Consider the following 57,671-nt stretch of genomic DNA (forward strand, 5'->3'; position numbering starts at 1 on the left):
GCTGTGGGGCTATTAGATGGCGAATCATTCCGGGATGAATTGGCACAGCAAACAGCAATTTACCTGTTGCATTACCTAGCTACCAAACAAACCGACGCACCAGAATACGAACTAGTGCTACCCAAACTGCTTTGTGGCTGGCCATTAGATGAGCCAGTTTCCCGTGGCTTAGATTTACCTGCAACCGCCTTAACAGAAGGCGAAAACCTGTTACAAACTGTCATCAACTACTGGGAAGCCCTGAAAAGCACCAGCCCCGACGGTTTGCGGGAGGGTTTTTTACAGCGTGCAGGGAAGCTTACCCAAGGTGATGGTAATTGGAAGCTTCAGGTAGAGCAACAGGCGATCGATATTTTGCTGGGTCGTCTACCTTGGGGACTCAGCATGGTGAAGTTGCCGATGATGGATGACATTCTGATTGTGGAATGGCACTAGCAACTCAAGATTACTTTTATATTTAGGGGAAATTTATGAAAACCAACGAGAACCAAAAAAGCACAAATTCACAGCCAGCGACGCAAAAGCCTTTTTTTGTCGCTAAACCAGAACAACCATTCTTTACAGCAGAAAGGGCGCAGTCTACACCTTTTTTCCAGCCCAAAGCTGTCTCAACATCAGCCATTCAAGCAAAATCTACTACCAGAGAGGCTGAGGTTATAAGTCAGCCAGCAGTGCAAAGAATGTCCGCATTTGAAAGCGAAGAAAAGGACAAGGGGGAGGTGCAGCGAAAAGAAGAATCAAATAACAGCAATCAGACAGGATTACCGGATAATCTCAAAACTGGGATAGAGAATATATCGGGATATTCCTTAGATGATGTTAGGGTTCATTATAACTCGTCCAAACCTTCCCAATTAAAGGCTTTAGCTTACACGCAAGGGACAGAGATTCATGTTGCACCAGGACAAGAGAAACATTTACCCCATGAAGCATGGCACGTTGTCCAGCAGATGCAGGGAAGGGTGAAACCGACGATGCAGATGAAAGGGGTACAGATGAATGATGATGAGGGGTTGGAGAGGGAAGCAGACGCATTAGGCGAACTGGCAAAAAGAAAGTCCACGTCGCCAATAAACCCACTTACTTATATGGTAGGGGATGCAAAAGGAGCAACCATGAGTCATACTACACAAATGAAGGTGTATCAACGCCTAGCAGACGACGATCTGCCAGCGGCACAGCAAAATCAGTCATATCATGTGCGTGAAACAGAGCATCTACATGAAGAAGGCACTAAGGTGTATGCAGCAATCAACAGAGCACGTACAGGAAAGACAAAGGATGCAGCGGCTGCGGGATTGAGGCATTATTGGCAGACATTAAACGATGGTTTTGATGGCAAGAAGGCGGAAATGTATGAAGCCGCCCTATATACCGATTCGGAGGATATCCCCATCTTGGCATCGAACGAAGCAATTGACCCAGACGTACGATTTGTGAGGAATGGAAAAGTATATGCGACAGAAGTCAAGACGATCAATTCGGATTATACTTCAAGTGTTAACTCTCACATCATAGGAGCGGACGCGCAGCTGGCAAAACGCCAAGCCAATTCGCGGTATATAAAAATACGAATAGAGAGCGAGGGGAACAGGTGGCCGGATGCCCGAGAACTGACGAAAATTAAGAACAACGGAGAGTTATTAAGATGGTTAACAGCTCCGGGGAGAATCCCCCTTATACCGCATACAGATAAGATACAGGTTGAGGGTATTAATGCGAGTTATGACGGAGAGCAGAAACGGAATTTTTCAGCACTTGTCAAACCCAATGGAGAGGTGAAAAAGACAGGTGCGTTTGTTTGGTAGAAGGCCGTTCGCATGTGAATAGCAATTTAGTGCGATCGCGGATCTTGTAGGGTGCGTTAACGAAGAAACGCACCATCAATGTGGTAATTCCGGTGCGTTACGCTGACGCTAACACACCCTACGCGGGATATTGATTCGGAAGTGCGATCGCCTGATCTTGTAGGGTGCGTTAATGAAATGTAACGCACCTTCAACGTGCCAATTTCAGGGCGTTACGCTGTCGCTAACACACCCGACGCGGAATATTGATTCGGTATCAAAAATGGGTACTTTAATACAATCAACCCATGAATAAATACTTATGCCGAATTACCGCCGAGCCAAACTTGCTGGTGGTACTTATTTCCTCACCCAAGTAACTCATCATCGCCAACCGTGGCTCATCACCGATATCGCACGCCTTGCACTCCGCACTGCTATCACTCATGTACGTCAAAAATATCCCTTCACCATCGACGCATTTGTGCTATTACCCGATCATTTCCATTGTATTTGGACATTACCACCCGGAGATAGTGATTTATCAACGCGACTGCGATTAATTAAAACCTTTGTCACCAAAAATTATAAAAATCAATTGGAAATTCATACAGAGATTTCCGCCTCTCGGCAAAAACGCCAAGAGCGCAATTTATGGCAGAGAAGATTTTGGGAACATTTAATCCGTGATGAGAGAGATTTTGTCATACATTGCGATTATATTCATTACAATCCTGTGCGACATAAATTATGTCAAATTCCCCAAGATTGGCAATTTTCAACTATTCATCGATTTATTAGCCAAGGTATTTATCCGCTAAAGTGGGGAAAGAGTGAAGTTCCAGAAATGCCTAATACAATTTGGGATATATAATAGGCGGTGCGTTACGCTGTCGCTAACGCACCCTACATATATTTGCGTAGGTGGATGGATAATTTTTTGGCAGTATTCTTGTAGGTGGCGCTATTCTCCGGCTTTAGCATCCAGAGCAATTAGGCGATCGCCTACTCTTGTAGGGTGCGTTAATGAAATGTAACGCACCATTTGTATATGCCGGTGCGTTATGCTGGTGATTCGTTTTTTCACAAGCGCGATCGCCTTCTTATTGTTAAGCCACTCCATATCCCGTATATTCTCGCATTTGGGGAGCTTGAAATCCTAGAATAATATCATCATTTGGAACACCTTGCTCAACAAGTTCAACAGCTACTCTCATTTCCGTCATATTCTGCTCAATCCAAATTTTTCCCTCTTTAATATCTAAATGTAAAACACAACCATAAACTCGCCGATGACCATCCCATCCCACATTCATCACCATGTAATGGTCTTGTTTTGTATCAAAAACTGTATAACAATCAATTTGACCATTTGCGATGGGGATAGCAGCGTAAGCCGTTAACAACGACTGAATTATATAGCGGTAAGACTCTAGGGTATCCATTGTAAAATTACCTCTTGAATTGGGTCATAAACAATTTGTTTAATCTGATATCTCTCTAGAGAAATTTGGGCAAATTCCCGCTTAAAAAAAGATTCATAAACACCTATAGGCACTGCCAAATAGAGAATCCGACTTGGATCGCTGATTTCTAAAGCCAGCCGATAATTTAAAAATTGTCCTAACGCGGCATGGTAATCTGTTAAGGGTGAATCACTTAAAAAAGTTTTAATCTCAACTGCAATTTTTTCTTCACCTCTCTGAGCTGCTAACAGTTTTTCCGCACCTAAATCGATTTCAAACTTAGTTCCACCAACTTCCAATCGCAGAGGATCGTCAGTTATCTTCCACTGCTCCTTTTCCAAAGCAATTCTCACCACAGCATGAAATTTATCCTTAGCTGCCATCGTTAACGTTTTCTGCTTTTATTTAACATTTTAGTATAAGCATTCCTTGATGAGCCTCTGGAAATGCGATCGCGGCTCTTGTAGGGTGGGTAAAAGCAGATAATTCCCAATGAAATTGTCAAATTGCCAGAACTTGCCCACCCTACCATCTAGAGCCAGTGCTTGTAGTGGGATCGCCTCCGGCGGGCGTTTACGCCATCGCGGTTCTTGTGGGCTGCGTTAACTTATGGTACAGCACCATCTGTATCTTAATTTCCAGTGCGATCGCTCTTATAGTCAATGGAGCGGCAGCAACCACACATGAGGTATAGCGGAATCTGTAGCTAGTTCATTATTTAATTCTTAATCTAACTTTTTATTGATGTGGTATCAGAGGTAGATATCTGTTTTGGTTGGATTGCGGAAGATGTTTTGGAGAAAGGATTATCCCAGCCTAAATATTTCTTAATGAATGATGCTGCCCAATCGTATATCCGAGCCAGAGGCCATAAGAAAACATGGAACACGGCAGATAAAGTCTGCTCGATAGTTGGTTGCTCAACCTCTAGTTTATTACGAAAAATCCGACCCATTTGAAAAACCAGACCCGAAGTCCAAATCATCAGAGCAGTAAATAATTGGCATAAAAAGAAGATAACTCCGAAAGCTTGCTTGAACAAATCCCAACTTTTACCAGCCGCCTTTTGATAAATTTCTACAGTCTTCTGATCGGAGAAATCCACCCATAACTGTATAGCCTGTTGAATAGGATTCTGCTGGATTATTTGAGATTCATCCGGTTTGTAGATAACTGGAAGGTTTCTAATGGATTCCTGACTTGATTGAGCTACTGTTTCTTGCATAAATTTTAGTCAGTCTCTGGGTTACATATCACTACAATTCATCAATAATTAAATATATTTATAACTCTTTATACAAACTATTGTGAGATTGTTCGGTGCTTCAGGTAGATATGGTCTATAGCAAAGAAAGGTCTTTACTAGCTTTTAGAGGTTATTTATAAAGTAAAAATAAAATTCTTGTAGGGTGTGTTAGGCGCAGACTTTGACTATAGGTTCTTATGAAAAATCTGATAGAAGCGCCTCAACACCGTTAGATCAGATGTTGCGTTAGGCTGAAGCCATGACGCACCCTACTTAAGATTTACTTTATAAATAGTCTCTTACATATAAACTCAGATATTTCTTACATTCATAGTATAATTTATTATGAAACTGTGCTATTTAAACGAAAATTGATACATTAATTAAAAATTTGATGTCATTGACGTTTTTGGCAATTAATTTGTCAAGTTTTAAGTGCATCTTATTCTTTGGAAGTCCCTTGTAAGAAATACGGATACCCCATACCCGATGTCCTACATCATCTTTCCCGCTTTACCAAATTCTCGCTTGATGGCATAGAGTAAATCTTCTTGATGAATAAGTGTATCACCTTGTTTTAGTGCTTGCAGGCAGCAGTACTGTACTATATTCATAATGTCGGAACCTGTGAGTTCATAGGTTGTGGAAAGTTGACCAAGGTCTATGGAATCGGCTAGCTTTAATTGTGATGGAAAGGCCATTTGCCACAGTTGCAAACGTTCTTTGGGACTGGGTATGGGGAACTGAATAATCGATTGAAATCTGCGGATGAAGGCCTCATCGATATTACTTTTGAAGTTGGAAGATAGTATCACCAAACCATCGTAGTTTTCTACCCTCTGTAGTAGGTAGCTCACTTCCTGATTAGCGTATTTATCATGGGCATCACGGACATTGGTACGCTTACCAAACAGAGCGTCAGCTTCATCAAAAAAGAGAATCCAATCTTTACTTTCGGCTCTAGCAAAGAGATTGGCGAGGTTCTTTTCTGTTTCGCCAATAAATTTGGATACCATCATTGAGATATCTACTTTATAAACATCTTTACCTGTATACTTGCCTAAAAGACTTGCTGTGAGCGTCTTACCCGTACCTGGAGGCCCATAAAATAAAGCGCGATAACCTAATTTGAGTTTCCTTTTCATCCCCCATTCATAGAGAATGGTGGGGCCATGAATAATCCAGGCTTCTAAATCGTGAATTTGTTGTAAGGTTTGGGCATTGAGAACCAAGTCTTCCCACTCCATGTCTGTGGTAATGCGCTGGGCGGGAAAACGCATACTAAAATGGGGACGAGAAAAGTGTCCTTGAATGAATAGGTCGATGTAATCTTGAGTGATGACGAGTTTGCCACTCATCAATGGTTCGCCTTCTGGTGGTGTATCGAGGTAGAGTACACCTTCACGGGCAAATGGATGATCTTCGCTGAAAATTTGTTGTAGGTAGAGGCGATCGCTAAACTCGCTACCCCCTAAAATAAACAATACCGTTTCACCCGTTGGCAGAAAACCTCGATGGGATTTACCTCGCCAGCCGCCAATTTGCGGATAGTCTCCCGCTTGGGGTAACTGTGCGGCGATCGCTCGATCAAAAAAGTCAGGTTGTAAGTGGGGAGCCAAGGCTATCAATAAAGTTAGTTGGGCGGCAATATCTAATTGATAATGGCGAATAAAGCTGGTGAGAGGCGTTTCTGCTGTTAACCATTGGGCTGGTGGACTCGGCATCATTGCCACCGTTTCTGCTTCGCGATCGCCGAAGTCAGAGTCCAAGCGCCACTGAATCACTTGAGCTAGGTAATTTAGTGCTGTTTGTAAAGTTTGGATTACAAGTAAACGTGTCATGTGTGCAGTTTAGAGGATCTGATCGACAATCGATGAGGCACAGAGTCGGCGGCAAAGGGAGCAACGTGATTTGGTGATTTTGCCCAAAAAACAAGCGATCGCCTAAATACCCTAAATACAAGTTTACGTATTGGTTATTACAATTTAACTTAACATCAATCAACCCTAACCTACTTCTTCAACAAGAGGATGATGAAAGTACTAATAATTACATTCATAAGTAAACAAAGTTACTAAAATCATCAAAACTTTAAAGCATGGTTAATTCACTCAAACCTTTGGCAAATCAAGTTGTTGTCATTACTGGAGCTTCTAGTGGTATTGGTTTAGTCACCGCCAGAATGGCTGCAAAACGCGGGGCAAAACTGGTTCTTGCCGCTCGTAATCAGGAAGTACTACATCAACTGCGATCGCCAGGGTGCAAGGCTCATTTTGTCATATGATGCGGATGTGATGAATTAAGGAGTCTGTTAATTGCTACAAGATGCTGCTTTGTTACCTGTGCTGGCGATCGCAGTTGGTGCAGTTCCCGGTGCTTTAAGCCGCTATTATTTGACTGAATTTTGCAAAAGAGTCATAGGTACAAACTTTCCTTATGGCACTTTTATCATCAATTTCACTGGCTGTTTACTCATGGGCTTTTGCTTCACCTTATTTAAGGCGATTCAAGGATTTCCATCGGAGATAGATTTGCTTGTCAGAACAGGGTTTTTAGGTTCTTATACAACCTTTTCTACCTACGGATACGATACATTGATCCTGTGGCGCAATGGTAAACAATTAGCCACGGTTTTTTATTGGGCATGTAGTGCAGTTTTAGGAGTAGTTGGTATTATATTTGGTCGTTATTTAGCAAAGCTAATTGTCGGGTGATAAACTTGAATCAAAGAAAAATCACCATTTATATTTGATGACTCATATCATGTTTGTTTGAATACCTATAATATGTTTGTTTTGGTAATTGGTAATTGTTTTTCCCATTACCCTCCGGGTTCGCCAGTTCCCTACGGTGGGAAACCCGCCTACAGGACTGGACTCACCTATTCGCTATTACCGATTACCAAAAAAGCGACCATAATATAAGTAATTAGCCGAACTTAATATTAACTACTAAAACTACATCTGATAATGTCAAATATTTTTATTCGCACTGTGATGGCGATCGCTTTAGGTGCTATTCCGGGTGCTTTAGGACGCTATTTTATCACTGAATTTACCAAAACGATGATTGGCAAAGAGTTTTCTTATTATGGTACATTTTTTATTAATATAACTGGCTGTTTTATTATTGCTGTGTTCTACACTCTCAACGAGCAAAAGTTTACCAGCCTTTCACCGGAAATTCGGTTAGCGATCGCCACGGGTTTTTGTGGTGCTTATACTACTTTTTCTACATATGGATTGGAAACGTTTACTCAAATAGATGAAGGAAATATCACAGGTGCTTTCATCTATTGGTTAGGTAGTATGATATTTGGGATGCTGGCTGTGCAATTGGGTGTGACTTTAGGCAAGCTTCGCGGACAATGAATATAGTCATAGATATTCCACAACTACCAATTACAGGAAGCAACCAAATTAGCTACTATTTCTACTAACTCATCTGGATCAACTGGTTTAGCTACATGAGTCTGAAAACCAGATTCCAAAGCGTAAACACAACTTTCACGATCGCCATAGGCTGTTAAGGCGATCGCGGGAACTCGTCCGCCACTATCTGATTTTAGCGCCCGTATTTTGCGAATTAAGGTATAGCCATCTTCCCCAGGCATACCTATATCACTGATTAAAATATCGGGTTGTAATTCTGGTAGCACTTTTAAAGCTGCTGCTGCTGATGAGACTGGTACAACAGTCGCTCCATCTTCTTCTAATACCATCGTAAAATAAAGGCGGCTATCATCATCATCCTCAACAACGAGAATACTTAAGCCAGCAAGCGGGAGAGGAGACTGCATAACAAATAATATTTTATTTGTGTTTTGGGAATAGTTACGTAAATGTTGAATACCGATAAAATTTAATTTTGCTCTAGCTATGATGGCGTTCTTACTCTCGATAAGTTGGGTAATTTCTCAAAATTAATTCAAAACCTTTAAATCCTCAAGAGAGTAAAAACTTATCAAGCCCCAACTAATCCACTAACTTTAATATACCTTTTTTAGTAGCCCACTAGCTAGATGTAATTTCTGACGCTTGGAGTCAACTTAGTAATAAGTGAGTTTCAATTAAAAGATTTATGAAAACTGAAAATCTGCCTACTTCCCAAAATACTGAATCCTCCACTCAGAACAAAAGTAAAGAGGAACTGAATCAAGAAACTGCTACCGAATTTGGTCTAGGTATAGCTTTGGGAGTAATCACAATTTTTCTGGTTGCAGCAACTGCTTACTTTGGACTGATCAGCTAACTAAATATAGGCAGAGGGTGAGACTAACTAAAGTTTAACAATACTTGCTAAACCTGAACTCGCCCTCTGTTCTTTAATTTAAAATTGCTATTACCCACCAATGGGAGCGACTACTGCGTCCTCATAGGCTGTATTAATTCCGACTTCTTTCCAGTCTTCAAACTCTTGGCGTTCCGCAGTCCGCTTCTGTTCCCACAAACCGTAAGCATCTGCACCAAGCATCAAGCGTAGTGGAGGATTCTTTGATTCAACAGCTTGAATCATTGCCAGTGCAGCCTTTTTCGGGTCGCCTGGTTGTTTCCCATTATTGCCATAGAGGTATTCTCTAATCGGATCGACTACTGGTTTGTAATCATCAATTTCCGTTTGCGGCTGCATATTCGCATCTCCGGCAAAGTTGGTACGAAAAGCTCCTGGTTCAACAATTGTGACATTGATTCCCAATGGTTTGACTTCATCACGCAAGCCTTCAGCAAAGCCTTCGATCGCAAATTTTGTTGAGCAGTAGAGCGCAAATCCACCCATTGAAGCTAAACCACCAATAGAAGTAATATTGACAATGTGACCGGATTTTTGGCGGCGCATCAGAGGTAATACTGCGCGTGTCATTTCAATTACACCAAAGCAATTGACTTCAAACTGTTTTCTAATTTGCTCAGAGGAAAATCCTTCAATTGCACCTAAAGAACCTTGCCCAGCATTGTTAACTAAAACATCAATCCGGCCAAAGCGTTCAATAGCAGCTTGTACAGCCGCTTCTCGCTCTTCGGCATTAGTTACATCAAGACGAAATGCGATCGCATTTTCTGGATTTGCTTGCGCTAATTGAGCCACCTGTTCGGGTTTTCGTGCTGTCAACACCACCTTGTCGCCATGATCTAAAACCGCTTCCGCTAAGGCGCGGCCAAATCCGGTTGATGTTCCGGTAATTAGATAAACTTTGTTCATAGGTTTGGAGGAATTGTGGCTTTGCCGTCAATATGAATACTGGTATTGTCAAGTTAAGCTGATTGAATATCAAGCTGTCAGAGTCTACCTTTTGGTATATATTTTCGGCTTGATAACCAACCCATGAATCAGATGTAGGGACGCACATCTGTACATCCCTACTAAAAATTTTATAAAATTCTATGACGAGTAAACATCGGGACTATTGTGCTAATGCAGCTTCGATATCTGGCTCTAATTTAGCTTTAGTTTTTTGAAATTCTTCGCCTAATGCAGTTAGCTGTTCTTCGCTAATACACTCACGTACTGCATCAAAAATTTCGCTTTCTTCTTCTTCGTGATGCTGAACTGCTTCTTTTAACTCACTGATTTTTTCTATAAATTCAGGATTATTTGGTTGGATTGCTTTAATTTCTTCTAGAAGCACAGAGACATCTTCGTGTTCTTCTTCTGCTTCCTCAATGTATTCTTGAGTTTCTTCATACTCCCGCAAAGCAGGGTAAAAAACTACTTCTTCAGTTCTAGCGTGTAAGTTAAGTGCTTTATAAATCTCTTGGAATAGATTTCCACATCTCACATTTCTTCACCACTGACAACTGACAACCCTTCGACAAGCTCAGTGCAACGCTGACTACTAACAAAATCCTGTTCTAGCGGCATTAATTTACCTTCTTTGGTTAATCTTAATTGCTGTCCGCGCCATTCAATAGTTGTACCAAAGAGTCCTGCACACCATATAACAAAATGTAGTAAGTCCCACAAGGGAATCAGCCAGAAATATTTTTTAGTAACTACATCATTCAGCGCGATCGCACCTACTATCCAACCCATAACTAGGCGCATTATCCAGACAATCGTTAGGTTAATCCAGCCTAGTGTAGAACCTTGTGTGAGGAGGACAAATAGCAAACTACTAACTGTACCGTAGGTAAAAATCAGCCCTAAATAGCCCCAAGGACGACAAATTTTAATGCCACGCGCCCAACGAGTCTGACGGTGTAGGGAATTTGTAACGGAGCTATTGCCTAAAACATGTTCAACTACATAATCAGATAGGACTACTTCATAGCCAGCTTTGGCTGGTAAGTGTCCTAGTTGAAAATCATCTGCTAAATAATCGGCGATCGCAGCAAAGCCGCCAATTTCTTCTAAAACAGATTTACGAATGACAATTGTGGAACCAAAGGCAAATTCTATTCCTGTCGATTGATGGCTGACTAACACACCTGCATGAAAATCTGTGGCGGTAGAGATGGCTTCTAAGGTTGCGCCCCAACCTTGAGCGAGGGATCGATACAAGCAGGTGACAACACCTATGCTTTGATCTTGCAAGGGTTGTACAACTCTTTGCAGATAGTCTGGGGTGACGCGGATATCGCTATCGGCTATGAGAATAATGTCGTATTTAGCTTGAGGTAGGGCATTGGCTAAATTACTTACTTTTAAGTTAGCCCCAATGATGCGATCGCTCACGACTAAATCTATATCTACATCAGGAAACTGTTGGCTGATTTTTTCCACAACCTCGATGATGGGGTCTTGGCGATCGCGCACAGCAAAGACTATTTGAAAGTGTGGGTAATCTTGTTGGCAAAAGGAGATTAGGTTATTTTCAGCATCGCTATCAAGTCCACACAGGGGTTTTAAAATAGTGATAGGTGGATGAAATTCAGGATTTATGGCGTGGGAATGACGCAGAAAAGCGATCGCTGCATAAATTGCATAGCAGTAATACATAATAGCTGATAAGCACAAGCACCCCAGCAGCCCAATCATATTGCCCCTCTATCAAAGCCAATTTGCACCTAGTTAATCACTTATTTTTGCAATGCACTAATCAACTATCTTTGTCAAGATATTTTTTTGATCTACACAAATCAAAAACACCATTTACCATATTGAGAATATATAATACTTTTGCCAAGTATCTCTATATTAATTATGAATGTTTTTTTAAGAAATCTATGACTTTCAGTTGTCAATGTTATGACTGGGGAACGATTTATGTAATGATTTATTAATAATAATTATTTTTACTATTCCAGAGAAAAAACTTAATTGCTGGTTAAACATTTGCTATGAAACTGATCTACTTACTTCTACGTTCTTCTTGGGGGATGGTGGCGATCGCAATTTGCACAGGTTTCCTAAGCGGAGGTAGTAGTGCTGCACTGATTGCTTTAATCAGCAGTGCGAGTGCAAACAGCAACAATACATCATTAACGCACATTGTTGCAGGGTTTTTAGGGCTGGTAATAGTCGCACTCATCACTAGTATTACTTCTCAAGTGATGCTGGTGCGTTTGTCTCAAGATGCTGTTTCCCAATTACGGATGCGTTTGAGTCGGCAAATTCTCGCTTCTGAATTAAGTCATCTGGAACAGCTAGGAAATCCCCGACTCTTGGCAATTTTAACAGAAGATGTCCAAGTAGTTGCCAATGCAGTGTATGTGATTCCTTTCCTTTGTATTGATTTGGCGATCGTCTTGGGATGCTTAGTATATATTACTTGGTTATCTTGGATAGTATTGTTGATTCTGTGCGGTTTAATTGTAGTAGGAATAGGTAGTTGTCAATGGTTAATCAGCAAAGGCGAAAAATTACTGGCGCTGGCTCGTGACGACCAAGATATATTATTTAAAAATTTTCAAACCGTCACAGAAGGAGTCAAAGAACTCAAACTTAACTACCAACGCCGCCAAGTATTTTTAGAAAAAAATTTGCAAGCAACCTTAACTAAGTTTAGGCGACACAACGTAGATGGTTTGACTTTATTTGCAGTCACAACTAGCTGGGGTAGATTGATATTTTTCTTCGCAATGGGTTTTTTATTATTTGCACTACCTAAACTGATAATAATTAATCCGCAAACTATCTCTAGCTACATTCTTACTTTTACTTATTTGATGTTGCCAATGGACAACATTATCACTAATCTTCCTCAAATCAGTAAAGCCAATATCGCTCTCCAAAAGATAGAATCTTTAGGTTTATCTCTAGCCAGTCGTGCAGAAGTCTCGACTGTTACCGCACCGATAAGTACTTTATGGCAGAGTTTAGAATTTCAAGGTGTAACTCACACCTATCATAGAGAACAGGAAGACCAAGGCTTTATTCTCGGCCCTATAGATTTGAGGCTAAAACCTCAAGAACTCATATTTATAGTAGGTGGAAATGGTAGTGGTAAATCTACTTTAGCTAAATTAATTACCGGACTATACATTCCCGAAAGCGGGAGAATTGTACTTGATGGAGAACTCGTCACCGAGAAAAATAGAGAGTGGTATAGACAACATTTTGCTGTAGTTTTTTCAGACTTTTACTTGTTTGATGAACTTTTAAGTACAGAAAATGTTGATACTCTAGCTGAAAGTTACCTTAAGCAACTCCAATTAGATCATAAAGTGAAAATTGAAAATGGCAGACTTTCTACCACTGCTCTTTCTCAAGGACAACGTAAGCGCCTAGCTTTACTCACAGCATATTTAGAAGATAGACCAATTTATCTATTTGATGAGTGGGCTTCTGATCAAGACCCATTGTTTAAGGATTTCTTCTATACCAAGTTACTACCACAACTACAAAGTAAAGGTAAAACGGTGTTAGTAATTAGTCATGACGATCGCTATTTTCACCTCGCAGACCGTATCGTTAAACTAGACTACGGCAAAATTGAGTCTAAAGCTGGTTCAAGCCGGGTAAATTATCGTCCGTGATAGCGTTGTCTCAATGTTTTAGAATTGTTACCCAACAGGTGCAGATTCCTCTGTTAGTGATTGAATTAGCCGGGTCACACGTTCCTTAATTTCTTCGCGGACTCTGGGAAAAATTTCCGGTTGTTCGGCGGGGTCATCTAACTGCCAATCTGCAAATACTTCGCGCACAACCCACTCAGGAGGCAGATTCACACCACAACCACACAGAGAAATTACTACGTCAAAGTTTTCGGCTTGGAAATCACTGAGCGGTTTAGAAGTTTGATCAGTGATATCGATGCCAATTTCTTTCATGGTAGCGATCGCCTCTGGTCTAACAACACTTGCTTCTAACCCAGAGCTAATGACTTCAATCTTTCCCTTACCCAAGGTTTTGGCAAAGCCTTCCGCCATTTGGGAACGAGCAGAATTTTTTTTGCAAACAAACATTACACGTTTCATTGTTCGACTCCTCTAGATAACGGGAATGAATTTATTAGGCTCTCAATTAAATTGATGACCAATTAGATTTTTGGAAAATTGCTGTATTACTTGATGGAAATAGTTCTGAGTTTTCTGTTGTGATTATTTATAGCCAGTTAAACAGCGTGGATCTAGCAATGTTGCTTTTTCTGGCTCTCGTGGAAACCAAGCTGCTGTGCGTTTACAAAGTTCAACCAACATCAACATCACTGGGACTTCAATTAAAACTCCAACGACTGTAGCAAGTGCTGCACCTGAATTTAAGCCAAATAGCATTACAGCAGTGGCGATCGCAACTTCAAAATGATTACTAGCGCCAATTAATGCTGCGGGTGCGGCATCTTCGTAGGATAAATTCAGTTTTAAGGCTAATACATAACTAATCAAGAAAATGAAATTAGTTTGGATGAACAGTGGTACAGCAATTAATAATATATGCAAGGGATTATTAACAATTAGTTCACCTTTAAAGGCAAAAAGTAGTACTAGAGTGAGCAATAGAGCAGTAATGGAAACTGGAGTTAAATACTTTAAAAATCGTCTTTCAAACCACTCTTTTCCTTTATATTTAAAAATCCAGTAACGACTGTACATTCCCGCTATTAAGGGCAAACCAACATAAATAAGAACCGACAAAACAATAGTTTGCCAAGGCACAGTTAAATCATTCGCAGCTAATAACCACCTACCTAAAGGTGCATATAGAAATAGCATCGTTAAAGAATTAACTGCCACCATGATTAAAGTGTGTCCTTGGTTGCCGTAGCAAAGGTATCCCCACAACAACACCATCGCTGTACAAGGTGCAATTCCTAATAAAATAGTGCCAGCAATGTAAGAATTTGCTAAAGTGACTTCGCTACCGCGAATTAATTCAGTACCGCTAATCAAAGGACGAAATAACCATCCCAAGAAAAACTGAGCAAATATTACCATCGTGAATGGTTTAATTAACCAATTCACTACTAACGTGAGAATAACGGGTTTTGGAGCGCGAAGAGCATTTGCTGCTTGTGTGAAGTCAATTTTCACCATGATGGGATACATCATGAAAAACAAACATATAGCAATAGGCACAGACACTTGATAGACGCTCATGGCATCCAGAGCTACCGCTACACCTGGAAATAATCTACCTAGAGTAATGCCGACAAAGATACACAAAAATACCCAAACAGTTAAGTATTTTTCAAAAAAACTCAGATTACTTCCCGCTTTTATAGGGTTGGGGCTAGCTTGCGAACTATCACTCATTGAAATCTACCTACGGTTAACGGGGATGACTAAAATTTTCTCCCTTATATCAAAAAAACTTGATATGTAAGTTATTGTCAAGCACGCAGTACAAAAATTCATCAAAAAAACTTGATATATCTGATGAGGGACTCTAGCAGGAAGGGCTAGGAAGTGTATGAGCCATACAATTGGTCAACTCAAAGCCATTTGCAGTTAATAACTCGCGTACTGGCTGACTTAACAGGGCGGCTAGTTCTGCTTCACCTGCGCCTGGGGGGCCATTTAATGGTTCTCCAGCTTGGAATTGTGCGGGGTGACAATAAATCTCTATCAAATCTGCTTGAATCTGCGGTATCAAACCTAATAGGTATTCCTCAGTTACATTACCAGTTTGCAATAACCCGTAAACTCTATCAGCAAAACCAATCCCATGAGATGTTAATAGTTTCTCTCCATAACGGCGTAACCCCCCAAATACCCCTGACCACACCAATTTAGTCAGCAAGTCTTGACGGTTGAGCTTGAGAGTCTTCCCTAGTTCTTCAGCAGGTAGACGAATGAAGCGAATATTAAACTCTTGCGCCAATTCCACCAAAATTTGCAAGACAACTGGGTGGATATGCAGGTGTAAATGACCATCTACATGAGAAAGCGGTAGCCCTGATTCTTGAAACTTAGTTAACTGGGCGCGAATTTCTTGACGCAGTTCTGCACGGGCGGCTGGATGGAATTGATAGCGCAAGCCAGCCAACAGAGAACTGTTAGGAAAGTTTCCTTGGGAGTCAACCAAATGAGGAATTTGTTCTGGTGGAAGTACAGACCGTCCACAAACCAAAACTAGATGTAAACCCACTGCTAAATCGGGGTGAGTTTTTGCCAGTGCGATCGCCTCCTGGGCAGCATCACCAGTTACCATCAAACTAGTGCTAGTAAGGATACCTTGCTGATGCGATCGGATAATCCCTTGATTCACACCACCAGAAAAGCCAAAATCGTCACCATTAATAATGGCAAAACGGCGCGTTACTTGGGGATTAGGTTCCGGGTATGGGGTCATAATTAACTGAGCCAAAAAATACTTACACCCTCTTAGTTAGTATCTTGGAATAATACCAGACCAAATTGCTCACCAGTATCTTGAAAACCAATTCCTTTATATACTGCTTGGGCGGCATAATTTTTACTGTTTGTAAATAACACCGCACGTTCTACACCTTGGGATTTTGCCTGCAAAAGTGACCCAGCTACTACACACTTAGCATAGCCATTACCCCTTAATGCTGGTGGTGTCCAAACGCCGCCAATCTGCACAATATCAGGTAGACGGGCATTAAAAGCTGTGTAAGCAACAGGAGTATTGTCTGCTATCAGCACCCAATGTCTAGCTGTAGACTGGCGTGCTTCAATTTCATGACGACAATGAGGGAGTAAATCAGGAGTTGCTAATTTCCCCAAAGTTTCCACATTATAAGCAACACACCATTCACTCAGTAATTCCAACTCTTGTGTATGGGGTAAGCGACATTGCACCACACCTGATGCTAAAGCCGGGGGTACTTGTAAATCTTGTAATGTGAGGGAAAATAATATTTCTTGCTCATCTAGTTGAGTTGGTTGATTTTCTAGCCCCAATGCTTGCTTTGTTGCTTCTACTTGTGTGGCTGGCCCAGCAATTCCCGATATAGTCAAGTCAGATTGTTCCATAACAGCTTGCGTCACTTTTGCAAGATACACAGGCGCTTGCACAACAATCATCCCATTCCAATAATGGGCGGCGACTGCAACTATCTTGTCATCTTCAATAGCAGCTACATAGGTTCCCTGAAATCTACCACCTTCATTATTCAAACCTCCCTCGCGCCAATTTGAACGTAAAAACATGGAAGTATTAACGTGTTGTAAGAGGAAAGTTTCCAGTAATGATTCATCTCCAGGTTGTAGGATTTTGCAGGTAGGCACAGTCAACTCCAAGATATAGCGGGTGATAGGGAACAGGTTTAAATCACCCTTGAAAGCAATTATTTCATAATAGTTTAAAATTCAATTCGCCAGAATTAAACCATCTATAATTTTTAAAAAAATCTAAGCATAATGAGACAATATTTTTTCTGGGGTGCTTGGTTTACAACACTTGCTACTACTGGGTTGCTATTTCTTTGGTCTTTGTCATTCTCCCCATTTCAGCACCCAGGACAAACTGCCAATGAAGCAGCAATCATCTTTTTCCCCATCATGATTTTACGCTGGTTGGCGATCGCCTGCATGATCGCTCTGCTGGCGATCGCTTGGGCACAACAGAAGAACCTAGCAACATTCTCTCTAATTGGGTTGATGATTGCTATATTGGCTTTACACTTAATTCTTGGGCTGATTAATGTTGCTGTCATGAATGCTTGGCTTTCAGTAGAACCTGTCAGAACACGCAGCACTAACGCTATTTATGTCAGTATCTACTTTGGTTTGCCCATACTCTGGATGTTGCTGACAGCATTCCTTGCAACTATTACAAAACAATCTTAGAGACGTACAGATGTACTCCCCTACTTACATCACGCATAATTTACGCAGGGAACATTTGTTTTAAATTTTCTGGGTGTGTTACTGCTAGATATTGCGCTGCCATCTCTGGTGTTAGCAGTTCTATCATGACTTTATTTTCTAGCCAAAATTCGATGACATCAAAGAAAAAAACACGGCTACAGCGTACTGTTCTCCAACCTTCACGTTTGCCGATTTCTTCAATTTTTTCTTGTGTGGAATTGACGGAAATAGCTGCATGAGTAGCAGTAAAACCAGAAACATTACTAGCTTCTGCGAAAACACACTGGTTATCTCCTTCACCTGGTTTAATATAGGATTTTAAAGGATATACTTCTATTCCTGTACCGTATTCATCTAAAGGAATTACCAAGTAGCTACCGGGGTTAGGAAAGAAGGGTACAGCTTGACCGTTAAGAACTTCCGCTAGGACTTGAGCAACGTGTTGGGGATTTTCAACAGAAATAGATATATGGTGAATCATAATATAACCTTACGCTTTACTAAAGTTTATTCTTGGTGGAATATTCAGCTTCCACAATTGTCTTCAATACTCTTCATGGCTTGTTCAGAAAATTATGCAATGGACAGAAAAAATTTTTGAGATGCTTTCCTACAGATAGGGGATGTACTACATGTTATTTAATTTTAATATCTATGTTAAATTTTATTAATTATTATTTACATTAAGTATTAAATATGTATTTAAACAAAGCAATCACCTTAAATTTTGTGGTAATCTACTCTTTTTTCTTCTTCTAAGAGATATAGTTAATCACGACTGCTAACCAAATTGAATAATCAGGAACAAAAATATTACATAGGCTTCAACAAGCCAAGCCATGATATAAGTAAATACTCAGAAATACTACCATTTATTCACCAGAACTGAGGAGTATAAATTATGCCTAGTGAGAAATTACATTTAATTATCAAATTAGTTAGTGTTGTTGGGATTACGGCTGGCGGTATAAGTTTAGGGTTACTGATACCCAAAATTGGATTTGACAATTCGTGGTTAAGTAAACACTCAGTTAATGGGAATGGCACAGCCGTTAACCATGCAATAACAAGTACATCTGCACAAGCCGCCGCCCCATCGATAAAAACAGAAATACCCAAAGCATTTCAAGGACAAACTATTTATCAAGCTAAATTACAACCTAATGATAAAGTCGTTGCTTTAACTTTTGATGATGGCCCAGGGCCAAAAAATACAGCACAAGTATTAGAAATTTTAAAGAAAAATAATATTAAAGCAACATTTTTCATGGTGGGGATGATGGTCAAATATTTTCCCCAAGTTGCTAAACAAGTAGCAGACGACGGTCATGTGATTGGTAATCATACTTGGCATCATTGGTATCGTCGCATGGATGTGGCCACAGCCGCTAGTGAAATTAATCGTACAGCAGATATTATTTATAAAACTACAGGAGTGAAAACTACACTGTTTCGTCCTCCCGGTGGTTTTTTAAATAATGGGGTAGTTGATTATGCCAAAAGCCAAAAGTATGCGGTTATGATGTGGTCAGATGAATCATCTGATACCCAGCGTCGTGAACAACCACCTGCTTTAATCAAAAATGTTATTAAAGGTGTAAAACCAGGTGCAATTGTATTAATGCACGATGGCGGCGGTAATCGTTCTCGCACAGTTCAGGCTTTACCACAAATTATCAGCGATCTCAAAGCACAAGGTTATAAATTTGTCACGATACCTGAACTTTTAGAAATGCAATCAAAACAAGAAAGTCTTGCCAAAGCATCACCCATAACAGGCAATTCCCAGGCAAGCAATCAGCCTATTCATAAATAATAATTAACCATAAAATAGTTACCACCTTGAGTCAAATGTAGACATCAAACCAAATGAATCAAGGTGGTATTTATTAAGTAGAAAAACTCAATCGAGATAAGTTAGTAGTAAGGGCTAAAAACCTTAAAAAGTTTGGAAAAAAGCAATATATTGTCTTAAAGCAATGCCATAAATTGTACTAGCGGATCTATAGTTTGCCGCCTGAGTCTTATTTCTACTAAAGTTGTGGTAAATGGGTAGAAAAAGTTAATATCTTTTTGCTGCAAAATCCCCGAAATATCTAAGTCTAAATCTGAGATAGGACTTAAAATAGGTGCAGCCAAAGCATCTACATTTGTGCCATATCCAGAATAGCGTACATAATCTGAGTTGGAAGAAGCCACAATACGTATCTTCAAATTTTGTATATTTTTCGTATTTGTAATGTTGACATGAAAACAGCGTAAACTTTTATCTTGACTGTATACATGAACATCTATACCAAAATCTTCAATTCTTTTCCACTTTCCCTCTTTTCCTGTTGACAATTCAATATAATAGTCAGTAATGGGTTCATCATTATCATCTATTGCGCGGATGATGAATTGTTGCCATTGCTGTGTATTTTGTAAACCATTTGGTGATAAGGTATTTGCAGCTTTATCATACCAACTATTAATATCCTGTTCAGGCGTAAATTGCAATGCCTGAAATACGGTGTCTACCAATTCTGCACCAGGATCACCGATAATTTTGCCGTGGTTATAACCCTCAACTCTGACTGAGTGGGCAATCCCATTATTTTTCCACGGTGAAATAGATAATCTATCTTCGTATCGCTTTTTCGTAAAATCTATAGTAATTTTACGTGTTCTTAATTCACAACCTGCCCATCTCACAACACCATCTGTACCCTCAAGCGGTACACCAATTTTATCTGTAACTTTGCCAGCGATCGCATTTAGTAATTGTGAATTAAAAAACTGACGGGTTCCACAAAAGGTAAACACAAAGGGTGTATCACTGCCTAAGCCGTAGAATGTGGTGTTTCCTAGTAAGTCTTGGTGCGCCAAATCCCAAGTAAACTTGCTTCCTAATTCTAAAGCATCTAAGATGCGGTTTCCAGCTTCTAAAAAGTCTGGACCCAACTCCCTATTTCCTTTAAACAGCGCACCTAAAAAACTGCGTCCTTTGTGCGCGATGGGAGAACCAAAAGTAGCAGGTGCTAAACCGATTAAATGCTGAAGCCGATAATAGCCTTGAGTAGAGTATTTTGCTAACCAAGCACGGATTACAAGCATCCCAGTTGAATGAACGATCGCATCAAAGGTTCTATTCTCACCCAACTTTTGCGCTAAAGCCTGATCCAGCCCTTCGGCAATATCATCAATCGTAATCTCGTTAGATAACGATACATATTTACAAATATGAATAATTTTTACATCATAGTTATTTTCTTGAAACTTTTTTATCCACGTTTTAAAAGTAGTACCTGTATCAGAGTAACCGTGGAGCATCACAATTGGATTTCTAGGACTTGCATTGAACATAAGCTGAAATACTGGTGTAGATGTGATTACTTGGTAAATTTAACAGACGATACTGTATATAGAACTCAATTATCTCAAGTTTCAATTGTCACTAGAGGTAACTTTGAAAAACTTTGCTTAACTTCATATGAGTGAATATCATTCAACAATGGACAATTAACAATTGACTTTTTCCCTCTCGCGCTTAAGTGAGAGGATTGGAGACAAGGATTTATTTTTTGATTTTTTCTCCTTAAAAGGAGAGGTCTTAAACCTTGAATGAAACAATTGTCAATTATCAATTGATAAAATTTTTCCGGTTGGGTATCTTTCCCACCGTAATCATGTATGTTAAATAAAGAACAGCTTACACTCAAGCTTTTTTAGATAATTCTTACCGCAATACCCAAGCACATGAAATACACCCCACCCCCGCTATCGCACCATGATTGTGGTGATTTTTGATTTTTTGAGCAAGTGTGGTGAGTTAAAGTGTTCAGCGTTTGCGAATGGGAGAGTGCGATCGCCACAGTTACATTTAGCAGTTATGTGTTAGTTGATTTTCCCACATAACAGATTACAAAAATTGTTACAAGTATAATTTTTATGAAAATCTATCGTATTTTTCTGTTTAATTTATCATTTTAGCCTTTCATTTGAGTTAATAAAAATACAAGACTTAAAAAATCTGAATTTTATTTAAGACTGCTGAAAATTCGTCTATATCTGTAGAATTAAATAGTTTGATGCTAGCGGCGGACGTAAGGCTATATACTCATATTTATCCTGATATAGCAACGGACATATTGGTTAGGACATCATATTTTGCTCTCAAGGGAATAGGGAACGGGGAACAGGGAACAGAAAAATGTCCTAACAATTGTGGCTACTGCTATAAATAGGCTAACTACTCATCAATTATTAGTAATCATAAAAAGGAGAGATTACTTCAGCAAACTTACTCGCTGCTTAATTTTGCCTTGATCTTTGAGTTTTTCTTACCACAGGGAGAGTTAAATATCAACATTAGCCAGTAATGTATAGATAAATATAGATAATTGCCATTTAAAACTATCAATTAATCTATGTAATACAGAGAATATATTTGTAATCTATAGTTTTAATTTTGTATTTTTGGTAATTAAATTATACGATTATCTCTTGTATTTTAGCAATTGTTTGAATTATTATATAAGTCTCATTTTAAACTATAATCTATTTTTTATATTGGCAGTTACACAGATATTGTTACTACTGTTGAAGTTAAAATTTGGGCAAGTCGTGGTCATCTACAGTGAATATAGAACTATTTATCCAAAGAGCAGAAGCATTACATAAACAACTAGCAGATTTATATCAAACTGCTAGCGTATTGCCTTGGATTCCCCCTGATTTACTACCACAAGCTTTTAAGGAACTTTATAGTAACTCTAAGCTAGTACAGTTAGCAGCAGAAGAACTTTATCACCAAAATGAGGAACTGCTAAGAACGCGGAGTTTATTAGAAGCCGAACGCCAACACTACTATGATTTATTCGAGTTCGCACCAGATGGCTATTTAGTTACTAATACAGAAGGAATTATTCAACAAGCTAACCTAATAGTGGCGAAGTTACTTAATGCACCAAAGCATCTTTTAATAGATAGATCAATTATCAATTTTATTTGCGTTGAACAAAGAGAAAGCTTTCGCTGCGAAATCAATCAATTATCACAATCGGATCAAACTAAAGAATTAGTAGTGCGCCTACAGCAATTTCATGGTGAGTCTTTTGATGCAGCATTAACAGTAGTTGCTATTCGCAATCAAAGTGGTAAAATAAATTCTCTACTCTGGTTGTTACGTCACGTTCATCAACGCCAGCAGCAAGATATCAGTTTAGTTGATAACGAAAATTATCTGACTGAGAATCTCCCAGTTGATATATATGCTAAAGGTGAAAATATACCTCTTAATCCTTTCATAATTTGGTATGTTCGTCAAGGTCTAGTTAAGCTGAGTACTTATTGTGAAACGGGCGAAGAAGTATTGATAGGCTTGGCAAAAAAGCACATGGTATTTGGTGCTAATATGACTTCTTTACCCATATATCAAGCTACCGCTCTTTCAGATGTGGAATTAACGCCGATTAACTTTACAGAAATAGGTGTTACGCCTATGTTGAGCCATATTCTGTTACCAAAAATTAAGCAGCGTTTACAGCAAACAGAATCTTTTTTAGCCATAGCCGGAAGGCGCAGAGTTGAGGATCGGTTACATCATCTATTGGAAATTTTACAACAAGAAATTGGCGAATCTGTAGCTGATGGAACTCGTTTTAGTGTACGTTTTACTCACGAGGATATTGCCAATGCTTGTTGCACTACTAGAGTTACAATTACAAGATTAATGGGTAAATTACAGCAACAAGGTTTGATTAGTTTTGATGCAAAGAAACATCTGATTATTAAGAGGTTAGGGGCTAGAGACTAGGGAATAAGAAATTTATTTATAGTCCCTAGTCCCTAGTGTTTAGTCTTTAACCTCTGTCAAAGGTGGAATCAAACTGGCGCTTTTGCTGGCGCTATCCCAAACTATCCAGCTAATAGAATTATCTTGTTCAACAGGGTTATTGGATACTTTGAAGTATAGTTTTTCGCCGCCTTTAGGTTCAATAGCAAAATCAGCATTTTGAGCGTAAATAACTTTAAAGCCTCTATCTCGTAGACAATACATTGCCCAGGCTTTTAATGATTGCTTATACGGTTCGTGGGGAATGGGCGGTTTTGTTAAGGCTTCTTCAATAACTTTAAATATCTGCATTAGCTTCTGATTCATTGTTTAAAGTGGTATTAAGTAACTTTAATATCATCTTAGTTTTTTGTGCTTGTCTTTCAGATTTTCTCAAAGCTAGTCAGATGTGGTTAATGACAGACCTAATAGGCTGAAAAACTAATGTTAAGCGATCGCACTTCCCCACTCCCTGCCACATTATGCTATTCTTAATCAGACCACTTGGTCGGTAAAAGCGATGTCAAAAGGTAAAGAAACCAAAACCCGAATCCTGCAACAAGCGGCGGAACTGTTTAATCAACAGGGTTACGCTGGTTCGTCTATTTCTGACATTATGCGTGTGACGGGATTGCAAAAAGGAGGAATTTACAATCATTTTCAAAGTAAGGATGAACTAGCACTACAGGCTTTTGATTATGCGATCGCATCCGTCAGCAAGCATTATAGAATTGCCTTACGTAGCAAGCGTCATGCCGTAGAACGTCTTCAAGCACTAATTGCAGTCTTTAGTAGTTTTGCCCAAAACCCACCTATTGCGGGGGGATGTCCGCTACTGAATACGGCTGTAGAAAGTGATGATGCACATCCTGCATTACGAGAACGTACTCAACAGGCGATGAACGCATGGCTGAATATGATTCGGCGAGTAATGCAAATGGGAATTGAGAAAGGAGAGATTCGAGATAATGTAGATACTGATGAAATTGCCACTATCATAGTTGCCACTTTAGAAGGTGCGATTATGATGACTAAACTTTATGATGATACTGTGTATATGCAACGGGCAGTTAATCACCTCAATCATTACATAGAAAATACCTTGAAAATCAATGGTACAAATTAAAGTCTATGGTTTAGCATCAACACTAAACCCCATTAAAGCAGAGTTATCAGATATTATTCATGCCTCTCTAGTAAAAGTCTTACAAATTAGCCCAGAAAAAAGATTTCACAGGTTCTTTCCCTTGGATAAAACAGATTTTTACTATCCACCTGATAGAACTGAAAATTATTTAGTTATTGAAATTATTATGTTTGATGGGCGTACAGTAGATACTAAAAAACAACTATTGCGTAATTTAATAAAAACAATCAATGAAAAATTGCATATTGCCATTGATGATATTGAAATCACAATTTTTGAAACTGCAAAACACAATTGGGGTATTAGAGGTGTACCAGGAGATGAGTTAAATCTTAATTATAAGGTAGAAGTTTGAGGTTATATATGTCACCTGTTCTAACAAAGGTGTAATTTTTTTGTACATTAACCAACCGATAGGTCTGAAAAATAAGGAATGAATATGCTAACAACCAACAACTCACATAGACCATTAGAAGTAGTCTTGACAATACCTGTAAGAACTTATGAAATCGATTTTGCAGGAATTGTTAGTAACATCGTGTATATTAAGTGGCTAGAAGATTTACGTCTTAAGTTTTTAGAAGAACATTTGCCAATCCATCACCAAATTGAGCAAGGATATGTACCTGTTCTTTCTGGTACAGAAATTGAATATAAACGTCCTATCAAATTGGTTGATCAAGTAATAGGTCGTTTATGGGCAAGTGATTTTGGACGATTAAAATGGACTGTACAAGCAGAAATTATCGCTAATAATCAATTAGCAGCCGTGGCTACACAAAAAGGTGCATTTATCAATTTACAAAATGGTCGCCCTATTAGCATTCCCGAAGAATTAAAAAATAAATATTTTACTAATACTAACCAAGCAAATTATAGCTTTAAATTATGAACCAACTAGCTATTCATTTAACACTACATGGTGCTATAGTCCTACTCATTGGATTACTTTCAGGAATACCTTATGGCACAGCTATCACCCGCAAAAAGAGTGAAGATATTGTACGAGGGTGGAGTGTTGCTCACTCAGGTTTATCAATGGGTGGAACTACAATGATTGCTATTTCTGCTGTCTTATCTAACTTAGATTTAAATCCTGTATTGGGTGCGATTTTGGTGTGGTCATCTGTAATTTCTGGATATGGATTTTGTATTGCATTACCTTACGGTGCATGGATGGGTCATCGTGGTTTAACCAATGATGAACCTGTACAAAATAGAGTTGTTTATATAGGTAATATGATAGGTGCAATTGGTTCTTTGATTAGCGCCTTAGCACTTGTATTCGGTTGCTTAATAACTGTTTGCTAAAATTTTTTGTTCTGTTACAAACCAATCGGTCTTTTTTGCGAGAAAAAATCTATGCTCAAGTTTTACTACAATCATCGCTCACCTATGGCTCGTCGTGTATGGCGGACATTACTAGAAAAAGAGATCGCATTTGAGCCGATGATTATGAAATTAAATGGCGATCAATTACAGCATGAATTTTTAGAAATTAATCCATTTCATCACATTCCAGTCATTGTAGATCATGGTTTTCGGGTAGTGGAATCTCTAGCAATTATGGACTACTTGGAAGCTAAATATACTACACCTGCCCTGTTACCTAAAGATGCTGAATCTTTAGCAAAAGTCAGGATGGTACAGATGGTAACAACAAATGAACTATTACCAAAAATGATTGTTTTAATGTTTGAAAAAGAAGATTCAGTCAAATATTCACAAGCAAATGAGCATATAGATAAAGTCTTAAGGTTTCTATCAGAATGTTTAGGGAATGGCGCTTATTATGCTGGTGAACAGTTTACTTTAGCAGATATTGTGGCAGGCACAGATTTATCTTTACTACTAAAGCTGGGAATTAATTTGAGTAATTACCCTAATTTGCAAGATTGGTTTGCACGTTTAATGCAAAGGGAAGTGTGGCAACAGACAGAACTGAGTAAAGAAGACTTTGCAAGATTTAAGGAAGTTTTTATCAAACTACGCCAACGCAAGTTAAACCAGGAAACAAAAGCCAATGCACATCAATAATAAATCATTAGCGATCGCCTGTGCATCAGGTAGTTTTAAAGGTGTATTCGCGCATGGTGTTTTGAGTGCGTTGGAATCAGCAGGAGTCCGCGCTAACGCTTATAGTGCAGCCTCAGCTTCAGTATTACCAACTGCTTGGGCTACCATTGGTAAAGCCAAAGAATTAGGTGTAGATTACTGGTTGGCTGGTCTGCGAGTACTCCAACAACCAAATATAGGTATGAGTAGAGTAGTTCTAGGCGGAATTGCACAGTTTAGTCCACCGCCAGAAACATTATTTGCGCCAGATAACCCTCAATATTTCGTTGCTGCTAGCGCCGTTATTACCCAAGAAGCAGCTATAGAGACTCAAAACGAAAAAGCCAAACGCTTAGGACGACGCTTATTAGTGTCCGCAGGAAAAAAAGACCGTAGTTGGGTTAAGGAACACTTGCGGTTGGATGTGTTTAGTACCAAATCTACAGGAGAATTATATCTGCATTCCCAAAACTTTGAACAAGTGGCTTACGCTTCTGCACGAATGCTGCATGGTTGGGATATTCCAGCTTGGATAGATGGAAAACCTTATATTGATGCTTCTTATACTTGCTTGTGTCCCGCGATGGAAATGGTAGAAGCTGGATATCAACAAGTAATTGCGATCGCAAATGAACCAGGTACACTATATCGAGATATGTTTCAGGTAGAGGCAATTCCAGAAGTTTACAAAGGGGTAAAAATTCATATAATTCAACCAGATGTAGATCCCAAAGATTTGGGAGTCAACTTTACAGATGTTACAGAAGAAGGGTTAGCAGCTGTGTATGAACATGGATGGCAAAAAGGAAAAGAGTTTGTCAAACGGTGGTAAATCGTATTGTTGTACACACCATTGGTTTCTTGGGGGATTTGCACCCCAAAATTGCGATCGCCCTTGAATTAAAATTACTAAATTCTTAGCAAATTCTGGAAACTTGACTGGAGCTTGTGAAGTAATTGTATTATATAAACACTACACAGCTTCAGGATAAGACTATGTAACCCTTTGACTCAATCAAACTCTAATTGACCACGAATGAGCTGCTTATTCGTGAAAATTCTCTACGCAAAGATTTTGATTGCCGTCATCAAGGGATGAAGTCATGGAACAAATTTATAAATACCCGCGTACTCATCATATCGAAGGTTCGCGCCTGCAACCTGGGGATGAAGATTTAAATAGTATCCCCTTTGCAAGTATTAAAGAACAGTATGTAGTAGTTGAAGAAAAGGTGGATGGTGCAAACGCAGCTATCAGTTTCACGGCTGATGGACAGATGCGACTACAAAGCCGAGGACATTATCTAACAGGTGGTGCTAGAGAAAAGCATTTTAACTTGTTTAAGCAGTGGGCATACACCCACGCCAGCGCATTTTGGGAAGTTTTGGGTAGTCGTTATATCCTTTTTGGTGAATGGCTATATGCCAAGCACACAGTATTTTACGATGCCTTACCCCACTACTTTTTAGAATACGATGTGCTGGATTTACAAACGCAAGTATTCCTCAGCACCAAACGCCGCCAGCAGCTATTAGCCGGACTACCATTAGTTTCTGTACCTATATTGTTCACTGGCAAACTGCAAACTTACCAACAACTATTGCGTTTACTGGGTGAGTCCCATTACCAAACCCCTGCATACTTACAAAATTTTTGCCAAGCCTGTCAACAACAGGGACTAGATGTAGAACGTTCCCTTAAGCAAACTGACCAAAGTGCTTTGATGGAAGGTTTGTATATCAAAGTTGAACCAGGGGATACAGTCACAGCACGTTATAAATATGTGCGTGCCAGCTTTTTAACTACCATTCAACAATCAGATAGTCATTGGCTGAACCGTCCCATTATTCCTAATTTGCTGCGTCCTGATGTGAGTTTATTTAGCTAGTAATAAAACATACTAAAACTAAGGATGGTAATATGAATTGGAATTTTCCTTATTGCCCAGATGCACCCAACTGGACAATAGATTGGCAGGCGATAGAAGGAGAATTTGCTTGGTTGCGATCGCTCGCAGATTGTCCTCAAGACCCTCAGTATCACGCTGAAGGTAATGTACTTATACATACAAAATTAGTGTGTGAGGCATTAATAGAATTACCTCAATGGCGTGCCTTAAACCCAACAGAACGTTCTGTCCTATTTGCAGCCGCCTTGCTGCATGATGTCGCTAAACCAGCCACCACCCAAACAGATACCGATGGCGCTATCTCCTCTAAAGGTCATGTCCTCCAAGGTGCAAAGATGGCACAGCAAATTCTCTGGGATTTGCAAGTTCCCTTTCGTGAACGAGAGGCTATTGTGGCTTTGGTGAAATACGGTAGCTTACCTCTATGGTTTTGGGACAAACCCAACCCTGAAAAATCTGTCATCAAAACTAGTCAAATTATCCGTTGCGATATGCTGAGTTTACTCGCCGAAGCCGATGTTACAGGGCGACATTGCAGCGACCAAGCCCAACTATACGAAAGGATTGCCTTTTTTCGGGAGTTTTGCCAAGAAAATCGCTGTTTTGACCGACCCCGTGCTTTCCCTTCAGACCACAGCCGATTTCTTTACTTTCAAAAAGAAAATGGCAATCCTGATTATCTAGCTTACGATGATACTCGCTTGGAAGTTGTGATGATGTCAGGATTACCAGGTGCAGGAAAAGATACATGGGTGCAAGCAAATCTCCCCCACTGGCCAGTAATTGCTTTAGATGAACTCCGAAAAACTATGCGTATTGCACCTGATGAAGACCAAAGCGCAGTGGTGAATACTGCTAAAGCCTTAGCTAAGGAATATATGCGGACGGAAAAATCTTTTGTTTGGAATGCTACTAACATCAGTCGTCAATTGCGATGTTCATTGATTCGTCAGTTCGCCAATTATCAAGCCAAAATTCGCATTGTTTACCTAGAAGCACCTTGGGAGGAGTTACTGACAAGAAATAGCAAGCGCATTGCTAAATTACCAGAAAATGTGCTGTATAAAATGAAGGGTCGATTGGAAGTTCCCAATATTACTGAGGCGCAAGCAGTAGATTGGGTAGTTAATTGAACGGGGGATGGTGCGATCGCACCACCTCTGTTAAATTGAATAATGTATTTCATTACGTTTTTTCCCCAATGTTAGATTAAATTATCATCGGTTATATTGTGAGCGCCGTTATTAGTTTTTAACTAAGATGCTCATATTTTTTATACATGGTGTAGCTGAGGCAAAAGTTAAATTTGCTAGACCTTTAGAACATTTAATTAAAGAAGATTTATCACAAAGAGGCATAAAGCCACCATTTTTTCATTCGGGCTTTTACGCTGACATTCTCAATAACAAGGGCAAAATATCAAATTTTATCCATCAAGACTTACAACTTGCAAAACAAGAAAATCCAAATATTAACCCACAAGATATATTTCGGGGTCAAGAAATTAGAGAAGAATTTATTTCCGATTTCGTTGGCGATGCTTTTACTTATTTAAACCCGGAAAGAGGTGCAAAAATCCGCGAATCAATTGCCGGGCATTTAGAAGAATTTATCCTACATCATCCTGAAGAAAAAGAACTGCATATAATAGCTCATTCAATGGGAACTGTTATTTTATGGGATATACTATTCTCCCAAAAATTTCCCCATGATGATGCTGCATATAAAATTCGTTCCTTGATTAAGAAAGAAGTGCAACTCAAGAGTATTTTTACACTGGGTTCACCAATACTCTTATTCAACATGATTTTAGATATAAAACCAGAACAGGTTCATGATTTTTTATTAGATTATCAACAACCTCTACAATGGACTAATATTATTCATTCTTCAGACTTAATTGCTTACCCCATAAGCTCTAGCTTAAGATCAACTAATGAATCTAAATTATCCGTAAAAGATAAATTTATATCTACAAATGCCAATAATCTAGAAAAAACTGTACGTGCAGTAGCCGAGTTTCCTGCTGTTGAAGCAGCTAGTAAATTAACCCCAGGTGTTAATCAAGCTTTTTCTCTAGCTGCAATTGCAGCAGGTGCAGCAGATGCTCATATTAACTATTGGCATTGTTCTCAAACTGTAAAAATCATCGTGGATAGTATTTTAGAGGATGAAAAAATAATAGATGTAGTTATTGAAAGGTTAAAGAAAGTTTCAGGAATGACTATTACTTTGTTAAAAGATAGTAAAAATGCACAAAAAGTAAATCAAGTAGGGCAAAATGGTTGGGATCAGATGTTTGGTAATGTTGATAAGTTGAAAGAGAATTTTCAATTTTCAGATAATAGCGGTAAATTAAGAATGCGCGATAATTTGGCTCAAGTTCCCCGTGTATCTATTTATAACAGTGATGGTAATTGTCAATTTAGAGGTTATGTAGGATTAATTCATGCCAATGAATTAAAGCAAGAGGTAGAAGCTATAAAACAGAAATATATGAGAACTATATAAATAGCCAGGAATTATCATTGATATTAATAGTCTGGTGGAACTACTGAATGTTATCGAGATGCAGGTAGCAAATTGAATCATTAATTGAAAGGGGATGGCGCGATCGCGCCATCCCCTTTCAAACAGCTATTATTTAGTTAAACGTTTAGTATCTAGCTCGTTTAATTACCATATATATCATTTTACGGCTCTTATCATCATTTAATAGCTGTAGCACGTATAGTTAGGTTCATATTTTTGAGATGCTCGTTTTTATTAACCTGAATAGGATTAGAAAAATTATTAGGCGAAATATCTACACTATTTATAAATGTAGTCCATTTATTGGGACTTATAGCAAACACATAAACAGATTTGCCAATAGCCTTAGAAGCAATAGGTAAAGTATATTGACAACCAGTAGCAATATTACCTTGAGCTTTGACTACATTGCCAATTTGTTTGTATTCAGGTAATGTAATTCCACTACCTGATGGTGGTGGAGTAACATTTTCAGCAATATATAGTTTAATTTCATTACAAGTAAAGTTAGGTTGACCACCATTATTACTACCACCATTTGTAATCACACCACTAATGCTAGTAGTAGGAATTAATTGGATGGGAATATTTGGAACTTCAACTTTTCTTTCTATTTTGATAACGGAATCTGCCATTGCATTTTGTGCAGTGAAAATAGCTAGAAAAGCAATAGTCGCTGGAAATAAACGTGACTTCATAACTGGACTTCTGAATAAAGTAAATGTTGTTGGTAGTGAATTACCTTTCACTTACTTCATAGGTTTGGCTACTGTTTTTTATGCAGGGTGAAATTTGACAGTTTTTTCAAATCGGCAAATTTGGCAGTTTAGTTTTTGCAGGCAAGGAGGCATTCCTTTATGATTGTTGATATATAAACAGTCCAAGCAAGTGTATTTAATTAGGTATTAAAAATTAGCTATGACTCAACAACCGATACAAGTAATTGGAGGTGGACTAGCTGGAACAGAGGCGGCGTGGCAAATTGCCCAGGCTGGAGTGCCAGTAATTTTACATGAAATGCGTCCTAAACGTTTCAGCCCTGCCCATCATACAGAACATTTGGCAGAGTTGGTGTGTAGTAACTCCTTTGGGGCAATGGCGAGCGATCGCGCTGCTGGATTGCTGCATGAAGAATTGCGCCAACTTGGTTCTATAATTATCTCTAAAGCTGATGAACACGCCGTCCCAGCAGGTGGCGCATTGGCAGTAGATAGGGGTCAATTTGGGCAAGATTTAACCCAAGCCCTCGCTAGTCATCCCTTAATTGAATTTCGCCGTGGTGAAGTCCCAGCCATTCCCGAAGGTATTGTGGTGTTGGCAACTGGGCCGTTAACTAGTCCCGACTTGGCGCAAGACTTGCACCGCTTCACGGGGATGGAGTATATGAGCTTTTTTGATGCCGCTAGCCCTATTATCGTGGGAGATTCGATTAACCGCGATATTGCTTTTATGGCTTCGCGTTATGACAAAGGTGAAGCCGCTTACCTCAACTGTCCCATGAATAAGGAACAGTATTTGCGGTTTTGGCAAGAACTCTGCAAAGCAGAACAAACAGAACTGAAAGATTTTGAACGTGAAACAGCCAAATTTTTTGAAGCCTGTCTCCCCATCGAGGAACTAGCGCAACGGGGAGAAGATACTATGCGTTACGGCCCCCTCAAGCCTGTGGGTTTATCTGACAGCCGCACGGGGGAACGTCCTTATGCGGTGGTGCAGTTGCGCCAAGAAGATAAAGCTGGTCAGTTGTGGAATATGGTAGGATTTCAAACAAATCTGCGTTGGGGTGAGCAAAAGCGAGTATTTCAATTGATCCCAGGCTTAGAAAAGGCAGAATTTGTGCGGTTGGGAGTAATGCACCGCAACACCTTTATCAATGCACCCCAGTTAATGCTACCCACGCTGCAATTTAAACAACGTCCGACATTATTAGCGGCCGGACAGTTAATTGGCACTGAAGGCTACACAGCCGCCGCCGCCGGTGGTTGGTTGGCAGGAACCAATGCAGCCAGGTTAGCGTTAGGGAAGGAACCTGTAGCTTTACCACCCACCACAATGTTAGGCGCATTATTAGAATTTATTAGTTCCGCCTCGCCTAAACACTTTCAACCCATGCCGCCTAACTTTGGCATTCTGCCAGATTTGGGTGTGAAAATCAAAAATAAACAGGAGCGTTACGGACATTACCGCGATCGCTCTCTCGCAGATTTGGTAAGTTGGAAAAATGGTCATTAGTTATTAGTCATCAGTCATTAGTCCATAGTTATTCTTCCTCATCAAAGAGGCTACGGTGTACATACAAGTGAGAAATGAAACCAGCTAGGGAGAATAACTTTTTACTAATGACTACTGACTACTGACAAATGACTAATTTATTAAATACATAGAAAAAACTAAGCTTCATCATTTAAAAAATGAATTTGTCTCTATACCTAACCTAATTAGTATAGTTAAAGCCTGAACTAAAGATAATCTTTTTGAAGTCATAGATCATCTATTCCTGATTTACCAATAGAATGATTTTGAAGAGGAAGAAATTACATCCACATCCAACCTAAACTGACCATCAGCGCATAAGATAGCTTTTCTGTCTAGTAATAGCAGATAGCGATTTCTTATTAAAAATCTCTATAAAGTCCAATTAAGTCTTCATTAATCGACAATTCTGACTTTATTCGCCATCAGCTTCGCCTACTCGTTCTGCGGTCAATAAGATAATGAAAATTGACGAATTAACTATGCGATTCAACGAGCTATCAACTTATTTACATAATTTATATCATTTGATTGACCGTCATCCTTTGACACTTAATCCTGATAGTTATGTTATTGATGCTATTAGCTTGATGAATCAGCAACAATGCCAGAGTGTGCAATCTCATAACTTTAACTCATCGGCTGCTTGTAGCAATATTAATTTACAAGAAACTAGTTATGTTTTAGTCATTGATTCAGGACATTTGTTGGGTATCTTCACGGAGCAAGATTTAGTCAAGTTGGCAGCATCAACAGTTGATTTCGCCAATGTCAAGATTACTAAAGTGATGCAACAGCCAGCCATCACAATGAAAATTGCAGATTTTCAAGACATTTTTATAGTCTTCTCCTTATTGCTTCAGCATCAAATCCGTCACTTACCAATTTTGAACGATAGTGAGCAACTGGTTGGCATTGTAACTATCACTAGCTTGTTGCAAGGATTGAATCAGTGGCAAACTTTTTGTAACCTCCAAGCTTTCAGTCACTTATCTCCCAAGCCTATCGAATACTGCAATAGTGACTTTAGCAGACGGCATCAACAAGGAAAAGTGATGTTTTATAGTGACATGGCTGAAGATGTTACCAATCTCAAACAGGCAGAAGAATCACTACGACAGAGTGAAGCTAGATTAAAATTAGCCTTGGAATCTGCCAACATGGGCATCTGGGATTGGAATATTTTGACTGATGAAGCCGTCTGGTCAGCTAATATGGGGTCACTATATGGTCTGCCGAACACAACTTTAAATCCCAATTTTCAAAGCTTTCTGAAATTAATTCATCCGCAAGACCGAGAAGCTTTCCAGCAATCCATAACTAATATTATTGAGCAAGGAGGTCAATTTACGGTTGAATATCGGACTGTCTGGCCTGATGGTAGTATTCACTGGCTCTGTGGCAAAGGTCAAGTTTACTACAACGATTCTGGTCAAGCAATCAGGATGATTGGCACAACTAGAGACATTACAGATCGCAAACAATCAGAATTAGCCCTAAGAGAAAGTGAAGAGTTCTATCGCTCCGTTTTTACAGCCATGAGTGAGGGAATTGTATTACAGCAAGCTGATGGCAAGATTATCACTTGCAATGCCAGTGCGGAAAGAATTTTAGGGTTGAACCGAGAGCAAATTATAGGTCGCACCTCTGATGATGGGCGTTGGCTAACCATTCGGGAAGATGGCTCACCCTTCCCTAGTGATGAGTATCCAGCAATGATAACTTTACGCACAGGCAAACCCTGTTCTAATGTGAATCTGGGAATTTACAAACCTGATGGTCAATTGACTTGGATTTCAATTAACTCTCAGCCTTTGTATCGGGAAAATGAAACAGTCCCTTATGCGGTAGTGACATCCTTTGCCGATATTAGCGAACGACAAGCCGCACTGCGCGATCGCCAAGTTGCAGAACAAAAAATTCGTGAGCAAGCAGCTTTATTAGAAATTGCTACCGATGCCATTTATGTACGAGATTTAGATAGCGAAATCTTATTCTGGAATCAAGGTGCAGAACGGTTGTATGGTTGGTCAAAACAGGAAGCTATAGGTAGGAATGCGCGAGATATACTATACACAGAAACTTTAATTCACCAGAATGAGCAGGCTTTTAACGTGGTGACTGAGGTAGGAGTATGGCAAGGTGAGTTACATAAATTAACTAAACACGGCAAAGAAGTGATTGTCGAAAGCCGTTGGACACTGATGCGTGATGCGGACGGAGAAGCAAAATCAATTTTAATTGTTGATACTGATATTACCCACAAAAAACAACTAGAAGAACAGTTTTTTCGCGCTCAGAGATTGGAAAGCTTGGGTACACTTGCCAGTGGCATTGCTCACGACTTGAATAATATTTTGACACCAATCTTAGCTGCTGCCCAACTTCTGAAAGTCAAATTACCCAAAGAACAGAAGCGATCAGCTACGCTGGGCGGAACGCCATCGCCTAAAGTAGAGGGAGCATCATCACAATATCTGTTAGAGATTCTCGAAAATAACGCCAAGCGTGGCGCTGGTTTAGTCAAACAAGTGCTATCCTTTGCACGCGGCTTTAAAGGAGAGCGAATCACAGTCCAACTCAAGCACTTAATTACCGATATTATCTTGATTGGTAAACAGACATTTCCCAAATCGATTGAATTTACTGCCAGCATCCCGGAAGACCTTTGGACTGTAGCCGGAGATGTCACCCAATTACATCAAGTGCTGATGAATCTCGTTGTTAATGCCCGTGATGCTATGCCAGATGGTGGCATTATTAACATCACAGCAGAAAATATTGCCATTGATGAAACCTACGCCAGCATGGTGTTAGAGGCTAATGTTGGCAATTATATTCAAGTAACTGTTACAGATACAGGTGTAGGTATGGCTTCAGAAATCTTAGATAAAATTTTTGATCCATTCTTCACCACAAAAGACGTAGGAGTAGGTACAGGATTAGGACTGTCAACCGTATTAGGTATCATTAAGAGTCATGGCGGTTTTGTTACTGTCTCTAGCACAGTTGATCAAGGTAGCAAATTTACGCTGTTCTTGCCAGCGATTCAAGGAATGGCAGACGTAACAGTTAAGGAGATAGAAACACCAATAGGCAAGGGAGAATTAATTCTCATTGTCGATGATGAAGCGCCAATTTGTGAAATTGCCAAGATGATTCTCCAAGATAATAACTACAATGTCCTAACTGCTTCTAATGGTATCGAAGCGATCGCCCTCTATGCCCAAAACAAACATCGCATTAATGTTGTGATTATGGATATGATGATGCCCGAAATGGATGGGATCACAGCCATTCGTACCTTGAAAAAAATGAACTCCCAGGTGCGAATTGTTGCTAGCAGTGGGATCAATTCAGATGAAACTTTATCACAAGCAGCCATAGTAGGTGTAGAGCAAGTGTTACCCAAACCCTTCACCGCCAAGGACTTACTCAACTGCCTGCATCATTTACTCAGGGTGGAAAATTAAAGAATGAGGTGTGGCAGAAATGGCGATCGCTAGTGGATTGTCTAGACTAAAATAGTGCAATAAGTTGACTCCTAGCCTCTGTGTCTCTGTGGTTAATTAATGCAACATTTTAGCTTAGACATTTCACTCTATACTTAAAACTGTCTCAGAAATCAAATTGGATTCCTATATCGCTTTACTTAATTAGGTATTAGTTTCGCCTTTCAACTCATCAATTTGTAGTAAGCTGACAACTAAACCTGCGATTGGTACAGCTAGAAAAACACCTAGTAGCCCAGCAATTCTTGCTCCAATTAATAAAGCAAAAAATGTCACGAGTGGGTTGATATCGACTGAATTTTGCATAATTCGCGGTGAAATTAAGTTATCTTGAATTTGCTGGAGTATAATTGAAACTGCTAAAACTTTGAAAGCAAGTACAATATCTTGAATTAGTAAAATTAAAAAGACAGTACCAATTCCCAAGGTTGCACCAATCCCTGGAACGGCATCAAGAATGCCGATAATTAGGGACAAAACTAAGGGATAAGGAACCTGTAATAATATAAAAACTAAACAAGTAGAAATAGACAGAAATAACATTAAAAGTAATTGCCCTCGGAAAAACCCCAAGAGCTTTTCTTCAACTGTAGCCGCGAAATAATTACGAGATTTTTCTGGAATGAATTTCAAGACGAAACGCCAAACATTTTCCCCATTTAGTAACATAAAAAGGGTAACAACTGTAATAAAAATTAGATTAACAAAATTGGTAAGTGATGTTCCTAAAATACTAATTAAATAATTAACACTAGCTAAGGCAAAGTTTTGGATTCTTTCGGCAATAGCATCAAGATTTAATTGTAAATTGCGAGTTTGCAGAAAAGATTCTAGTTGTGCTACTAAAGAACCCACAGAATTAGCAATTTCCAAAAATCTATCAATGAGTTGTTGCCCTTGAGATAAGATTGCTAAACCAAGAGTGGTTGCTAAAGCAATAGCAATCAAGAGGCTGATGAGGAAAACTAAAATAACTGCGACTGTGCGAGGTAGAAAGCGCCGCAACCATCGCACAGGATAGTTTAATAAAGCGGCTAAGATGGCTGCAAATGTAAAAACTACAATTACCGTTTCAAAATAAACAAAAAGCTGTAAAGCAGCCCAACCAAAAGCGAACAATAGTAAGAAGCGAATGATAAAAGAATTATTTAGTCGCTGTCGGATATTGTTCATTATTTCCTTGTTTAGTTATTCTATTTGGCGGGCAGGAAAGTTAATTTTATCACGCTTCCCAGTTCAGCTTACCGCACCAATAAGACAAAGCTTCCACCCAAGGAATGAAATAACAAATTAACCTTTTTCGCCTACATAAATACCTAAACAACGCGCACTCTGCACTAAAGAACTGTGAGGGTTAACGTGTAAAGGACTTTGCACTACTACATCCTCAATCGGGACTGGGATAACTTCACCATTTTGCCAAGCCACCATTTTGCCAAATTGACCTTGAGCGATTAAATCCACGGCTGTCTTACCAAAAACTGTGGCGGTTAAACGGTCTAAGGCTGAGGGAATACCACCACGTTGGATATGTCCTAATACAGAAACTCTGGTATCCATCAAATTGGCACTACATTGAGCTATTTGATCAGCGATATATTGACCACGACCGCATTTAGGAGATGAGACAGAAACCTTAATATTGTTCTCCACATCTTCCAGACATAACTTTGCCCCTTCAGCAACAACAACGATCGCAAATTTACGTCGCCAGCGATCGCGCAGTTCGGCTAAATGTTGACATAAACCGCTAATTGTGTATGATATTTCAGGAATCAATATGACATCTGCACCACCAGCAATACCTGCGTGTAATGCTAGATGTCCGGCGGAACGTCCCATAACTTCGACAATCATCACGCGATCGTGACTAGCAGCTGTAAAAGTCAGTCTATTTAAAGCATCGACAATAGTATTCACAGCTGTATCAAAACCAATGGCGCGTTCTGTCAAAGCCACATCATTATCTATGGTTTTGGGAATACCAATTAAATTCCAGTGACCTTGGTTAGCGAGTTCATGGAGAATACTCAAACTACCATCGCCGCCAATGACAATTAACGCATCTAAAGCCAAAGCCTTATAACTAGCCAGCATCTCATCAACATGGGCTAAAGTATCACCTTTATTAATTGTGCCTAAAATCGTACCACCCATATTCAGCAGAGGATCAATACCGCGCAGATCCCAGCCGTGCATATTGAGTGCGATCGCTTGACGTTCCAGTAAACCTTGGGTGGCATAAGGAATCCCCAATACTTCCCAATCATAAGTAAGTTTTGCATGGCTGACAACTGCACGAATTACACAGTTAAGCCCAGGACAATCACCACCACTGGTGAGGATACCAATTCGTTTACCCATATTGATTTAGTTACCCGTAATAATAAGAAGCCTCGTAAACTAGTCCCCATTCTGGCTGATAGCTTTGCAACGCCCGCATATATTGAGCGCGTTCAAAGGCGCTGGGGTTAGGACAGTGTTTTTGGCTCATGCTTCCCTGGAGTTGCTGTACTGACTCGTATTCGTGTTTTTCCATCCATTGACGTATTTCTTGTTCGATACACTTGATGTGACCTATGCCATGTCTGAGGAGAACAGAACACAACATGGTAATATTTGCTCCAGCCATCAGCATTTTTAAGACATCATGGGCGTTATAAATGCCACTGGTAGCTGCTAGATGAGCATGAACGCGGCCGTAGAGGATGGCAATCCAGCGCAGAGGTAGGCGCATTGCTTGGGGTGTGCTTAAAATTACATTAGGCTGTACTTCTAGGGTTTCTAAGTTAATATCCGGTTGGTAAAAACGATTAAACAAAACCAAGCCATCAGCCCCGGCATCATCTAGACGCTTGGCCATGTTTGCCATATTAGTAAAGTAAGGACTCAGCTTAATTGCTACCGGAATCTGCACGGCTGCTTTCACGACCTTGAGCATATCAATATAATGCTGCTCGATTTGTTCGCTAGTTAATTCAGGGTCGGTGTAGACTGAGTAAATATTTAACTCCAAAGCTGCTGCCCCTGCTTGTTCAATCATTTTGGCGTAATCAGTCCAACCATCTAAGGAAGAACCGTTCAGACTGGCAATGATAGGGATTTTCACCTTTTCCTTAGCTTGGTGAATGAGATTTAGGTATTCTTCCGGGCCGATACGAAAATTTTGATATTGGGGGAAGTATGTTAATGATTCTGGAAAGCTTTCAGTTCCGTAAGTTAAATGATGCTCTAATTCGTAACTTTCTAAGCTCAACTGTTCTTCAAACAGAGAAGGTAAGACCACTGCGGCTGCACCAGCATCTTCCATCCAGAGAATGTTGTCAATCTCTGCCGATAAAGGAGATGCGGACGGGACAAGCGGCGATCGCAATTTTAATCCCAGATAATTAGTAGTTAAATCCATAATAATTTTTTCCTAAAAGTTAGTTATTAAACAGAAGCTCGTCTTCTGCGATAAAAGATTTTCAATTGTTCAAACCACAAAATACTGAAAATGCCTGCTGTGAAGCAGATGAATAAATCAATCGGATGTAGTGTGGAAAAGCGGAATAATTGCCGTAATACAGGTATGTAAAGTACAAAAGCGAGAAATACTAATGCCCCTCCTAACACCCACCACAAGGCTACATTGGTCATCCGTGCTGGGTAAACATTGCGGGAATAGGAACGTACCATTTCCCAAATTGTGCGTGACCAAGAACGATTGGTTAAGATCAGGCTGAGGTTAGCGATAATCAATGTGGTAAAGGTGAGGGCGCGGGCATCTAGTTCGCCTTGACCTCGATATAAAGCAGTCGCAAACACTACTAATAATACTAGTAAAATCCCTATACCTTGCAGCAAGGCTAAACCTAAAGTTCGGTCACTGAATAATGGTTCTTTGGGGTTGCGGGGTGGGCGGTGCATAATATTTACTTCTGGTGGTTCTGCCTCAAACACTACTGAGCAAGCAGGGTCAATAATTAAGTGCAGAAAAGCGATATGAATCGGGAGTAACACTAGAGGCCACTTGAACAGCACCGGAATCAATGACATTCCCGCAATGGGTATGTGAACAGCTAAGGTATAAGCCATTGCTTTTTTGAGATTGTCAAAGATGCGGCGACCAAGTTTGACAGCCTCAACAATTGAGGAGAAGTCATCATCAAGTAGCACTAAATCGGCGGCTTCACGGGCTACATCTGTACCCCTTCCCCCCATTGCAATACCGATGTGGGCTGATTTTAAGGCGGGGGCATCATTTACACCATCACCAGTCATGGCGACAATTTCCCCGTTATTTTTTAAGGCGTTGACCAGACGCAGCTTTTGTTCTGGGACAACCCGTGCAAAAATATTGACAGTTTTGATTCTGCGGGATAATTCCGCATCATCCATCTGCTCTAGTTCAGACCCAGTGATTACTTGTTCTGGGGAAACTAGCCCAACTTGACGAGCTATATTTTGGGCTGTACCAGGATAATCTCCAGTAATCATAACTACCTGAATACCAGCCGTGTAACATTCCTCAATTGCACTTCTGACGGTGGGGCGTACTGGATCAGCTAATCCCACTAATCCTAGAAACTGAAAGTTGAAATCATGTTGTTCACCAGGTAGGTCTGTGTACTGGAAGTAAGCTTTAGCTACACCTAAAATGCGTAAGCCAGCATTGGCCATTTGGGCAATTTGTAGTGATAACTGCTGCATTTGTGCGGCATCAAAATGGCATAGATCGGCGATCGCTTCCGGTGCGCCTTTAGCAGCAATAATATAATTTGCACCATCGCTTGATTGCCAAACGTGAGACATAGCCAGCAATTCGGGCGATAGGGGGTATTCGCGGATTAATTTCCAGTCATCATGGAGATGTTCTGTATTAATTAAATAATGATTACCCAAGTCTTTAAAAGCTTTCTCCATCGGGTCAAAGGGGTCTTTTTGACTGGCGAGGATACTAAACTCTACTAACTGATGGTAAGTTTCTGGTAGGTCTGGCTGCTGGTGGTGACGGTTGAGATCGTAAAACTCATCTTCAGCAAACATCTGAGTCACTGACATCTGGTTAAAGGTGAGTGTGCCGGTTTTGTCCACACATAACACTGTTGCCGAACCAAGGGTTTCTACAGCTGGCATTCGCCTAGCCAAAACATGTTTCTGGGAGATTCGCCACGCACCCAACGCCAAAAAGATAGTCACGACTACAGGAAATTCGTTAGGTAAAATCGCCATTGCCAAAGCCAAACCAGCCAAAAAGCCGTTAAGCCAATTACCTCTGGTGATACCGTAGATAATGACGATCGCTACACAAATGGCGATCGCCACTATCGCTAGTTTTTTCACTAGTCGTCCGGTTTCCTGTTGTAATAAGGTTTCTTCCGGCGCTACAGTTTGTAATGCTTTACCAATCTTGCCAATTTCTGTATAACTACCCGTAGCTGTGACTTGGGCTATTCCTTGACCGCCTACCACCAAAGTCCCAGAGTAAACAAAAGGTAAATCATCGCCACCAGGACGGGCAATTTGAGATTGGGGGTTGCCAACAACCTTTCTCACTGACACTGACTCACCAGTAAGTAAAGACTCATCACAAATCAAGTGCGTACTAGATAAAAGTATGGCATCAGCCGGGACGCGATCGCCTTCTGCCAGCACCAAAATATCTCCCCGCACTACTTCCCGTCCCGCAATGCGCCTTTGTTGACTGTCACGAATTACCAAAGCACGGGGGCTAGATAAATCTCGCAGTGCTTCTAAAGCATTCTCTGTTTTTTGCTCCTGATAAAGCGTGATACCCATGATAAAGAAGACAAAACCAAGTAAAATTAGTGCATCTTGTACCTCTCCCAAAAATAAATAGATACCTCCACAAGCAACTAAAAGCAAAAAAATTGGTTCTTGCAAAATTTCCGAGGCGATGGTCAAAAGATGGCGCTGTTTACTAGAAGGCAGTTCGTTAAAACCTTCTCGCTGCAACCTGTAAGCGACTTCCTGTTGTGAAAGTCCAGTGAGAGTGTTGAGATCGAGTTCTTCTAGCATGGTCTTGATTAATTCGTAATAGGTAATTCGTAATTTAAGAAAGTCAGATAGAATAAGACTTTTCAGTTGTCATCTATTCCCTATTTAGATATTTCCAATGTTCTCGCCGCCAAATATTGATACATTTGCCACCGCAGATTTACATCTGTTTGCGCTTCTTTCAGCAATTGTTTGGCTACCTCTGGGTTAATTTTGGTTAACATCTTGAAGCGGTTTTCCAAATACATAGACTCTTCCAGGGGAAGCCTCGGTGTACGAGAGTCAAGTTGCAAGGGATTTTTACCTTGTTTAACTAAGTCGGGATTATACCGATACAACAACCATCTTCCAGACTCAACCGCAGCTTTTTGATTCTGCATTGCTGTACTCATGTTAATACCGTGAGCAATGCAATGGCTGTAAGCAATAATTAACGAAGGCCCAGGATAAGCTTCTGCTTCTAAAAAGGCTTTGAGGGTGTGTTCATCCCTTGCACCCATTGCCACACTAGCAACGTAAATATTACCGTAGGTCATCGCTATCAAACCCAGGTCTTTTTTCGCCGCCGCTTTACCGCCAGCCGCAAATTTAGCTACAGCGCCCTTGGGTGTGGCTTTGGACATTTGCCCGCCAGTATTGGAATATACTTCAGTATCAAGGACGAGAACATTGATGTTGCGTCCACTGGCTAGGACGTGATCTAGTCCGCCATAGCCGATATCATAAGCCCAACCGTCACCACCAATTATCCAGACGCTCTTTTTCACTAGAGAGTCAGCCAAGCTGAGGAGTAATTCGGCTTGAGGGTTAGATATTGTATATAACTTCTGCTTGAGTAAGGAAATGCGATCGCGTTGTTCCCAAATTTCTGCTTCATCTTTCTGGGTATTATTCAGGATATCATCAACTAATTCCTGACCTACCTCAGTCGTCAGTGTTTGGAGGAGTTCGGCGGCAAATTGTGCCTGTTTATCTAAAGATATGCGGAAACCTAAACCAAATTCGGCATTATCCTCAAATAAACTATTAGACCATGCCGGGCCGCGTCCTTCGGCGTTCTTTGTCCAAGGTGTGGTGGGTAAATTTCCGCCGTAGATGGAAGAACAACCAGTGGCGTTAGCCACAATCATGCGATCGCCAAACAATTGTGTTGCTAATTTTATATAAGGTGTCTCTCCACAACCCGCACAAGCGCCAGAAAATTCAAATAACGGTTCCTGCATCTGTTGCTGATTAATATGTGTCAGCTTCAGTTCCCGTCTATCAGGGTTGGGAATACTCAAGAAGAAATCCCAATTTTCCCGTTCTGCTGCACGCAATGGCAACTGCGGCTGCATATTAATCGCTTTGTTGCGCGGTTCAGATTTATTCTTTGCTGGGCAGACATCAACGCAGATACCACAACCTGTACAATCTTCTGCGGCTACCTGGATAGTGAATTTCAACCCCTGCCAATCATGGTCTTTAGCATTGGTACTTTTAAAAGTAGCAGGTGCATTCTCTAGTTCTTGTGGTTCATAAACCTTACTACGAATCACACTATGAGGACACACCATCACACACTTACCACATTGAATGCAGACATCCGTATCCCAAACTGGAATTTCTTGGGCAATGTTGCGTTTCTCCCACTTCGCTGTTCCTGTGGGATATGTGCCATCGTCAGGTAATGCACTCACAGGTAACTCATCCCCAGCACGGGCGATGATTTTACTGAGGAAATCGGGGAGTGGGGAAGATGAGGAAGTGGAGAGAGATGAGGGAGAAATTACAAACTCCTGCCTCCTAGCTTCTGCCTCTAACTGATACAAGTTATCCAAAGTGGTATCAACAGCCTTGATATTCATTTGGACGATTTGTTCGCCTTTTTTGCCGTAAGTTTTACGGATGGAGTTTTTAATCTCGGTGATGGCTTCTTCTTTCGGTAATACATTAGATACTGCAAAGAAACATACTTGCATCACTGTGTTAATTCGTCCAGCCATTCCTGCTTCACGGGCAACCTTATAAGCGTTAATTACATAAACTTTGAGTTGCTTTTCTTGAATTTGTGCCTGGACTGTACTTGGTAAATGTTCCCAAACCTCATCTTGCTCATAGGGACAATTTAATAACAGAGTCCCTCCTGGTTCAATATCTTTGAGAATGGGAAACTTTTCTAGAAATTCCCATTGATGACAAGCGACAAAGTTAGCTTTGTTAATTAAATAAGTAGAATGGATAGGTTGAGGCCCGAAGCGCAGGTGAGAAACCGTCACCGAACCGGATTTTTTCGAGTCGTAAACAAAGTAACCTTGAGCGTAATTATTAGTTTCCTCACCAATAATTTTGATAGAGTTTTTATTTGCTCCCACTGTGCCATCAGCACCTAAACCATAAAATATTGCTCTAACTATATTGTCTGGTTCAATGTTAAAGTTGGGGTCATAATCTAAACTCGTATGACTAACATCATCATTAATCCCAATGGTGAAATGATTTTTAGGTGTAGTAGCTGCCAAATTATCAAATACAGCCTTCACCATCCCCGGCGTAAACTCTTTAGAAGACAAACCATAGCGACCGCCAATTACTTTTGGTAACTTCTCCTCTGCTTCAGACAAAGCCGTCACCACATCCATATACAAAGGTTTACCCGATGCACCTGGTTCTTTTGTACGGTCTAATACGGCAATGCTACAAGTTGTTTTAGGTAAAGCTGTGATAAATCTCTGGTTATCAAATGGTCGATATAATCTTACTTTGACCACACCAACTTTTTCCCCCAAACTGTTGAGATAATCTACCGTTTCATGGACGGTTTCACAACCGGAACCCATGAGGACAATCACTCTTTCTGCTGTTGGGTCGCCATAATATTCAAATAGTTGATATTGTCGCCCTGTAATTTGGGCAAACTCATCCATAATTTTCTGTGTAATATCTGGACAAGCAAGGTAATATGGGTTAACAGTTTCCCTTGCTTGAAAGTAAACATCAGGGTTTTGTGATGTACCACGTATAACTGGTTTATCAGGCGTTAAAGCGCGGGAACGATGAGCAATTACTAATTCATTGGGAATAAATTTTTGTAAATTTTCTGTTGTTAATAATTCGATTGTATTAATCTCGTGGGATGTACGAAAACCATCAAAGAAATGTAAGAAAGGTATACGTGATTTTAATGTAGTTCTTGTAGAAATGAGGGCGAAATCATGGGCTTCCTGAACTGAAGCTGCACACAACATAGCAAAGCCAGTACCACGGGTAGCCATCACATCACTGTGGTCGCCGAAAATAGATAGGGCTTGGGCGGCAAGCGATCGCGCTGCAATATGAAATACTGTAGGTGTAAGTTCCCCGGCAATTTTGTACATATTGGGGATCATGAGTAATAATCCCTGAGATGCGGTAAAGGTAGTTGTTAATGAGCCAGTTTGTAAAGCCCCGTGTACTGCACCAGCAACGCCACCTTCACTCTGCATTTGTACCACTGTCGGTACAGTACCCCAAATATTTGATTTCCCTTCACTAGCCCAAGCATCAGCCCATTCTGCCATCGGTGAGGAGGGAGTTATTGGATAAATGGCAATAACTTCATTAATTTGATAGACAACTTGGGCAACAGCCTCATTACCATCTATAGTTGCAAAGGTTCTGTTTTTCATCTTCAGGGCCTGTGAAAGTTGAGAAATCGGTCATCCAAGAGTAGTTTCTATCCTGAAGTTAAGCCTAAAACTTGAGGAACTTGTGAAGGCGATCGCGTCGTTTTCCCCAGCACAGAAGTAACTTATGTATACCCAAGTAATAAATATCGACTTCAAACCCTGATTTTTACTAATGATGTGAACATTGTAAAAAGTTAGACTAAGCACCCTATGCAGCCAAGAAACAGGGGGAGAATCGGACTGTGGTAAAGAAATATAACTACTGAGTTACCTACAGCTAAATAATTTTTGCCAAATTAAATTCAGTTCCTCACAACTTCCTCAAATTTCCACCATAAATTATTACTGTAGACAAGCCAATATCAATTCCGGCTAATTACTTACGATATGGTTACTTTGGTCGGTAATAGGTAATGGGAGAAAACAATTACCCATTACCAAACCCCACTATATGATAAGTGTTTAAGCGGATATGAAATTAATTTGGTATTTGATAGCGGTTACACAGATTTATTTTAATTTCTCACAAAAAATAAATTAATGAAACAGTTTCTTTTGCTTTGTCAGTTTTTAAATCAACCTTTATGGGCATCTACAACAGTTTTAAACCCGATTAGATTTTTTCATAATTACCAAATCCGTCAAAAACTGGAAAAATGCTGGGCTTATGATTCTGTAGCACTATTAGAGAAATGCTGGCTTCTTGATAAAAACTATCCAGACCCAAATACTTTTCATCACAGGAAACCGGGGAATTTGTAAGGTAGTATTGCCTACCAAATCTGAAAACTATGTAGTATTTCTCTTAAGCACTAATTCGCTGGTGAATAATATTTGAGTTGTCTGTAAAGTTAATAACTCACTATTAATAAGGTGATGACAATGGATACTGTCAGAAAAATTAATCATGAGTTAGCGATCGCAGGACAAATTACTCCAGACCAGATCCAACAAATCACTGAAGATGGTTATAAATCAGTGCTGAACCTGCGATCGCCTGAAGAAGAAGAACTGTTGGATAATGAAAAATCTAAGCTAGAGTTTCTAGGCTTACGCTATATTAATTTACCTATAAAATTTGAGGAAATTAATCATCAAACCACACTACAAGTTTTACAAGTAATTAACGAACTGCCTAAACCTATTCTCATTCATTGCGATAACTCGATCCGTTCATCAGTTATCGCACTTTTATATATCGCTACTAAACAAGGTATTACTTTTGAGAAAGCTTTAGAATTAAGTAATAACTTAGGTTTATTGTCATAAATATTCATATTAATTTAAGGTAAATTAGGTGTAGATAGAGGTTGTTTCCACTCTGATAATTCTCGATTTACAGCGTTTTGAAAATCTGGAGATACCAGAAGTACATTTACATTACCGTTTGGTTGAGTATTCGGGTCAGCTTGAGCATAAACAAACTGATTATTAAAATCAGGCTTACCTAAAATCAACTGATGGGTTTTTTTATTTTTTAAGTTAATGCTAATATTTGCTTGGGGTTGGTCTAAACCAAATTCTGCTATTTGATTTGTTGGGGTTGTGAGAGTGCGATCGCTTTTCCCCTTCACCAATAAATCCATTAAATAACTAACTATAGCGTCGTTTGCAGGTTCTGACACAGGCGACTTGAGTAACCACTTAGGGTTATCAGCTTGGGTGTTTCGTTCCAAACTCACCGTCAACTTTGCAGTTTTGACAGTGATAGCCTGCACATCATCTTGTGTAAAAGAGAAGATTTGTTGCTGATTTTCCCTAGCCTCTTCTCTTTGTGTCGCACCGCGAATCTCATGGAAATAAACAAACCCACCCAACCCCAGTGCTAACAGTAGCAAAATTAAAGTTTTTTTAGTCATTGGTCAATAGTCTATAGTCCATAGTCCATAGTCCACAGAAAGGGTAAAGGATTTAATTTTCCTCTTTCTCCCCCATCTCCCTCATCTCCTCTTCTCTCACCTCCGCTTCCACCAAATAGCGGCTGCGACGACTAAACCCAGCAGAGGTAAAGCAAACAGCGAGGATAATGTTAGAAGAGTGGCTTGTGAGGTAGATAGATTTAATCGTCTGTTTTTTGGTTCTTTAGGACGAATTGAGAGGGGTTGTTGATCCTGCTGACTTAGCCAAGTGATTGAGTTAAGAAAGACATCCCCGTTTAATTGTTGTTGAAATATATTGTTAGTGACAAAATCTGAGTTTCCTATCACTACTAAACGTGATTCGGTGGCTATTTTTGTGGGTTTGGGTTCAGTTGGGGGAGTTACCGTAGCACTGGGAGTAGGTGGTGTTGTTAGTGATGCGGTGGGTGTAGGGCTAGTTGGTGTTGTCGGTGATGTTGTGGGTGTAGGACTAGCTGGTGTTGTTGGTGATGCTGTGGGTATAGCTGGTCTAGTTTCACCTCTAGTTATTGGTGATGGTGTGGGTGAAGCAGTGGGACTAGCTTGACTTTGGGTGGTTGGCGATGGGGTGGGTGAAGCTTGAGGAGTTGTGGTAGATGGGGCTGGTAGCTTTCTAGTTAAAGCTACACCCAAGGTTAAAGGCCCTTTCAGGTCTTTGTCGGCGTTAAATTGCAAATTTTCGTCTTTTAGGTCGCTTTCCGCCCAACTATCGGGGTAGGGTTTGGTTTTTAGTAGGGGAGTAGACTCTACGCCAGCTACCGGGGTAATTTCTAGAGGTCTAGCTAATTGATAAAAGGAAATACCCTTACCAAACTCTTTTGTAATGGGATGTTGTCCGTAATCTGTCACTATAGGTGTAGCCGGGCCGAGTTGTGCGCCGGTTCCAGAGACATCAACAGCTAAACGATCATCTAAGCGCACTCCCCATTCTTGCAATAGGCTGTTGAGGTTGGGGTTAGTGCTGGGGTCAATCATGAGTAGGGCGTTACCACCACGATTGAGATATTCTTGTAATGCTTTGACTTCATTATCAAATAATCCGCGTTTCGGGCCAGCGACAATCACAACATCAGCATCATCAGGCACTTTGGGATTTTCTACTAAGTTTAAAGGTGAGGAATTATAATTTTTATCGGTTAATGCTTGGACTGCTTGGGAAATTGCACCTTCACCTTCAGTAATAGGGTGTTCGCCGTGACCCTGGAGGAAGTAGACTTTGGCAGTGCGATCGCTAATAATTTGTTGTAAGCCATTGGTTATTCTAATTTCTGATAAACGTTCATTAACATTTAGTGTTTGTACTAATCGCCGTTTATTACCAGATTCTAGATAAACATCACCATAATTTTTTACACCAAATCTTTCTGCTAACCCTGGTTTATTTTGTGGGTTAACGAACTCAAACTGAAAGTTATTACCTTTGCGGCGATAGTTTTCTAATAGTTGTTGGTCTTGGGGATTTTGTGTAATGTCAAACACCCAAACTTTCACAGGTTGTTTGAGATTTTGTACCAATTGTTGTGATTGTGGCGAAAGGGTAAATAACTGACCCTCTGTTAAATCTGCGCGTAATTGGTAACGACTTCCTAAAAAGTTTATCAGTCCTAAAATCACCAAAACTGCCACAGTCGCCACTAAAGCGTTAGTACCAGCTTGGGTAGAACGCCGATTCCACCATTGACTACGCTGGCTTTGCCATACTAACCACAACCCAATAATCACAATTCCTACAATCAGTAATCCTAGAGTTAGCGTTCCCCAAGTTTCAGAAACTAACCCCGATGTTAAACCCGCGACAATCAAAAAAGGGCCTAACCAAAATAAATATTGCCAAAGTTTGTTTTGTTGAATGGTTTTCATATTTAGAATCAATAGTCAACGGTCAACAGTCAACAGTCAACAGTCACCAATCTTTGGACTATTGACTATGGACTATTGACTAATTACGCTGAAATCTGAGTGCATCAATTGATTGGGCGGTGAGGAAGATACCTAAAAATATGTAACTGGCAAATAATATTAAGGCGCTGGTATCGAAGATGCCTTGAATGAATGTATTGTAATGTTGGAGTAGGGACAAATGCCCAAGGGCATTACCTATGGGGCCGCCGATACTTTTAGCAATTACATCAACAAATAACAGTAATAAAATTAAAGCAAATGTGAGAACGGCAGATAAGATGGTGCTGTCTGTGAGGGAAGAAATAAACATTCCCAAAGATAAAATTGATGCCGCTAGTAGGATTAATCCTACGTGACCAAGTATGGGTATTGTAGCTGGCATTGGTGGGTTGGAACTACTAATAGCGATCGCTTCAAATAAAAGCAATGGTAAAACTAGAGTAATAAAAAATGTCAGCACTCCTAATAATTTACCCACAGCTACAGCCCAATTGGTGACGGGTGAGGTGGCTAAAAGTTCCAATGTGCCGCGCTTGCGTTCTTCGGCGTATAACCCCATCGATAAAACTGGCAGGATAAATAATAGTAGCCAGCCCATCCGGTCTAAAAATGCTTGGATAAATTCAGCCGGGACATCAATTGGTGGAACTGGGACTCCTAGTTGTTGTCCTTGTACATCTAAAGAGGCTACGTATACTAAAATGCCATTTGGCCCTAGTAGAATCATCACCAAAAATAACCCACCGATGAACCAAAATACAGAGGCGATCGCATAAGCTAAAGGTGAGACAAAATAACTCTGTAACTCTCGGCGATAAATGGCAATAATATTACTCAGCACTATACCCATTTACGCTGCTTCTCCTTCTTCCTGGGCTGATTCGTCAACGGTAGCTAAATTCTTCTCTTCTGTGGTTAGTTGCAAGAAGACATCTTCTAGACTAGCGCTGACACGACGCATTTCATGCAAACCAAACCCAGAACTAATTAAACTGGTGGCAATTTCCTTTCCTGGTTCGGTTCCCGGCTGGGAAATTACCCGCAGATATGCACGGTTGTCTTTGGGGAGATGATCACCAGGAATAGATTCTACCAAACTCACTCCAGGGACTTTTTGCAATACCTGCTTGGCTAGGGGTGCTTCTCCCTCGATTTCCAACTCATAACCAGAGCCGCCTGTCAACTGAGTCATCAATTTTTCGGGTGTATTCTTGGCTACCACCTTACCGCGATTGATAATAGCAACCCGGCTACAGGTCATACTCACCTCTGGCAGAATGTGGGTAGACAGGATGATTGTGTGGGTTCCCGCTAGACTTTTAATTAAATTCCGTACATCGATGATTTGTCTGGGATCAAGCCCGACCGTAGGTTCATCTAAAATAATCGCTGGGGGATCATGAACGATCGCCTGAGCAATACCCACCCTTTGACGATATCCTTTAGATAACTTGCGGATAATGACTTTGCGCCTATCTTCTAAGTTACAACGATTGATGGCTGCGTCTACTTTGGAAGTGCGATCGCCTGCTGAAACACCCTTAATTCGCGCCACAAAATGCAGAAACCCCTCCACCGTCATATCGGGATATAGCGGCGGCGTTTCCGGTAAATAACCAATACGCTGACGCACCGCCAAAGAATTTTCATGCACATCAAACCCAGCAATTTTAGCCGTGCCACTACTTGCCGGTAAATAACCCGCCAAAATGCGCATCGTTGTAGTTTTTCCTGCGCCATTCGGCCCCAAAAACCCTAAAATCTCCCCAGGTTCGACGCTAAAAGTCACATCAGTAATTGCTGGGGTGGAACCATAGGTTTTACTCAGATGTTCAACTTCAATCATAAATTGTTCAGCGATATGCTCGTCCCATAGTAGACGTTCACAACTTCTCTAGGGTACTCAACAATCCTGACATTTTACCGACCTCACATAAAAAACTCCGCGCTCCTCCGCGCTAACCTCCCATACCTCTGTCTTGAAAAGTTTCCTACGGTTCGCGTAAGCGTCTCGTAAGAGAGGGAAACCCTCCTACAGAACTTTTCGCTGCGTTTAAAACACCTCTTCAATCACTTTTCTTTATCATTTTAAAAACAAACAATATTTGCTCCTATCGGTAGTTAGGCGTAAATTGAACTCATGAAGTCAAACGTGAGCAGATTTACCCAACCAGGTGCAACATGAATACCAAAGAAAAAACTTCATCAAATAACGCCGCAGAGGAATTAACACAAGGACAGAAACTAGCTGACAAATTAGCCAACCAAGTAGGTTCTTGGAAATTTCTAATTTGCCAAAGCACTATCCTAGCTGGATGGGTAGGAATGAACTTAGCGCCAGGAGTTCCCCATTGGGATGATTCACCCTTCATTATGCTTAACCTAGTGTTTTCCTTTGCTTCAGCCTATACAGCGCCCATCGTATTAATGAGCCAAAATCGCCAGTCTGACACTGACCGCAGAAATGCCGAAATCGATCACCAAGTGAATCTCAGAGCTAGTCAAAATATTGAACTGTTACATCAAAAATTGGATGAATTGCACTCTCAAAAGCTCAACGAATTAACTCAAATTATCAAAGAGCAACAACAAGTTATTAATGAGCTTAAAGTCACCTTAGTACCTGCATCTAAAGGTAGTAAAGAAGTAAAAGTTTCTTTATTGCCAGGGTTACAAATGCAAACAAACAATAAATTTGCCAAAGAAGCTGCTCAGAATCGGAATTTTACCGTAGAACAACCCATTGAAGACAGTGCGAAAGTTGTAGAAAAGCTGACTCGTCAATAAGAATGGGCTGTAAGTTTTTAAATATCTTTAATAAACAATGTTTTGATAGAAGCAATCCACAAGTTTGAATTATATTTCCTACCCTTCATCAATTAATCACTTGCATGGATTCCTCAGCAATTACACACAGAAAATGACACTACTTGAATAGTACCGACATTGAGAACAGATAGACATGAATGAAATTATTACAGCGATTCCCACCGGAGTTACAGCCTTTGTCGCCACTAACCTAGATGATTTAGTTATCCTCACACTATTATTTTCTCAGGTGAATGCAACTTTCCGTAGCCGACATATTATTATTGGTCAATATTTAGGTTTCTGCACTTTAGTAGTGGCTAGTATGGTTGGTTTATTAGGAGGTTTAATCTTACCATCTCATTGGATTGGGTTTTTAGGTTTAGTACCAATCACGATAGGATTAAATCGTTTGCTCAATTCAGAACCTAACTCATCATCTGAGGAAGAATCAGAAATAGAATTGTCTCATTCTTCTACTTTGGCTAGTTTTGTATCTCCTCAAGCTTATAGTGTGGCGGCTATTACTGTTGCTAACGGTAGTGATAATATAGGTATCTATATGCCCTTATTTGCTAACAGTGCTGTTACTGAATTGCTCGTAATCATTACAGTCTTTTTGTTGCTGGTAGGTGTCTGGTGTTATGTGACTTATAAGCTAACCTGTCAAAATGCGATCGCCAATCTATTAACTCGTTATGGCAATAGTTTCGTTCCCTTTGTCTTAATAGGTTTAGGTGTGTCTATCATCTTAGATAGTGCCTCACTCAGTCCAATTGCTTTGACAGTTACTTGTTTATGTTTAATGGGGCTAATCAAAATAATTCAAGCTTCTAAATTCAAGGCTCAAAGTTTGTAATTGTAAAAAGATATGAAAATATTCCCTCTTTCTTTTGCAGTTTTAATGTTGTTAATTAACTTAGTAGTTACTAGCCCATCTTGGGCATTAACAAATGTTGCTTTAGTCCATAACTCTAACTTTGAAGTCGGTCAGAAAGTTATTTGGCTTTACAAACCTCGTCCCGACTCTAACGATGTGCAGAAAATCCCGGCTGAAGTGGTCAAATTAAGCCCTAAGCAAGTGCAAATCAAAGTCCGCAAAAACAATAATGAATTTGTCAATCGCTGGGTTAATCCTAACAAACTTGAGAATTTCCCTAAGATGCCAGACTCAGCATTACGCTAAATCAAGACTTATGTGAAAACCATCAAAAAGTTTTCTACTATTGCAATAGTTCTGTTCTAGTACTCTTTTAAATAGTATTAAGCAACCATCATCTTCTTTAATTGATCATAAATAATCTCAAACCAGGGAGAAAAATATGCCATTCATCAAAATCTTTCTTGTCGCGCTCGTCTTTATCTTAAACCTCACAATTGCTCAACCATCTTGGGCTGGTAAAGATTTCACCAAAGGAACTGACTATGCTGAGGTAACTCAAGAACTCAATCAACTTTTAACCGTACAAAATAACCCAGAACAAGCTGGCTATACACCAGAAGAACTTCAAGCTCGTCTATCACAGTTGCAGTCCCAGAAGTACATCATGGAAACAGCCAAAAAACGGGCGCAATGCACTAATCTAACAGGTAGAACTTTAGGTGTCTACGCTAACAAACCTAAGAAATCTCCAACTCAACTCTACTTCTTAGCAGCAGGACAAATTACAGATGATGATTGGGATTGTGACGGTATTTACTTACCCGCAGGTACTAGGGTACTTCTAAATCCTACTGGTGAAGTGCAAGAGTTAACTGAACCCATAGCTGTGAATTTTGTTGATGGTACACAGTCAATTGCCAGAACTAATCCAACTACTGGTGCAATTGAATTAAATGTTCAACCTGCTAAAGTCTTCAAAGCTGGCGAAGGTACTTGGTTGCTTCCTACTCTGTCTCAAGCACAGATTGATACGCAAGTTCCTAGTCCAGAGCTAATTGACTAATACCGATTAAACATTAATTTTAAGCATCGTAAATAATACTATACCCCTTCTACTTTAGGAGGGGTTTTTATGTACAGTAAATTTCCCTCCATAGGTAGCAATATCTATATATATCAATTTAAATCTACGGAAGAATAAATATGTGTTAAAGAAGGTAAAATGGCTGAAATCCTTTTTCCTTCTGCCTCTTACCAACTACTTGTAGTAGTTTGCTGACTAAGTAACAAATAATAAAGCCTACGATAGATTTTCTTCTATAATCCCTATAATACTATAACAACGGTATCTCGCCCAAGATACCGTACATATAGGAGTAAGTGCTGATGAGCAAGTCGCAACATCTAGCGCAATTAGGATACTTAATTGTAGATAAAGTTTGGCAGACTATACGGGGTTCCCGATACATAGTTACAAGTTGTATAAAGGCGCGTAATGTTCGCAGCTTTGTAAGTTTGTGGTTGGTAGGGATTATTTTCAGTACAGCGATCGCAGCTTGTTCACAAAGTAGATATGCTGGAACATCAGATGTGAGACTGAAGCTTGTTTCTTTTTCAGTTACTAAAGCTGCACATGATCAGATAATACCTAAATTTGTTGAGAAGTGGAAGCAAGAACACAATCAAAACGTCACCTTTGAGCGGAGTTACGGGGGTTCTGGCGCACAAGCGGAAGAGGTGATTAAAGGTACACAAGAGGCAGATATAGTACACTTAGCATTGCCTCTGGATGTCAACAGAATTAAGCAAACTGGTTTGATTAAAACAGGTTGGGAGAACAAATCGCCCAGAAATGGTATTGTGAGTAGATCAGTTGCGGCGATCGTTACTCGTGCAGGCAATCCTAAAGGTATCAATAGTTGGCAAGATTTAGCCAAAGATGGCGTAACCTTGATTGCAGCTAACCCTAAAACCTCTGGTATTGCTATTTGGGAATTTCTCGCTTTGTGGGGTTCAGTAACTCTTACAGGTGGCGATGAACAAGCAGCCTTAAACTATATTACTAAGGTGTATAAAAATACGCCAATTCTTACAAAAGATGCCCGCGAAGCCAGCGATTTATTCTTCAAAAAAAATCAGGGTGATGTTTTAATAAATTATGAAAATGAAGTAGTTTTAGCAGAAAACAATGGCTTAAAGCTACCTTATACAGTGCCACAAGTCAATATTTCTATCGACAACCCCGTCGCCATAGTTGATAAAAATGTTGATAAGCATGGTACAAGAGAAGTTGCAGAAGCATTCGTTGATTTCTTGTATTCAACCGAAGCCCAGCGCGAATTTGCTAAATTACAATATCGTCCTGTCAATCCCACCGTTACCCAAGAAGTCGCAGCAAAATATCCGAAAATTTACACCTTATTTACATCTCAAGATTTAGGTGGTTGGGATTTGATTCAGCAGAAATTTTTCGACAATGGCGCAATTTTTGATAAAGTGCAAGCTGCTAAAAAAGGATAAAGTTCTCAGCATTGCATTTTATCAACTAGCCTCAGAATTTAAGTTAATTAATTTGTATAGCTTATGAGCTTTCGTAGCCTATTTAATGGCTGTTACATCACAAGTTTAATGCTGATTACCAGTAGTATAAACGCTTGTAGCAGTGGACAAGAATTAAGAAGTCAGGTAAGTATTGACGGAGCGGCTGTTGGTTTTCCGATTTCTCTAGCAGTTGCAGAAGAGTACGGTAAAGTCAAACCTGAAGCACAAGTGAGTGTTGCATCCAGTGGTACTGGTGGCGGTATTAGTAAATTTTGTAATGGGGAAATTGATATCGTTGGTGCTTCTCGTACCATCAGAGATGAAGAAATAAAGAAATGTAAAAGTAAGAATATTGAATTTGTAGAGTTACCCATAGCTTTAGATGGAATTGCAGTTATTGCTAACCGTCAAAATAACTTTGCTAAATGTCTAACTATTAAGGAGCTAGATAAAATTTGGAGTGCTAAATCAGATGGGAAAATATTAACTTGGAATCAAGTTAATCCTAAGTTTCCTAATCAAAAACTTAAGTTATATGCTCCTGCTTCTGACACAGGAACATTCGATTACATGACTCAAGCTGTGACAGGTAAAGCGAAGAACGGGCGCACAGATTATACCCCCAGTCATAACCAAAACCTACTGGTGCAAGGGGTAGCAGGTGATACAACCGCCTTGGGTTATGTGGGCATATCTTATTACATCCAAAACCAAGACAAACTCAATTTAGTGGCGGTAGAAAGTCCTAAAGGCAAGTGTGAAAAACCAGTCCCAGTGGATAACGTAATTAAAAACACTTACACGCCTTTGTCTCGTCCTTTATTTATCTATGTCAGTAAAAAGTCTTTAGATAGTAAGCCAGCAGTCAAAGAGTTTGTAAATTTCTACTTAGATAATTCTTGGAAATGGGTAGATAGCGTTGGTTATGTAGCGCTACCAGATGAAGCCTATTTCAAAGTAAAACAGAAGTTTGCTAAAGGTGAAACTGGAACAAAGTTTAAAAAAGCCAAACCAGGGGAACCAATCACCAATTTTATCTAATTTAAGCTTGATTCATCACCATTCTTATGCAGAATATCAATCGAGACGGTTCATCTCAAACATGGGAACAGTCA

Annotated in this window: 55 protein-coding genes and 2 pseudogenes (2 of these 57 only partly in view); 30 read left to right on the forward strand and 27 right to left on the reverse strand. The window is 39.9% G+C overall.

From position 1 onward, the window contains the following. From NSMS1_RS00950 to NSMS1_RS00960, 3 genes are all read left to right on the forward strand, one after another. On the forward strand, nucleotides 1-435 hold the 3' end of the coding sequence (locus tag NSMS1_RS00950; RefSeq protein ID WP_224090174.1) for a contractile injection system tape measure protein. It extends 2,598 nt beyond the left edge of the window; the window shows 435 of its 3,033 coding nt (coding positions 2,599-3,033); its start codon lies beyond the left edge, outside the window; the stop codon is at nucleotides 433-435. Nucleotides 436-470: 35 nt separating this feature from the next. Beyond that, the gene (locus NSMS1_RS00955; protein WP_224090177.1) at nucleotides 471-1,808 is read left to right on the forward strand and encodes a DUF4157 domain-containing protein; all 1,338 of its coding nucleotides are present in this window, start codon (nucleotides 471-473) and stop codon (nucleotides 1,806-1,808) included. Between the two features lie 301 nt (nucleotides 1,809-2,109). Further along, nucleotides 2,110-2,661: an REP-associated tyrosine transposase gene (locus NSMS1_RS00960; protein ID WP_224090187.1), complete on the forward strand. Its 552-nt coding sequence runs from the start codon at nucleotides 2,110-2,112 to the stop codon at nucleotides 2,659-2,661. 90 nt (nucleotides 2,662-2,751) lie between these two features. Here NSMS1_RS00960 and NSMS1_RS00965 read toward each other — a convergent pair whose 3' ends face one another. The 6 genes and pseudogenes from NSMS1_RS00965 to NSMS1_RS00990 all read right to left on the reverse strand — a co-directional run bounded on the left by NSMS1_RS00965 (nucleotide 2,752) and on the right by NSMS1_RS00990 (nucleotide 6,340). Further along, nucleotides 2,752-2,910: a hypothetical protein gene (locus NSMS1_RS00965; RefSeq protein WP_224090189.1), complete on the reverse strand. Its 159-nt coding sequence runs from the start codon at nucleotides 2,908-2,910 to the stop codon at nucleotides 2,752-2,754. Further along, entirely contained in the window at nucleotides 2,897-3,232 is a 336-nt protein-coding gene (locus NSMS1_RS00970; RefSeq protein WP_224090191.1) for a XisI protein, read from the reverse strand. Before NSMS1_RS00970 ends, NSMS1_RS00965 begins: the two co-directional genes overlap by 14 nt. Continuing rightward, the gene (locus tag NSMS1_RS00975) at nucleotides 3,220-3,636 is read right to left on the reverse strand and encodes a XisH family protein (protein ID WP_224090192.1); all 417 of its coding nucleotides are present in this window, start codon (nucleotides 3,634-3,636) and stop codon (nucleotides 3,220-3,222) included. Before NSMS1_RS00975 ends, NSMS1_RS00970 begins: the two co-directional genes overlap by 13 nt. 347 nt (nucleotides 3,637-3,983) lie before the next feature. Continuing rightward, nucleotides 3,984-4,478, reverse strand: coding sequence for a hypothetical protein (locus NSMS1_RS00980; RefSeq protein WP_224090193.1), 495 nt, complete (start codon nucleotides 4,476-4,478; stop codon nucleotides 3,984-3,986). Between the two features lie 390 nt (nucleotides 4,479-4,868). Then, nucleotides 4,869-4,982 (reverse strand): annotated as a pseudogene (locus NSMS1_RS00985) (IS4 family transposase); the annotation flags it as partial. A gap of 11 nt (nucleotides 4,983-4,993) precedes the next feature. After that, nucleotides 4,994-6,340, reverse strand: coding sequence for an ATP-binding protein (locus NSMS1_RS00990; RefSeq protein WP_224090194.1), 1,347 nt, complete (start codon nucleotides 6,338-6,340; stop codon nucleotides 4,994-4,996). A 257-nt stretch (nucleotides 6,341-6,597) separates the two neighbouring features. On the opposite strand from NSMS1_RS00990, the pseudogene NSMS1_RS00995 reads away from it, so the two are divergent. The 3 genes and pseudogenes from NSMS1_RS00995 to crcB (NSMS1_RS01005) form a co-directional block, all read left to right on the forward strand. Further along, nucleotides 6,598-6,747 (forward strand): annotated as a pseudogene (locus tag NSMS1_RS00995) (SDR family NAD(P)-dependent oxidoreductase); the annotation flags it as partial. A gap of 67 nt (nucleotides 6,748-6,814) precedes the next feature. Then, nucleotides 6,815-7,213, forward strand: a complete 399-nt coding sequence (gene crcB / locus NSMS1_RS01000; protein WP_224090196.1) for a fluoride efflux transporter CrcB — start codon at nucleotides 6,815-6,817, stop codon at nucleotides 7,211-7,213. Between the two features lie 255 nt (nucleotides 7,214-7,468). Further along, nucleotides 7,469-7,870: a fluoride efflux transporter CrcB gene (crcB, locus tag NSMS1_RS01005; RefSeq protein ID WP_224090197.1), complete on the forward strand. Its 402-nt coding sequence runs from the start codon at nucleotides 7,469-7,471 to the stop codon at nucleotides 7,868-7,870. Between the two features lie 23 nt (nucleotides 7,871-7,893). On the opposite strand, the gene NSMS1_RS01010 is transcribed toward crcB (NSMS1_RS01005), so the two are convergent. After that, complete coding sequence (locus tag NSMS1_RS01010; RefSeq protein ID WP_224090198.1) at nucleotides 7,894-8,298, reverse strand: response regulator; 405 nt, start codon at nucleotides 8,296-8,298, stop codon at nucleotides 7,894-7,896. Between the two features lie 281 nt (nucleotides 8,299-8,579). Between NSMS1_RS01010 and NSMS1_RS01015 the strand changes: the two genes are divergently transcribed. Beyond that, on the forward strand, nucleotides 8,580-8,750 hold the full coding sequence (locus NSMS1_RS01015; RefSeq protein WP_224090199.1) for a hypothetical protein: 171 nt from the start codon (nucleotides 8,580-8,582) through the stop codon (nucleotides 8,748-8,750). 90 nt (nucleotides 8,751-8,840) lie between these two features. On the opposite strand, the gene NSMS1_RS01020 is transcribed toward NSMS1_RS01015, so the two are convergent. The 3 genes from NSMS1_RS01020 to hpnI all read right to left on the reverse strand — a co-directional run bounded on the left by NSMS1_RS01020 (nucleotide 8,841) and on the right by hpnI (nucleotide 11,474). Then, complete coding sequence (locus NSMS1_RS01020) at nucleotides 8,841-9,698, reverse strand: oxidoreductase (RefSeq protein WP_224090200.1); 858 nt, start codon at nucleotides 9,696-9,698, stop codon at nucleotides 8,841-8,843. A 202-nt stretch (nucleotides 9,699-9,900) separates the two neighbouring features. Next, entirely contained in the window at nucleotides 9,901-10,275 is a 375-nt protein-coding gene (locus tag NSMS1_RS01025) for a hemerythrin domain-containing protein (RefSeq protein WP_224090201.1), read from the reverse strand. Continuing rightward, the gene (hpnI, locus tag NSMS1_RS01030; protein ID WP_224090202.1) at nucleotides 10,272-11,474 is read right to left on the reverse strand and encodes a bacteriohopanetetrol glucosamine biosynthesis glycosyltransferase HpnI; all 1,203 of its coding nucleotides are present in this window, start codon (nucleotides 11,472-11,474) and stop codon (nucleotides 10,272-10,274) included. The genes NSMS1_RS01025 and hpnI overlap by 4 nt, the downstream gene beginning before the upstream one ends. A gap of 302 nt (nucleotides 11,475-11,776) precedes the next feature. On the opposite strand from hpnI, the gene NSMS1_RS01035 reads away from it, so the two are divergent. Continuing rightward, nucleotides 11,777-13,414, forward strand: a complete 1,638-nt coding sequence (locus NSMS1_RS01035; RefSeq protein WP_224090203.1) for a cyclic peptide export ABC transporter — start codon at nucleotides 11,777-11,779, stop codon at nucleotides 13,412-13,414. Between the two features lie 27 nt (nucleotides 13,415-13,441). Here the strand turns inward: NSMS1_RS01035 and arsC are convergent, their stop codons facing one another. From arsC to NSMS1_RS01055, 4 genes are all read right to left on the reverse strand, one after another. Next, the gene (gene arsC / locus NSMS1_RS01040; RefSeq protein ID WP_224090204.1) at nucleotides 13,442-13,855 is read right to left on the reverse strand and encodes an arsenate reductase, glutathione/glutaredoxin type; all 414 of its coding nucleotides are present in this window, start codon (nucleotides 13,853-13,855) and stop codon (nucleotides 13,442-13,444) included. A 123-nt stretch (nucleotides 13,856-13,978) separates the two neighbouring features. Further along, nucleotides 13,979-15,130, reverse strand: a complete 1,152-nt coding sequence (arsB, locus tag NSMS1_RS01045) for an ACR3 family arsenite efflux transporter (protein ID WP_224090205.1) — start codon at nucleotides 15,128-15,130, stop codon at nucleotides 13,979-13,981. A gap of 133 nt (nucleotides 15,131-15,263) precedes the next feature. Then, entirely contained in the window at nucleotides 15,264-16,169 is a 906-nt protein-coding gene (gene hpnK, locus NSMS1_RS01050; protein ID WP_224090206.1) for a hopanoid biosynthesis-associated protein HpnK, read from the reverse strand. Between the two features lie 32 nt (nucleotides 16,170-16,201). Then, nucleotides 16,202-17,071, reverse strand: a complete 870-nt coding sequence (locus NSMS1_RS01055) for a GNAT family N-acetyltransferase (RefSeq protein ID WP_224090208.1) — start codon at nucleotides 17,069-17,071, stop codon at nucleotides 16,202-16,204. A gap of 132 nt (nucleotides 17,072-17,203) precedes the next feature. Here NSMS1_RS01055 and NSMS1_RS01060 point away from each other — a divergent pair, with 132 nt between their 5' ends. Then, nucleotides 17,204-17,632: a hypothetical protein gene (locus NSMS1_RS01060; RefSeq protein ID WP_224090209.1), complete on the forward strand. Its 429-nt coding sequence runs from the start codon at nucleotides 17,204-17,206 to the stop codon at nucleotides 17,630-17,632. A gap of 40 nt (nucleotides 17,633-17,672) precedes the next feature. Here the strand turns inward: NSMS1_RS01060 and NSMS1_RS01065 are convergent, their stop codons facing one another. Continuing rightward, nucleotides 17,673-18,134 carry a hypothetical protein gene (locus NSMS1_RS01065; RefSeq protein ID WP_224090210.1) on the reverse strand — a complete coding sequence of 154 codons (462 nt, stop codon included), beginning with the start codon at nucleotides 18,132-18,134 and terminating at the stop codon, nucleotides 17,673-17,675. Nucleotides 18,135-18,554: 420 nt separating this feature from the next. Here NSMS1_RS01065 and NSMS1_RS01070 point away from each other — a divergent pair, with 420 nt between their 5' ends. Continuing rightward, nucleotides 18,555-19,469 carry a polysaccharide deacetylase family protein gene (locus NSMS1_RS01070; RefSeq protein ID WP_224090211.1) on the forward strand — a complete coding sequence of 305 codons (915 nt, stop codon included), beginning with the start codon at nucleotides 18,555-18,557 and terminating at the stop codon, nucleotides 19,467-19,469. 155 nt (nucleotides 19,470-19,624) lie between these two features. Here the strand turns inward: NSMS1_RS01070 and NSMS1_RS01075 are convergent, their stop codons facing one another. Then, nucleotides 19,625-20,998: an esterase/lipase family protein gene (locus NSMS1_RS01075; RefSeq protein ID WP_224090212.1), complete on the reverse strand. Its 1,374-nt coding sequence runs from the start codon at nucleotides 20,996-20,998 to the stop codon at nucleotides 19,625-19,627. Between the two features lie 1,273 nt (nucleotides 20,999-22,271). Between NSMS1_RS01075 and NSMS1_RS01080 the strand changes: the two genes are divergently transcribed. Then, the gene (locus NSMS1_RS01080; RefSeq protein ID WP_224095413.1) at nucleotides 22,272-23,450 is read left to right on the forward strand and encodes a helix-turn-helix domain-containing protein; all 1,179 of its coding nucleotides are present in this window, start codon (nucleotides 22,272-22,274) and stop codon (nucleotides 23,448-23,450) included. Nucleotides 23,451-23,489: 39 nt separating this feature from the next. On the opposite strand, the gene NSMS1_RS01085 is transcribed toward NSMS1_RS01080, so the two are convergent. Continuing rightward, nucleotides 23,490-23,780 carry a hypothetical protein gene (locus NSMS1_RS01085; protein WP_224095414.1) on the reverse strand — a complete coding sequence of 97 codons (291 nt, stop codon included), beginning with the start codon at nucleotides 23,778-23,780 and terminating at the stop codon, nucleotides 23,490-23,492. A 208-nt stretch (nucleotides 23,781-23,988) separates the two neighbouring features. Here NSMS1_RS01085 and NSMS1_RS01090 point away from each other — a divergent pair, with 208 nt between their 5' ends. From NSMS1_RS01090 to NSMS1_RS01130, 9 genes are all read left to right on the forward strand, one after another. Continuing rightward, on the forward strand, nucleotides 23,989-24,594 hold the full coding sequence (locus NSMS1_RS01090; protein ID WP_224090215.1) for a TetR/AcrR family transcriptional regulator: 606 nt from the start codon (nucleotides 23,989-23,991) through the stop codon (nucleotides 24,592-24,594). After that, the gene (locus tag NSMS1_RS01095; RefSeq protein WP_224090216.1) at nucleotides 24,581-24,970 is read left to right on the forward strand and encodes a tautomerase family protein; all 390 of its coding nucleotides are present in this window, start codon (nucleotides 24,581-24,583) and stop codon (nucleotides 24,968-24,970) included. Before NSMS1_RS01090 ends, NSMS1_RS01095 begins: the two co-directional genes overlap by 14 nt. Nucleotides 24,971-25,054: 84 nt before the next feature. After that, the gene (locus NSMS1_RS01100) at nucleotides 25,055-25,507 is read left to right on the forward strand and encodes an acyl-CoA thioesterase (protein ID WP_224090222.1); all 453 of its coding nucleotides are present in this window, start codon (nucleotides 25,055-25,057) and stop codon (nucleotides 25,505-25,507) included. Then, nucleotides 25,504-25,926 carry a hypothetical protein gene (locus tag NSMS1_RS01105; RefSeq protein WP_224090230.1) on the forward strand — a complete coding sequence of 141 codons (423 nt, stop codon included), beginning with the start codon at nucleotides 25,504-25,506 and terminating at the stop codon, nucleotides 25,924-25,926. The genes NSMS1_RS01100 and NSMS1_RS01105 overlap by 4 nt, the downstream gene beginning before the upstream one ends. 51 nt (nucleotides 25,927-25,977) lie before the next feature. Next, nucleotides 25,978-26,652 carry a glutathione S-transferase family protein gene (locus tag NSMS1_RS01110; RefSeq protein ID WP_224090232.1) on the forward strand — a complete coding sequence of 225 codons (675 nt, stop codon included), beginning with the start codon at nucleotides 25,978-25,980 and terminating at the stop codon, nucleotides 26,650-26,652. Continuing rightward, nucleotides 26,639-27,502: a hypothetical protein gene (locus NSMS1_RS01115; protein ID WP_224090234.1), complete on the forward strand. Its 864-nt coding sequence runs from the start codon at nucleotides 26,639-26,641 to the stop codon at nucleotides 27,500-27,502. The genes NSMS1_RS01110 and NSMS1_RS01115 overlap by 14 nt, the downstream gene beginning before the upstream one ends. 271 nt (nucleotides 27,503-27,773) lie before the next feature. Continuing rightward, on the forward strand, nucleotides 27,774-28,559 hold the full coding sequence (locus NSMS1_RS01120) for an RNA ligase family protein (RefSeq protein WP_224090236.1): 786 nt from the start codon (nucleotides 27,774-27,776) through the stop codon (nucleotides 28,557-28,559). Nucleotides 28,560-28,591: 32 nt separating this feature from the next. Then, nucleotides 28,592-29,713, forward strand: a complete 1,122-nt coding sequence (locus NSMS1_RS01125) for an AAA family ATPase (protein ID WP_224090239.1) — start codon at nucleotides 28,592-28,594, stop codon at nucleotides 29,711-29,713. A 127-nt stretch (nucleotides 29,714-29,840) separates the two neighbouring features. Next, nucleotides 29,841-31,091, forward strand: a complete 1,251-nt coding sequence (locus NSMS1_RS01130; RefSeq protein WP_224090240.1) for a hypothetical protein — start codon at nucleotides 29,841-29,843, stop codon at nucleotides 31,089-31,091. A 197-nt stretch (nucleotides 31,092-31,288) separates the two neighbouring features. On the opposite strand, the gene NSMS1_RS01135 is transcribed toward NSMS1_RS01130, so the two are convergent. Continuing rightward, nucleotides 31,289-31,810: a hypothetical protein gene (locus tag NSMS1_RS01135; RefSeq protein ID WP_224090241.1), complete on the reverse strand. Its 522-nt coding sequence runs from the start codon at nucleotides 31,808-31,810 to the stop codon at nucleotides 31,289-31,291. A gap of 220 nt (nucleotides 31,811-32,030) precedes the next feature. Between NSMS1_RS01135 and trmFO the strand changes: the two genes are divergently transcribed. Both trmFO and NSMS1_RS01145 read left to right on the forward strand, forming a co-directional pair. Further along, complete coding sequence (gene trmFO, locus NSMS1_RS01140) at nucleotides 32,031-33,344, forward strand: FADH(2)-oxidizing methylenetetrahydrofolate--tRNA-(uracil(54)-C(5))-methyltransferase TrmFO (RefSeq protein WP_224090245.1); 1,314 nt, start codon at nucleotides 32,031-32,033, stop codon at nucleotides 33,342-33,344. Between the two features lie 482 nt (nucleotides 33,345-33,826). After that, entirely contained in the window at nucleotides 33,827-36,838 is a 3,012-nt protein-coding gene (locus NSMS1_RS01145) for a PAS domain S-box protein (RefSeq protein WP_224090247.1), read from the forward strand. A gap of 183 nt (nucleotides 36,839-37,021) precedes the next feature. On the opposite strand, the gene NSMS1_RS01150 is transcribed toward NSMS1_RS01145, so the two are convergent. From NSMS1_RS01150 to nifJ, 5 genes are all read right to left on the reverse strand, one after another. Continuing rightward, nucleotides 37,022-38,050, reverse strand: coding sequence for an AI-2E family transporter (locus NSMS1_RS01150; RefSeq protein ID WP_224090249.1), 1,029 nt, complete (start codon nucleotides 38,048-38,050; stop codon nucleotides 37,022-37,024). Between the two features lie 117 nt (nucleotides 38,051-38,167). Further along, nucleotides 38,168-39,241 (reverse strand): ATP-dependent 6-phosphofructokinase, encoded by a 1,074-nt coding sequence (locus NSMS1_RS01155; protein WP_224090251.1) that lies wholly within the window; start codon nucleotides 39,239-39,241, stop codon nucleotides 38,168-38,170. 10 nt (nucleotides 39,242-39,251) lie between these two features. Beyond that, nucleotides 39,252-40,283 carry a dihydroorotate dehydrogenase-like protein gene (locus NSMS1_RS01160; protein ID WP_224090253.1) on the reverse strand — a complete coding sequence of 344 codons (1,032 nt, stop codon included), beginning with the start codon at nucleotides 40,281-40,283 and terminating at the stop codon, nucleotides 39,252-39,254. Nucleotides 40,284-40,309: 26 nt separating this feature from the next. After that, nucleotides 40,310-42,898 carry a cation-translocating P-type ATPase gene (locus tag NSMS1_RS01165; protein ID WP_224090255.1) on the reverse strand — a complete coding sequence of 863 codons (2,589 nt, stop codon included), beginning with the start codon at nucleotides 42,896-42,898 and terminating at the stop codon, nucleotides 40,310-40,312. Between the two features lie 80 nt (nucleotides 42,899-42,978). Beyond that, entirely contained in the window at nucleotides 42,979-46,524 is a 3,546-nt protein-coding gene (gene nifJ / locus NSMS1_RS01170; RefSeq protein ID WP_224090257.1) for a pyruvate:ferredoxin (flavodoxin) oxidoreductase, read from the reverse strand. Between the two features lie 882 nt (nucleotides 46,525-47,406). On the opposite strand from nifJ, the gene NSMS1_RS01175 reads away from it, so the two are divergent. Beyond that, complete coding sequence (locus NSMS1_RS01175; protein ID WP_224090259.1) at nucleotides 47,407-47,793, forward strand: beta-lactamase hydrolase domain-containing protein; 387 nt, start codon at nucleotides 47,407-47,409, stop codon at nucleotides 47,791-47,793. Between the two features lie 14 nt (nucleotides 47,794-47,807). On the opposite strand, the gene NSMS1_RS01180 is transcribed toward NSMS1_RS01175, so the two are convergent. From NSMS1_RS01180 to NSMS1_RS01195, 4 genes are all read right to left on the reverse strand, one after another. Then, nucleotides 47,808-48,383 carry a DUF4340 domain-containing protein gene (locus NSMS1_RS01180; protein WP_224090261.1) on the reverse strand — a complete coding sequence of 192 codons (576 nt, stop codon included), beginning with the start codon at nucleotides 48,381-48,383 and terminating at the stop codon, nucleotides 47,808-47,810. A 96-nt stretch (nucleotides 48,384-48,479) separates the two neighbouring features. Beyond that, a complete protein-coding gene (locus NSMS1_RS01185) occupies nucleotides 48,480-50,282 on the reverse strand; it encodes a GldG family protein (RefSeq protein ID WP_224090262.1) in 1,803 nt (600 codons plus the stop codon). Between the two features lie 79 nt (nucleotides 50,283-50,361). Further along, entirely contained in the window at nucleotides 50,362-51,174 is an 813-nt protein-coding gene (locus tag NSMS1_RS01190) for an ABC transporter permease (RefSeq protein WP_224090263.1), read from the reverse strand. Continuing rightward, nucleotides 51,175-52,170, reverse strand: a complete 996-nt coding sequence (locus NSMS1_RS01195; RefSeq protein ID WP_224090265.1) for an ABC transporter ATP-binding protein — start codon at nucleotides 52,168-52,170, stop codon at nucleotides 51,175-51,177. Between the two features lie 335 nt (nucleotides 52,171-52,505). On the opposite strand from NSMS1_RS01195, the gene NSMS1_RS01200 reads away from it, so the two are divergent. The 7 genes from NSMS1_RS01200 to pstC all read left to right on the forward strand — a co-directional run. Continuing rightward, nucleotides 52,506-53,111 carry a DUF1003 domain-containing protein gene (locus NSMS1_RS01200; RefSeq protein ID WP_224090267.1) on the forward strand — a complete coding sequence of 202 codons (606 nt, stop codon included), beginning with the start codon at nucleotides 52,506-52,508 and terminating at the stop codon, nucleotides 53,109-53,111. Nucleotides 53,112-53,286: 175 nt separating this feature from the next. Then, complete coding sequence (locus tag NSMS1_RS01205) at nucleotides 53,287-53,991, forward strand: cadmium resistance transporter (RefSeq protein WP_224090269.1); 705 nt, start codon at nucleotides 53,287-53,289, stop codon at nucleotides 53,989-53,991. Between the two features lie 12 nt (nucleotides 53,992-54,003). After that, entirely contained in the window at nucleotides 54,004-54,318 is a 315-nt protein-coding gene (locus NSMS1_RS01210) for a hypothetical protein (RefSeq protein WP_224090270.1), read from the forward strand. 136 nt (nucleotides 54,319-54,454) lie between these two features. Next, nucleotides 54,455-55,078 (forward strand): hypothetical protein, encoded by a 624-nt coding sequence (locus tag NSMS1_RS01215; RefSeq protein WP_224090271.1) that lies wholly within the window; start codon nucleotides 54,455-54,457, stop codon nucleotides 55,076-55,078. 323 nt (nucleotides 55,079-55,401) lie between these two features. Next, entirely contained in the window at nucleotides 55,402-56,535 is a 1,134-nt protein-coding gene (locus NSMS1_RS01220) for a sulfate ABC transporter substrate-binding protein (RefSeq protein WP_224090272.1), read from the forward strand. Nucleotides 56,536-56,598: 63 nt separating this feature from the next. Further along, entirely contained in the window at nucleotides 56,599-57,597 is a 999-nt protein-coding gene (locus NSMS1_RS01225; protein ID WP_224090273.1) for a PstS family phosphate ABC transporter substrate-binding protein, read from the forward strand. 26 nt (nucleotides 57,598-57,623) lie between these two features. Then, on the forward strand, nucleotides 57,624-57,671 hold the 5' portion of the coding sequence (pstC, locus tag NSMS1_RS01230; protein WP_224090274.1) for a phosphate ABC transporter permease subunit PstC. 891 nt of this gene lie beyond the right edge of the window; only the first 48 of its 939 coding nucleotides appear in the window; it begins with the start codon at nucleotides 57,624-57,626; its stop codon lies beyond the right edge, outside the window.

The organism is Nostoc sp. MS1, assembly GCF_019976755.1.
Lineage (GTDB): Bacteria > Cyanobacteriota > Cyanobacteriia > Cyanobacteriales > Nostocaceae > Trichormus.

What these genes read in the sequence shown, in the direction of transcription:
- NSMS1_RS00955 (WP_224090177.1), top strand. Translation starts at nt 471, where the DNA reads ATGAAAACCAACGAGAACCAAAAAAGCACAAATTCACAGCCAGCGACG.
- NSMS1_RS00960 (WP_224090187.1), top strand. Translation starts at nt 2,110, where the DNA reads ATGCCGAATTACCGCCGAGCCAAACTTGCTGGTGGTACTTATTTCCTC.
- NSMS1_RS00965 (WP_224090189.1), bottom strand. Translation starts at nt 2,910, where the DNA reads ATGGAGTGGCTTAACAATAAGAAGGCGATCGCGCTTGTGAAAAAACGA.
- NSMS1_RS00970 (WP_224090191.1), bottom strand. Translation starts at nt 3,232, where the DNA reads ATGGATACCCTAGAGTCTTACCGCTATATAATTCAGTCGTTGTTAACG.
- NSMS1_RS00975 (WP_224090192.1), bottom strand. Translation starts at nt 3,636, where the DNA reads ATGGCAGCTAAGGATAAATTTCATGCTGTGGTGAGAATTGCTTTGGAA.
- NSMS1_RS00980 (WP_224090193.1), bottom strand. Translation starts at nt 4,478, where the DNA reads ATGCAAGAAACAGTAGCTCAATCAAGTCAGGAATCCATTAGAAACCTT.
- NSMS1_RS00990 (WP_224090194.1), bottom strand. Translation starts at nt 6,340, where the DNA reads ATGACACGTTTACTTGTAATCCAAACTTTACAAACAGCACTAAATTAC.
- crcB (WP_224090197.1), top strand. Translation starts at nt 7,469, where the DNA reads ATGTCAAATATTTTTATTCGCACTGTGATGGCGATCGCTTTAGGTGCT.
- NSMS1_RS01010 (WP_224090198.1), bottom strand. Translation starts at nt 8,298, where the DNA reads ATGCAGTCTCCTCTCCCGCTTGCTGGCTTAAGTATTCTCGTTGTTGAG.
- NSMS1_RS01015 (WP_224090199.1), top strand. Translation starts at nt 8,580, where the DNA reads ATGAAAACTGAAAATCTGCCTACTTCCCAAAATACTGAATCCTCCACT.
- NSMS1_RS01020 (WP_224090200.1), bottom strand. Translation starts at nt 9,698, where the DNA reads ATGAACAAAGTTTATCTAATTACCGGAACATCAACCGGATTTGGCCGC.
- hpnI (WP_224090202.1), bottom strand. Translation starts at nt 11,474, where the DNA reads ATGATTGGGCTGCTGGGGTGCTTGTGCTTATCAGCTATTATGTATTAC.
- NSMS1_RS01035 (WP_224090203.1), top strand. Translation starts at nt 11,777, where the DNA reads ATGAAACTGATCTACTTACTTCTACGTTCTTCTTGGGGGATGGTGGCG.
- arsC (WP_224090204.1), bottom strand. Translation starts at nt 13,855, where the DNA reads ATGAAACGTGTAATGTTTGTTTGCAAAAAAAATTCTGCTCGTTCCCAA.
- arsB (WP_224090205.1), bottom strand. Translation starts at nt 15,130, where the DNA reads ATGAGTGATAGTTCGCAAGCTAGCCCCAACCCTATAAAAGCGGGAAGT.
- hpnK (WP_224090206.1), bottom strand. Translation starts at nt 16,169, where the DNA reads ATGACCCCATACCCGGAACCTAATCCCCAAGTAACGCGCCGTTTTGCC.
- NSMS1_RS01060 (WP_224090209.1), top strand. Translation starts at nt 17,204, where the DNA reads ATGAGACAATATTTTTTCTGGGGTGCTTGGTTTACAACACTTGCTACT.
- NSMS1_RS01065 (WP_224090210.1), bottom strand. Translation starts at nt 18,134, where the DNA reads ATGATTCACCATATATCTATTTCTGTTGAAAATCCCCAACACGTTGCT.
- NSMS1_RS01070 (WP_224090211.1), top strand. Translation starts at nt 18,555, where the DNA reads ATGCCTAGTGAGAAATTACATTTAATTATCAAATTAGTTAGTGTTGTT.
- NSMS1_RS01075 (WP_224090212.1), bottom strand. Translation starts at nt 20,998, where the DNA reads ATGTTCAATGCAAGTCCTAGAAATCCAATTGTGATGCTCCACGGTTAC.
- NSMS1_RS01085 (WP_224095414.1), bottom strand. Translation starts at nt 23,780, where the DNA reads ATGCAGATATTTAAAGTTATTGAAGAAGCCTTAACAAAACCGCCCATT.
- NSMS1_RS01090 (WP_224090215.1), top strand. Translation starts at nt 23,989, where the DNA reads ATGTCAAAAGGTAAAGAAACCAAAACCCGAATCCTGCAACAAGCGGCG.
- NSMS1_RS01095 (WP_224090216.1), top strand. Translation starts at nt 24,581, where the DNA reads ATGGTACAAATTAAAGTCTATGGTTTAGCATCAACACTAAACCCCATT.
- NSMS1_RS01100 (WP_224090222.1), top strand. Translation starts at nt 25,055, where the DNA reads ATGCTAACAACCAACAACTCACATAGACCATTAGAAGTAGTCTTGACA.
- NSMS1_RS01105 (WP_224090230.1), top strand. Translation starts at nt 25,504, where the DNA reads ATGAACCAACTAGCTATTCATTTAACACTACATGGTGCTATAGTCCTA.
- NSMS1_RS01110 (WP_224090232.1), top strand. Translation starts at nt 25,978, where the DNA reads ATGCTCAAGTTTTACTACAATCATCGCTCACCTATGGCTCGTCGTGTA.
- NSMS1_RS01115 (WP_224090234.1), top strand. Translation starts at nt 26,639, where the DNA reads ATGCACATCAATAATAAATCATTAGCGATCGCCTGTGCATCAGGTAGT.
- NSMS1_RS01120 (WP_224090236.1), top strand. Translation starts at nt 27,774, where the DNA reads ATGGAACAAATTTATAAATACCCGCGTACTCATCATATCGAAGGTTCG.
- NSMS1_RS01125 (WP_224090239.1), top strand. Translation starts at nt 28,592, where the DNA reads ATGAATTGGAATTTTCCTTATTGCCCAGATGCACCCAACTGGACAATA.
- NSMS1_RS01130 (WP_224090240.1), top strand. Translation starts at nt 29,841, where the DNA reads ATGCTCATATTTTTTATACATGGTGTAGCTGAGGCAAAAGTTAAATTT.
- NSMS1_RS01135 (WP_224090241.1), bottom strand. Translation starts at nt 31,810, where the DNA reads ATGAAGTCACGTTTATTTCCAGCGACTATTGCTTTTCTAGCTATTTTC.
- trmFO (WP_224090245.1), top strand. Translation starts at nt 32,031, where the DNA reads ATGACTCAACAACCGATACAAGTAATTGGAGGTGGACTAGCTGGAACA.
- NSMS1_RS01145 (WP_224090247.1), top strand. Translation starts at nt 33,827, where the DNA reads ATGAAAATTGACGAATTAACTATGCGATTCAACGAGCTATCAACTTAT.
- NSMS1_RS01150 (WP_224090249.1), bottom strand. Translation starts at nt 38,050, where the DNA reads ATGAACAATATCCGACAGCGACTAAATAATTCTTTTATCATTCGCTTC.
- NSMS1_RS01155 (WP_224090251.1), bottom strand. Translation starts at nt 39,241, where the DNA reads ATGGGTAAACGAATTGGTATCCTCACCAGTGGTGGTGATTGTCCTGGG.
- NSMS1_RS01160 (WP_224090253.1), bottom strand. Translation starts at nt 40,283, where the DNA reads ATGGATTTAACTACTAATTATCTGGGATTAAAATTGCGATCGCCGCTT.
- NSMS1_RS01165 (WP_224090255.1), bottom strand. Translation starts at nt 42,898, where the DNA reads ATGCTAGAAGAACTCGATCTCAACACTCTCACTGGACTTTCACAACAG.
- nifJ (WP_224090257.1), bottom strand. Translation starts at nt 46,524, where the DNA reads ATGAAAAACAGAACCTTTGCAACTATAGATGGTAATGAGGCTGTTGCC.
- NSMS1_RS01175 (WP_224090259.1), top strand. Translation starts at nt 47,407, where the DNA reads ATGGATACTGTCAGAAAAATTAATCATGAGTTAGCGATCGCAGGACAA.
- NSMS1_RS01180 (WP_224090261.1), bottom strand. Translation starts at nt 48,383, where the DNA reads ATGACTAAAAAAACTTTAATTTTGCTACTGTTAGCACTGGGGTTGGGT.
- NSMS1_RS01185 (WP_224090262.1), bottom strand. Translation starts at nt 50,282, where the DNA reads ATGAAAACCATTCAACAAAACAAACTTTGGCAATATTTATTTTGGTTA.
- NSMS1_RS01190 (WP_224090263.1), bottom strand. Translation starts at nt 51,174, where the DNA reads ATGGGTATAGTGCTGAGTAATATTATTGCCATTTATCGCCGAGAGTTA.
- NSMS1_RS01195 (WP_224090265.1), bottom strand. Translation starts at nt 52,170, where the DNA reads ATGATTGAAGTTGAACATCTGAGTAAAACCTATGGTTCCACCCCAGCA.
- NSMS1_RS01200 (WP_224090267.1), top strand. Translation starts at nt 52,506, where the DNA reads ATGAATACCAAAGAAAAAACTTCATCAAATAACGCCGCAGAGGAATTA.
- NSMS1_RS01205 (WP_224090269.1), top strand. Translation starts at nt 53,287, where the DNA reads ATGAATGAAATTATTACAGCGATTCCCACCGGAGTTACAGCCTTTGTC.
- NSMS1_RS01210 (WP_224090270.1), top strand. Translation starts at nt 54,004, where the DNA reads ATGAAAATATTCCCTCTTTCTTTTGCAGTTTTAATGTTGTTAATTAAC.
- NSMS1_RS01215 (WP_224090271.1), top strand. Translation starts at nt 54,455, where the DNA reads ATGCCATTCATCAAAATCTTTCTTGTCGCGCTCGTCTTTATCTTAAAC.
- NSMS1_RS01220 (WP_224090272.1), top strand. Translation starts at nt 55,402, where the DNA reads ATGAGCAAGTCGCAACATCTAGCGCAATTAGGATACTTAATTGTAGAT.
- NSMS1_RS01225 (WP_224090273.1), top strand. Translation starts at nt 56,599, where the DNA reads ATGAGCTTTCGTAGCCTATTTAATGGCTGTTACATCACAAGTTTAATG.